Source organism: Pseudomonas sp. 3MAES_34.3B, from assembly GCF_058145875.1.
The window spans coordinates 3701649-3757688 of the sequence record NZ_CM176960.1; the positions used below are offsets into that span (position 1 = coordinate 3701649).

At 62.4% G+C, this 56040-nt stretch carries 58 protein-coding genes (2 of these 58 running past the window's edge); 5 read left to right on the top strand and 53 right to left on the bottom strand.

Features of this window, described 5'->3' with window-relative positions; genetic code table 11:
* The 5 genes in view from ccmE to ccmA are tightly spaced (at most 24 nt apart) and all read right to left on the bottom strand, a layout consistent with a single transcriptional unit that may run on beyond the window.
* Positions 1–246 carry the 5' portion of a cytochrome c maturation protein CcmE gene (gene ccmE, locus AC3Z8Y_RS16290; protein WP_490086716.1) on the bottom strand. Its footprint begins 198 nt before the window's first position, so the window shows 246 of its 444 coding nt (coding positions 1–246); its start codon is at positions 244–246; the stop codon falls past the left edge of the window.
* Positions 243–419 (bottom strand): heme exporter protein CcmD, encoded by a 177-nt coding sequence (ccmD, locus tag AC3Z8Y_RS16295; protein WP_490086717.1) that lies wholly within the window; start codon positions 417–419, stop codon positions 243–245. Before ccmD ends, ccmE begins: the two co-directional genes overlap by 4 nt.
* The gene (locus tag AC3Z8Y_RS16300) at positions 416–1177 is read right to left on the bottom strand and encodes a heme ABC transporter permease (RefSeq protein WP_490086718.1); all 762 of its coding nucleotides are present in this window, start codon (positions 1175–1177) and stop codon (positions 416–418) included. The genes ccmD and AC3Z8Y_RS16300 overlap by 4 nt, the downstream gene beginning before the upstream one ends.
* 24 nt (positions 1178–1201) lie before the next feature.
* On the bottom strand, positions 1202–1882 hold the full coding sequence (gene ccmB / locus AC3Z8Y_RS16305; protein ID WP_490086719.1) for a heme exporter protein CcmB: 681 nt from the start codon (positions 1880–1882) through the stop codon (positions 1202–1204).
* Positions 1879–2508, bottom strand: coding sequence for a cytochrome c biogenesis heme-transporting ATPase CcmA (ccmA, locus tag AC3Z8Y_RS16310; RefSeq protein ID WP_490086720.1), 630 nt, complete (start codon positions 2506–2508; stop codon positions 1879–1881). The genes ccmB and ccmA overlap by 4 nt, the downstream gene beginning before the upstream one ends.
* A gap of 180 nt (positions 2509–2688) precedes the next feature.
* On the opposite strand from ccmA, the gene fliK reads away from it, so the two are divergent.
* The 3 genes from fliK to AC3Z8Y_RS16325 all read left to right on the top strand — a co-directional run bounded on the left by fliK (position 2689) and on the right by AC3Z8Y_RS16325 (position 5342).
* Positions 2689–4260 carry a flagellar hook-length control protein FliK gene (fliK, locus tag AC3Z8Y_RS16315; RefSeq protein WP_490086721.1) on the top strand — a complete coding sequence of 524 codons (1572 nt, stop codon included), beginning with the start codon at positions 2689–2691 and terminating at the stop codon, positions 4258–4260.
* Positions 4257–4589 (top strand): EscU/YscU/HrcU family type III secretion system export apparatus switch protein, encoded by a 333-nt coding sequence (locus tag AC3Z8Y_RS16320; protein ID WP_490086722.1) that lies wholly within the window; start codon positions 4257–4259, stop codon positions 4587–4589. Before fliK ends, AC3Z8Y_RS16320 begins: the two co-directional genes overlap by 4 nt.
* 93 nt (positions 4590–4682) lie before the next feature.
* On the top strand, positions 4683–5342 hold the full coding sequence (locus AC3Z8Y_RS16325; protein WP_490086723.1) for an RHS repeat-associated core domain-containing protein: 660 nt from the start codon (positions 4683–4685) through the stop codon (positions 5340–5342).
* A 161-nt stretch (positions 5343–5503) separates the two neighbouring features.
* On the opposite strand, the gene AC3Z8Y_RS16330 is transcribed toward AC3Z8Y_RS16325, so the two are convergent.
* The 22 genes from AC3Z8Y_RS16330 to fliL all read right to left on the bottom strand — a co-directional run bounded on the left by AC3Z8Y_RS16330 (position 5504) and on the right by fliL (position 25619).
* On the bottom strand, positions 5504–5893 hold the full coding sequence (locus AC3Z8Y_RS16330) for a DUF2802 domain-containing protein (protein WP_490086724.1): 390 nt from the start codon (positions 5891–5893) through the stop codon (positions 5504–5506).
* 1 nt (position 5894) lies between these two features.
* The gene (locus AC3Z8Y_RS16335; protein WP_181112947.1) at positions 5895–6374 is read right to left on the bottom strand and encodes a chemotaxis protein CheW; all 480 of its coding nucleotides are present in this window, start codon (positions 6372–6374) and stop codon (positions 5895–5897) included.
* Between the two features lie 64 nt (positions 6375–6438).
* Positions 6439–7500: a CheW domain-containing protein gene (locus AC3Z8Y_RS16340; protein WP_490086725.1), complete on the bottom strand. Its 1062-nt coding sequence runs from the start codon at positions 7498–7500 to the stop codon at positions 6439–6441.
* A 1-nt stretch (position 7501) separates the two neighbouring features.
* Positions 7502–8290: a ParA family protein gene (locus tag AC3Z8Y_RS16345; RefSeq protein WP_490086726.1), complete on the bottom strand. Its 789-nt coding sequence runs from the start codon at positions 8288–8290 to the stop codon at positions 7502–7504.
* Positions 8291–8313: 23 nt separating this feature from the next.
* On the bottom strand, positions 8314–9195 hold the full coding sequence (gene motD, locus AC3Z8Y_RS16350) for a flagellar motor protein MotD (RefSeq protein WP_490086727.1): 882 nt from the start codon (positions 9193–9195) through the stop codon (positions 8314–8316).
* 3 nt (positions 9196–9198) lie between these two features.
* Positions 9199–9939 carry a flagellar motor protein gene (locus tag AC3Z8Y_RS16355; protein WP_490086728.1) on the bottom strand — a complete coding sequence of 247 codons (741 nt, stop codon included), beginning with the start codon at positions 9937–9939 and terminating at the stop codon, positions 9199–9201.
* Positions 9939–11069, bottom strand: a complete 1131-nt coding sequence (locus tag AC3Z8Y_RS16360; protein ID WP_490086729.1) for a protein-glutamate methylesterase/protein-glutamine glutaminase — start codon at positions 11067–11069, stop codon at positions 9939–9941. The genes AC3Z8Y_RS16355 and AC3Z8Y_RS16360 overlap by 1 nt, the downstream gene beginning before the upstream one ends.
* Positions 11070–11117: 48 nt before the next feature.
* Positions 11118–13310, bottom strand: coding sequence for a chemotaxis protein CheA (locus AC3Z8Y_RS16365; protein ID WP_490086730.1), 2193 nt, complete (start codon positions 13308–13310; stop codon positions 11118–11120).
* An 85-nt stretch (positions 13311–13395) separates the two neighbouring features.
* The gene (locus AC3Z8Y_RS16370) at positions 13396–14184 is read right to left on the bottom strand and encodes a protein phosphatase CheZ (RefSeq protein WP_490086731.1); all 789 of its coding nucleotides are present in this window, start codon (positions 14182–14184) and stop codon (positions 13396–13398) included.
* 20 nt (positions 14185–14204) lie between these two features.
* Entirely contained in the window at positions 14205–14579 is a 375-nt protein-coding gene (locus tag AC3Z8Y_RS16375; RefSeq protein WP_181112970.1) for a chemotaxis response regulator CheY, read from the bottom strand.
* Positions 14580–14769: 190 nt separating this feature from the next.
* Positions 14770–15513, bottom strand: coding sequence for an RNA polymerase sigma factor FliA (gene fliA / locus AC3Z8Y_RS16380; protein ID WP_181122820.1), 744 nt, complete (start codon positions 15511–15513; stop codon positions 14770–14772).
* The gene (gene fleN / locus AC3Z8Y_RS16385; protein ID WP_181112976.1) at positions 15510–16343 is read right to left on the bottom strand and encodes a flagellar synthesis regulator FleN; all 834 of its coding nucleotides are present in this window, start codon (positions 16341–16343) and stop codon (positions 15510–15512) included. The genes fliA and fleN overlap by 4 nt, the downstream gene beginning before the upstream one ends.
* A gap of 177 nt (positions 16344–16520) precedes the next feature.
* Positions 16521–17843: a flagellar biosynthesis GTPase FlhF gene (flhF, locus tag AC3Z8Y_RS16390; protein WP_490086732.1), complete on the bottom strand. Its 1323-nt coding sequence runs from the start codon at positions 17841–17843 to the stop codon at positions 16521–16523.
* 11 nt (positions 17844–17854) lie between these two features.
* On the bottom strand, positions 17855–19978 hold the full coding sequence (gene flhA / locus AC3Z8Y_RS16395) for a flagellar biosynthesis protein FlhA (protein ID WP_490086733.1): 2124 nt from the start codon (positions 19976–19978) through the stop codon (positions 17855–17857).
* Positions 19979–20183: 205 nt separating this feature from the next.
* On the bottom strand, positions 20184–21356 hold the full coding sequence (gene flhB, locus AC3Z8Y_RS16400) for a flagellar biosynthesis protein FlhB (protein WP_490086734.1): 1173 nt from the start codon (positions 21354–21356) through the stop codon (positions 20184–20186).
* A gap of 4 nt (positions 21357–21360) precedes the next feature.
* Entirely contained in the window at positions 21361–22137 is a 777-nt protein-coding gene (gene fliR / locus AC3Z8Y_RS16405) for a flagellar biosynthetic protein FliR (RefSeq protein ID WP_490086735.1), read from the bottom strand.
* A gap of 1 nt (position 22138) precedes the next feature.
* The gene (fliQ, locus tag AC3Z8Y_RS16410) at positions 22139–22408 is read right to left on the bottom strand and encodes a flagellar biosynthesis protein FliQ (RefSeq protein ID WP_490086736.1); all 270 of its coding nucleotides are present in this window, start codon (positions 22406–22408) and stop codon (positions 22139–22141) included.
* A 16-nt stretch (positions 22409–22424) separates the two neighbouring features.
* Entirely contained in the window at positions 22425–23177 is a 753-nt protein-coding gene (gene fliP / locus AC3Z8Y_RS16415) for a flagellar type III secretion system pore protein FliP (RefSeq protein ID WP_490086737.1), read from the bottom strand.
* Entirely contained in the window at positions 23177–23626 is a 450-nt protein-coding gene (gene fliO, locus AC3Z8Y_RS16420) for a flagellar biosynthetic protein FliO (protein WP_490086738.1), read from the bottom strand. Before fliO ends, fliP begins: the two co-directional genes overlap by 1 nt.
* Positions 23626–24090 (bottom strand): flagellar motor switch protein FliN, encoded by a 465-nt coding sequence (gene fliN, locus AC3Z8Y_RS16425; RefSeq protein WP_225772786.1) that lies wholly within the window; start codon positions 24088–24090, stop codon positions 23626–23628. The genes fliO and fliN overlap by 1 nt, the downstream gene beginning before the upstream one ends.
* 38 nt (positions 24091–24128) lie before the next feature.
* The gene (fliM, locus tag AC3Z8Y_RS16430; protein WP_181113004.1) at positions 24129–25097 is read right to left on the bottom strand and encodes a flagellar motor switch protein FliM; all 969 of its coding nucleotides are present in this window, start codon (positions 25095–25097) and stop codon (positions 24129–24131) included.
* A 9-nt stretch (positions 25098–25106) separates the two neighbouring features.
* The gene (gene fliL, locus AC3Z8Y_RS16435) at positions 25107–25619 is read right to left on the bottom strand and encodes a flagellar basal body-associated protein FliL (RefSeq protein WP_490086739.1); all 513 of its coding nucleotides are present in this window, start codon (positions 25617–25619) and stop codon (positions 25107–25109) included.
* Positions 25620–25775: 156 nt separating this feature from the next.
* Here fliL and AC3Z8Y_RS16440 point away from each other — a divergent pair, with 156 nt between their 5' ends.
* Positions 25776–28763, top strand: coding sequence for a dermonecrotic toxin domain-containing protein (locus tag AC3Z8Y_RS16440; RefSeq protein WP_490086740.1), 2988 nt, complete (start codon positions 25776–25778; stop codon positions 28761–28763).
* Positions 28764–28827: 64 nt separating this feature from the next.
* Here AC3Z8Y_RS16440 and AC3Z8Y_RS16445 read toward each other — a convergent pair whose 3' ends face one another.
* The 26 genes from AC3Z8Y_RS16445 to pseB form a co-directional block, all read right to left on the bottom strand.
* Positions 28828–30249: a flagellar hook-length control protein FliK gene (locus tag AC3Z8Y_RS16445; RefSeq protein WP_490086741.1), complete on the bottom strand. Its 1422-nt coding sequence runs from the start codon at positions 30247–30249 to the stop codon at positions 28828–28830.
* A gap of 67 nt (positions 30250–30316) precedes the next feature.
* Entirely contained in the window at positions 30317–30667 is a 351-nt protein-coding gene (locus tag AC3Z8Y_RS16450; RefSeq protein ID WP_490086742.1) for an Hpt domain-containing protein, read from the bottom strand.
* Positions 30668–30691: 24 nt separating this feature from the next.
* The gene (locus AC3Z8Y_RS16455; protein ID WP_490086743.1) at positions 30692–32395 is read right to left on the bottom strand and encodes an ATP-binding SpoIIE family protein phosphatase; all 1704 of its coding nucleotides are present in this window, start codon (positions 32393–32395) and stop codon (positions 30692–30694) included.
* Positions 32395–32703 (bottom strand): STAS domain-containing protein, encoded by a 309-nt coding sequence (locus AC3Z8Y_RS16460; protein ID WP_490086744.1) that lies wholly within the window; start codon positions 32701–32703, stop codon positions 32395–32397. The genes AC3Z8Y_RS16455 and AC3Z8Y_RS16460 overlap by 1 nt, the downstream gene beginning before the upstream one ends.
* Before the next feature lie 89 nt (positions 32704–32792).
* The gene (gene fliJ, locus AC3Z8Y_RS16465) at positions 32793–33242 is read right to left on the bottom strand and encodes a flagellar export protein FliJ (RefSeq protein WP_181113023.1); all 450 of its coding nucleotides are present in this window, start codon (positions 33240–33242) and stop codon (positions 32793–32795) included.
* A gap of 6 nt (positions 33243–33248) precedes the next feature.
* A complete protein-coding gene (fliI, locus tag AC3Z8Y_RS16470) occupies positions 33249–34607 on the bottom strand; it encodes a flagellar protein export ATPase FliI (protein ID WP_181113026.1) in 1359 nt (452 codons plus the stop codon).
* Complete coding sequence (gene fliH, locus AC3Z8Y_RS16475) at positions 34597–35358, bottom strand: flagellar assembly protein FliH (protein ID WP_490086745.1); 762 nt, start codon at positions 35356–35358, stop codon at positions 34597–34599. The genes fliI and fliH overlap by 11 nt, the downstream gene beginning before the upstream one ends.
* Before the next feature lie 139 nt (positions 35359–35497).
* Entirely contained in the window at positions 35498–36517 is a 1020-nt protein-coding gene (fliG, locus tag AC3Z8Y_RS16480; RefSeq protein ID WP_225772771.1) for a flagellar motor switch protein FliG, read from the bottom strand.
* Positions 36510–38327, bottom strand: coding sequence for a flagellar basal-body MS-ring/collar protein FliF (fliF, locus tag AC3Z8Y_RS16485; RefSeq protein WP_490086746.1), 1818 nt, complete (start codon positions 38325–38327; stop codon positions 36510–36512). Before fliF ends, fliG begins: the two co-directional genes overlap by 8 nt.
* A 14-nt stretch (positions 38328–38341) precedes the next feature.
* Entirely contained in the window at positions 38342–38677 is a 336-nt protein-coding gene (gene fliE / locus AC3Z8Y_RS16490) for a flagellar hook-basal body complex protein FliE (protein WP_181113040.1), read from the bottom strand.
* A 97-nt stretch (positions 38678–38774) separates the two neighbouring features.
* Positions 38775–40151 (bottom strand): sigma-54-dependent transcriptional regulator, encoded by a 1377-nt coding sequence (locus AC3Z8Y_RS16495; protein WP_490086747.1) that lies wholly within the window; start codon positions 40149–40151, stop codon positions 38775–38777.
* Positions 40151–41335 (bottom strand): sensor histidine kinase, encoded by a 1185-nt coding sequence (locus AC3Z8Y_RS16500; RefSeq protein WP_490090020.1) that lies wholly within the window; start codon positions 41333–41335, stop codon positions 40151–40153. The genes AC3Z8Y_RS16495 and AC3Z8Y_RS16500 overlap by 1 nt, the downstream gene beginning before the upstream one ends.
* Before the next feature lie 101 nt (positions 41336–41436).
* Positions 41437–42912, bottom strand: a complete 1476-nt coding sequence (locus AC3Z8Y_RS16505) for a sigma-54 dependent transcriptional regulator (RefSeq protein ID WP_490086748.1) — start codon at positions 42910–42912, stop codon at positions 41437–41439.
* A gap of 190 nt (positions 42913–43102) precedes the next feature.
* Positions 43103–43396, bottom strand: a complete 294-nt coding sequence (locus tag AC3Z8Y_RS16510) for a flagellar protein FliT (RefSeq protein ID WP_181113055.1) — start codon at positions 43394–43396, stop codon at positions 43103–43105.
* Positions 43397–43412: 16 nt separating this feature from the next.
* A complete protein-coding gene (gene fliS / locus AC3Z8Y_RS16515; RefSeq protein WP_490086749.1) occupies positions 43413–43811 on the bottom strand; it encodes a flagellar export chaperone FliS in 399 nt (132 codons plus the stop codon).
* Between the two features lie 158 nt (positions 43812–43969).
* Positions 43970–45406, bottom strand: coding sequence for a flagellar filament capping protein FliD (gene fliD, locus AC3Z8Y_RS16520; protein WP_490086750.1), 1437 nt, complete (start codon positions 45404–45406; stop codon positions 43970–43972).
* A gap of 80 nt (positions 45407–45486) precedes the next feature.
* Positions 45487–45855: a flagellar protein FlaG gene (locus AC3Z8Y_RS16525; protein WP_490086751.1), complete on the bottom strand. Its 369-nt coding sequence runs from the start codon at positions 45853–45855 to the stop codon at positions 45487–45489.
* A gap of 74 nt (positions 45856–45929) precedes the next feature.
* A complete protein-coding gene (locus AC3Z8Y_RS16530) occupies positions 45930–46778 on the bottom strand; it encodes a flagellin domain-containing protein (RefSeq protein WP_490086752.1) in 849 nt (282 codons plus the stop codon).
* A gap of 286 nt (positions 46779–47064) precedes the next feature.
* Positions 47065–47331 (bottom strand): hypothetical protein, encoded by a 267-nt coding sequence (locus AC3Z8Y_RS16535; protein WP_490086753.1) that lies wholly within the window; start codon positions 47329–47331, stop codon positions 47065–47067.
* Positions 47324–48619, bottom strand: coding sequence for a motility associated factor glycosyltransferase family protein (locus AC3Z8Y_RS16540; RefSeq protein ID WP_490086754.1), 1296 nt, complete (start codon positions 48617–48619; stop codon positions 47324–47326). Before AC3Z8Y_RS16540 ends, AC3Z8Y_RS16535 begins: the two co-directional genes overlap by 8 nt.
* A gap of 27 nt (positions 48620–48646) precedes the next feature.
* Positions 48647–49576 (bottom strand): ketoacyl-ACP synthase III, encoded by a 930-nt coding sequence (locus tag AC3Z8Y_RS16545; protein WP_490086755.1) that lies wholly within the window; start codon positions 49574–49576, stop codon positions 48647–48649.
* 334 nt (positions 49577–49910) lie between these two features.
* A complete protein-coding gene (gene pseI, locus AC3Z8Y_RS16550; RefSeq protein WP_490090021.1) occupies positions 49911–50963 on the bottom strand; it encodes a pseudaminic acid synthase in 1053 nt (350 codons plus the stop codon).
* The gene (gene pseG / locus AC3Z8Y_RS16555; protein WP_490086756.1) at positions 50938–52398 is read right to left on the bottom strand and encodes a UDP-2,4-diacetamido-2,4,6-trideoxy-beta-L-altropyranose hydrolase; all 1461 of its coding nucleotides are present in this window, start codon (positions 52396–52398) and stop codon (positions 50938–50940) included. The genes pseI and pseG overlap by 26 nt, the downstream gene beginning before the upstream one ends.
* Positions 52395–53093 carry a pseudaminic acid cytidylyltransferase gene (pseF, locus tag AC3Z8Y_RS16560; RefSeq protein ID WP_490086757.1) on the bottom strand — a complete coding sequence of 233 codons (699 nt, stop codon included), beginning with the start codon at positions 53091–53093 and terminating at the stop codon, positions 52395–52397. The genes pseG and pseF overlap by 4 nt, the downstream gene beginning before the upstream one ends.
* A 12-nt stretch (positions 53094–53105) precedes the next feature.
* Positions 53106–54248, bottom strand: coding sequence for a UDP-4-amino-4,6-dideoxy-N-acetyl-beta-L-altrosamine transaminase (pseC, locus tag AC3Z8Y_RS16565; protein WP_490086758.1), 1143 nt, complete (start codon positions 54246–54248; stop codon positions 53106–53108).
* Positions 54245–55246: a UDP-N-acetylglucosamine 4,6-dehydratase (inverting) gene (gene pseB / locus AC3Z8Y_RS16570; RefSeq protein ID WP_490086759.1), complete on the bottom strand. Its 1002-nt coding sequence runs from the start codon at positions 55244–55246 to the stop codon at positions 54245–54247. Before pseB ends, pseC begins: the two co-directional genes overlap by 4 nt.
* Positions 55247–55600: 354 nt before the next feature.
* On the opposite strand from pseB, the gene AC3Z8Y_RS16575 reads away from it, so the two are divergent.
* Positions 55601–56040, top strand: partial view of a CDP-glycerol glycerophosphotransferase family protein gene (locus tag AC3Z8Y_RS16575; RefSeq protein ID WP_490086760.1) — the 5' end (the start) only. The gene runs 1315 nt beyond the window's last position; the window shows 440 of its 1755 coding nt (coding positions 1–440); its start codon is at positions 55601–55603; its stop codon lies off the right edge, out of view.

Below are 56040 nucleotides of genomic sequence, written 5' to 3' on the forward strand. Positions count from 1 at the left end.
GTTGAAGTCCGTGACCACGAAGCTTACGTCCAGGCTGTCGGCGCTGCGCGCCAGCGACCCGCGCTCTACCATGCCGCCGGCGCGGATGCGCTGCCCTGGCGGTGCTTCGCCACTGGCGATTTGTGTGGGGGTGTAGAACAGGTTGATGTTCTGTTGCAAGGCACTGAGCGCCAGCGCCGAGGCAATGCCAACACCTGCCAGCAAGGCGAGCACAATCAACAGGCGCTTCTTGCGAATGGCGTTCATGGTCCGCTGCTCCGGCGGGCACGCCGGGCCTCGCTGGCCAGCAAGCGGCGGCGAGCGAGTGCCGGCGCGGCCAGGTTCCAGCCCAGCACGGCGAAGCAGCACGCATAGGCGCTCCACACGTACAGGCCATGCCGGCCCATCGCTAGAAAGTCACCCAGGCTGGCGAAGCTCATGGTGTTCTCCTCGAATCAAGGGCCATCCGCAACGCGGCCTGGGCCCATTGGCTACGCCCTTCGCGGCGCAGCAGCTCGGTGCGCATGCGCATCAGCAGCACGCAGCCGAAAAACAGGTAAAACCCTGGCGCCGTCAGCGCCAGCGGCAGCCACATCTCGGCAGGCATGGCCGGTTTGGCGGTAAGCGTAAAGGTGGCCCCTTGATGGAGGGTGCTCCACCACACCACCGAATACTTGATGATCGGCACGTTTACCACCCCCACGATCGCCAGGATCGCGCAGGCCTTGGCGGCACTGTCACGGTTGCTGATGGCCTGGCCCAGGGCGATCACCCCGGCATACAGGAACAGCAGAATCAGCATGGAGGTAAGGCGCGCATCCCACACCCACCAGGCGCCCCAGGTGGGCTTGCCCCAGATGGCGCCGGTAATCAGCGCCAGCGCGGTCATGGACGCCCCGATCGGCGCAGCGCAATGCAGGGCAATGTCGGCCAGCTTGATCTTCCATACCAGAGAAATCACGCCGGCAACGGCAAGCAACACGTAGCAACTCTGCGCCAGCATGGCAGCCGGAACGTGAATATATAGGATGCGCACGCTATCACCCTGCTGGTAGTCCGGCGGCGCGAACGCCAGGCCCCATACCACGCCCACCGCCAGCAGCAAGGCAGCAACAGCGCCGAGCCAAGGCACCAGGCGCCCGGCCAGCGCGTAAAATCGGGGCGGCGACGCCAGCCGATGAAACCATGCCCAGCTCATACGCTGTTCATTTCCCATAGGTAGTCATTCATTAAGGCTGATCCGCAGGCCGGCGACAATCGCCCACGGGGCCAAGGTTATGGTGAGGACCGCAAGGCTGCCGAGCCACAGCACAAAGCCCGCCACCGGAAGGCCCTGCAAGGCGGCGCGCAGGGCGCCGCTGCCCAGGATCAGCACCGGGATATACAAAGGCAACACCAGCACAGCCAGCAATAACCCGCCCCGCCTCAACCCTACGGTCAGCGCCGCCCCGATCGCGCCCAGCAATGTAAGCACGGGCGTGCCCAGCGCCAAGGTAACCATCAGCACAGGCAGGCTGCTGGCGGGCAGGCTGAGCATCAGGCCCAGCACCGGCGCCAGTACGCACAACGCCAACCCGGACAGCAGCCAATGGGCCACCACCTTTGCCAATACGGGTAACAGCATGCCGTGCTTGCTCAGCGCCCACTGTTCCATGGACCCGTCTTCGAAATCCTCCCGGAACAGGCTGTCCAGCGACAACAACACTGCCAGCACCGCCGCCACCCATACCAGCCCCGGCGCGATCTGCCGTAGCAAGCCCGGGTCTGCGCCAATGGCAAGCGGAAACAGAGTGGCTACCACGGCGAAGAACACCAAAGGGTTGGCCAATGCGGCGGGCCGGCGGGCCAGCAGCAGGCCTTCGCGGCGCAGCAGTTGGGTGAAGGTGGCGAGGCTACCGCTCATGCCGCTTCACCGAGGTGAAGTTCACGGTAGCCAGCCGGCCGCTTGCCCAGCGCGTGATGAGTAGTGAGGATTACCACTCCACCCTGCGCGCAGTGCTCGGCCAGGTGTATTTCAAGCGAGGTGACCGAAGCCGAGTCCAGCGCCGTGAAGGGTTCGTCCAGCAACCACAGGGGCGGCGGGTTCAGGTAAAGCCGCGCCAGCGCCACGCGCCGCAGCTGCCCGGCGGACAACCGCTGGCAGGGCTGGTCCTCGTAACCCCGCAGGCCCACCCTGACCAAGGCATCATCAATAGCGACAAGGGGAGCCGGCACGCCCAGCGCGCACAGCCAGGCGAGGTTTTCCTGCGGGGTAAGGCTCAGCTTGAGCGCGGGCGCATGGCCCAGCCAGAGCAAGCTGCCGGCCAGCTGGCGAGCAGCGCCTGGCAACCCTTGACCATTGAAACGCACCTCGCCGGCGGTGGGCGCCATCAGCCCGCTGAGCATGCGCAACAGGGAGGTTTTGCCCGCGCCGTTGGGCCCACCGACCTTGAGCATCTCGCCGCCGCGCACACTCAGGCTCAGCCCTTCGAAGAGCTGCCGCCCGTCTCGTTCGCAGGCCAATGCGATGCCTTCCAGATGAACCGTCACAGTGAACCTTGTAGGCGCCCTGGCGCGTCGCGGTTCAAGTCCACGCGGGCCGGGCCGATAGAAATAAGCAACGAAGACCGTACGGTCGCTGCCTGGGCAGCGGGCGATTATACACAGAGGTGGCCAGCTCCGGCTTGCCGCCTGCTGTCAGGCTGCGACACTTTTCTGGCCCGCTAAACCATGACGAACGAAATCAGCGCCGTTGCCGCGGCTGCCAACCTGGCGGCCACTTCCCGGTCGGCGGCCATCAGCGGCGAGCTGCTCAAGCTGCTGCAATCGGTGGACGGCCTGCTCGAGCCCGGGCAAACCGCGAAGGCGGAGGTGCTGTCGATCAAGCAACTGCCTGGGGATTTTCAGCTGCTGCTCAAGCTCACCCTGGACAGCGGCCGTCAAGCTACCGTGCAAGTGGGCGCCACGCAGCCGCTCGCCATCGGCACGCCGCTGCTGGTGACCCGCATGCTGTCCGAACAACTGTCGGTAAGCCTGGCCGGCGCGCCGCGTACGGGCCTTACCGAGCTGGACACCAGCCGCCTGCCCGTGGGCACGCTGCTGCAGGGCAAAGTGGTCACGTCATTGCCGGTTGCCGGTAACGACGGCCCTCCGGTGTACCGGGCCATGGTCACGTTGCTCAACAGCGCCCTGGCCGGGCAAACCCTTACCATCGAAAGCCCGCAGCCGCTGCGCATCGGCAGCCTGCTGAGCGCGCAGGTGCAAGGCAGCCAGGCCTTGAGCGTGGTGCAGCTGGGCGGGCGCCTGGATGAACTGGCCGTTGCTCAGCAAATCGGTACCCAAAGCAGCCGCCAGGCGTCACTGCAAAGCCTGCTGGGGGTGATCCAGGCCAGCCAGAGCCAGAACAGCCTGCCGCCTGAAGTGCGCGCCAGTGCCAGCGCGTTGTTAGCGGCGGTGCCCGACATGGCCGACCTGCAAACCCCGGATGCACTGGCCAAAGCCTTTAATAACAGCGGCCTGTTCCTTGAATCCGGTTTGCTTACCGGCAGCCTGGAAGCCCCCGAGGTGGACCTGAAAGGCGCCCTGCTGCGGCTGGTGGCGCAGATCCTGCCCAACCTGCCGGGCAACCAGCCACCGAACCCTGCAACCCTGGCCACCATGGCCCAGGCCGCGCCCGGGTTCCTTCGCAATGCCTTGGGCATTCTCGGCCAGGTGGGGCCACGCTCACAGGAGGCACCAGGCTTCCCTCTGGCCAGCCGCACCCTGCAAAAAGGCGAGGACGAAGACGACCTGCACTCCCTGCTACGCCTAGCCTCGGCCGCGCTGTCACGGGTGCAGACACACCAGCTGGCCAGCCTTGAGCAAGCCAGCACCGGGCCGCACGGCCTGGCGCAACATAGCTGGCAACTGGAAATCCCGATGCGCGCCTTTAACGACATCGTGCCGATGCAGGTGCGCGTGCAGGCCCAGGATGAACCCAACGACAAGGAGCGCGAGCTGGAGCGCGACGCGGAAGGCAATCCACTGCCGCTGCGCAAAGTATGGCGCCTGGACCTTGCCTTCGACCTGCCCCGGCTGGGCCCGCTGCATGTGCAGGCGCAGCTTTTCAACAGCAACCTTTCCAGCCAGGTATGGGCCGAAAACCCCGCCACCGTGAACGTGGTCCAGCGTGAACTGCCCTGGTTCCGGGAGCGGCTGATGAGCGCCGGCCTGACCGTCGGCGAGCTGGATTGCCACACCGGTCGCCCACCTCAGGGCAACCGCACTCGCCTCGAACAACGCTGGGTGGATGAAACCGCATGAGCAACCGCTTCCAACGCCAGGCCATCGCCCTCAGCTACGACGGCATCCAGGCCCCTACCCTGTCCGGCAAGGGCGACGACGAGCTGGCCGACGCCATCATCGCCATCGCCAAGGCGCACGAAGTGCCCATCTACGAAAACGCCGAGCTGGTGAAGATGCTCGGGCAACTGGAACTGGGCGACAGCATTCCAAAGGAGCTGTACCTCACCATCGCCGAGATTATTGCCTTTGCCTGGTACTTGCAGGGCAAAGTGCCGGTGGGGGTGGATATAAGCCCGGGGCCGAGGGAAAGGGATGTAACGCCGGTCACGTATCGAAACCCGGGCTAGCGCAAAATCGCGAGAAGGCAACCTGACAGATCTGCCAGTTATCCGTTATGTAAAAAAAGTGCTTACTGGAACTACGGTACTCAGGAGCATTTTATGAACACGCTTTTATCACGTTCCACCAACGCCTACACCCATTTAGCCTGCGATCGTAATCGCAGCGTTCTCGGTAATAGTGGCCTACAACGCGCTTATACACCTTTCGGCCATGTGCCGCCTGGCGGTGCCGCGCTGGCGTTCAATGGCGAACGGCCAGAGCGCGCAGCCGGCCGTTATGTTCTGGGGCAGGGCTATCGGGCTTACTCCCCTGCCCTCATGCGGTTCGAGCGCTCCGACAACGCCAGCCCCTTTGGCAAGGGCGGCATCAACAGTTATGCCTATTGCGGTGCCGAGCCTATTAACCACACGGATCCCAGCGGGCATAGCGTAATGTTCGGTGTTACCGGAATTTTGGCAGGTGCAATTCTTATGGCATGGGGGGGTATAGAACGCGCTAACGGCAACGAGTCAAAATCCAACGTCTTGCTGGGTATTGGTGGTGGGATCATGGCGTTGAGTATTTTTGGAACGGCGGTTGGATCGATTCAGGCTGGACGGGCAAGTCGATCAACGGCCTCCCGTCAAGTTCAAATTGAACTTACCGACCTTGCTAGCCCCAGTCGCCCTGATGTGACGAGGCGCATGAGAAAAGACTTGAAGAAATACGAAATAAAAGCGGCCAAACAACGCAAGATCCGGCAAGCGCAAGGCCATTGACCCTCTACACTGACGGCCTCAAAACTTTAGCAAGCGTGACTTGCGAGCAACCGTAACGCGCTTAAGCCCACAGTGGTCGTCACGTCAGGCGAGGTCAATCGAGGCATGTCTTTATAAGCAATTCGATTCGTAAGCTTCGCTAGCTTTACTAAAAGTCACACCTACCCATGCAACTTCTTCATCAACTCCGCCTCGGCCTGTGTCAACCCACAGGCCTGGGTGAGTTCGTCGATACTGGCCCCCATGTGCACCAGCTTCGCCGCCTGCGCAAAGGAAAGGCTGTCCGGGTCACGTTGTTCCAGTTGCAAAAGTTTGTCCGGCAGCGGGGCAACCACGGCGCGTAACTCATGGATGGCTTCACCCATGCGTACGGTGCCGTTCTGGTAGTCGTCCAGGCGCTTGGCCAGTTCGCGGATGCGCTGGTCCCGCAGGGCATCGCCCGCGGCTTGTTCGGCCGCGATGCGTTGCTGGTTGCGCGAATACGAGAGGAACATCGCCACCGAACCGGCCCAGAGGATGGCCAGTACGATGACGGCGGCTTCGAGAATCAACTCAGATGTTCTCCAGGTCCGACCACTCTTCTTCAGACATCATCTTGTCGAGTTCGACCAGAATGAGCAGCTCGCCGTTCTTGTTGCACACGCCCTGGATGAACTTGGCGGATTCTTCGTTACCCACGTTCGGCGCGGTTTCCACCTCGGATTGGCGCAGGTAGACCACTTCAGCCACGCTGTCGACCAGGATCCCAACTACCTGCTTGTCCGCTTCGATGATCACGATACGGGTGTTGTCGGTCACGTCGCTGGAGGCCAGGCCGAAGCGCTGGCGAGTGTCGATCACCGTGACCACGTTACCGCGCAGGTTGATGATCCCGAGCACGTACGCCGGCGCCCCAGGTACAGGCGCGATCTCGGTGTAGCGCAGCACTTCCTGCACTTGCATCACGTTGATGCCATAGGTTTCGTTATCAAGGCGGAAGGTGACCCATTGCAGGATCGGATCCTCTGAACCCTTGCCGGACGTTTTGCTCATACCCTACCCCTCGTTCCCGCAGTGCGGTCTGTTATGCATGCCCTAGGCCCACGGCCATAGGGCGTTATCGTTTACGGCCCCGGGCAGCAGCGGCCCGTGCCTTTTCCTCGGCCGCGGCTTTGGCCCGGGCTTCGGCTTCTTGTCGTTTGACCGCGCCGCTGGCAATCATTTCAGCCAATTGCGCAACATCGAGCAACGCGCACATGTGTTCGATCACCGTACCCGCCAGCCAGGGCCGCTGCCCCCGCTGGGTACGCCACTTGATTTCTGCCGGATCGAGCCGTATCGAACGGCTCACCGAATGCACCGCCAGGCCCCATTCATAGCCCTGTACGGAAATCACATACTGCAAGCCCTGCTGGAAATCATCGCGGTAGCGGTCGGGCATGACCCAGCGGGCGGTATCCAGCACCTTGAGGTTGCCGTTGTTGCTCGGCAACAGCCCCAGGAACCATTCGGGCTGGCCGAACAGCGGGGTCAGTTCCTGGCCCGCCAATGGATAAATCGAACCCAGGCATACCAACGGCACGGCGAGCGTCAGCCCTGCCACGTCGAACAGCAGGCACTCGAATGTCTCGGCCGCCCAGGCAGGAAGCCCCTGCTCTACCGGCGTACCGGGGCCGCCGCCTTCACTGCGCAGGCTCACTTCGGGCGTAGCGATCGGCGGGGCTATGGCGGGCGCAACTGGCCCCACCGGAGCAGGCTCGATAACCGGCAGCGCCACCGGCACCTCGGGTAGCGCGACCGGCGCCAAGGCTTCGTCGATCACCTGCGGCGATACCTGAGGCACCAGCGAAGGGCCTACCCACAGGGTGGGTTCATCGAAACGCGCCAAGGGTTCGGCCGCAGGGCGAGCAATGGCGCGGCGCGGCTCGGCAGCCGGCAACACCGGGCGCGGTCGCGAATCGCGCACATGCTCTTCGAGTACAGCCGCTTCGAATTCGTCCAGGCTGGCTGGGTTATCCACAACGGCCGGCTCAGGTTGAACCAGCACAGCGATTGGCGCAGGTGTTGGCTGCGACTCAGGCTCGGCTTGCGGGTCCTCCGTTGCTTCCTGCAACAGGCCGTCAAGGTACGACTGCAAGGCCTGGCGCGGGCGACGTGGAATGTCGATAGGGCGGCTCATGTCAGGCCACCTGGGTCAGCAGTTGCTGGCCGAGCAGGTGCTTGAGCAGCGCTCGATACGCCACCACGCCGCGGCTTTTGGGATCGAAGCGGGACGGGGCCTGGCCGGCACGGCTGGCGTCGCGCAAGCGGGTATCCACAGGAATGTACCCTTCCCACACGCTGTCCTGCCAACGGTCACGCAATACTCGCAGGGTGCCCAGCGAGGCTTGGGTACGACGGTCGAACAGCGTGGGGACAATGCTGTAGGGCAATGGCTGCTTGCGCGAACGGTTGATCATGGTAAGCGTACTGACCATCCGCTCCAGGCCATTGACCGCCAAGTGTTCGGTTTGTACCGGAATCACCAGCTGCTGGCTGGCCGCCAATGCATTGACCATGAGCACGCCCAGCAAGGGCGGGCTGTCGATCAAGGCATAGTCGAAATCCTGCCAAAGCTGCGCAAGGGATTTGGCGATCACCAGGCCCAGGCCACTCTGGCCAGGGGATTGGCGCTCAAGCGTGGCCAAGGCAGTGCTGGACGGAAGCAACGAGATACGCTCATCAGTGGTCGGCAGCAGAAGTTGGCCGGGCAGGCCCTCGGGCACGTTGCCCTTGTGCAGGAACAGGTCGTAGCAGCTGTGCTCCTGGCCGTCCGGGTCATTGCCGAAATAGCTGGTCAGCGACCCGTGGGGGTCGAGATCGACAACCACCACGCGCTTGCCTGCATCGGACAACAGGCCGGCGAGCGCGACGGTGGTGGTGGTCTTGCCGACGCCACCTTTCTGATTGGCAATTGCCCAGACTCTCATGTGTACGGGTCCCGATAACTGGTTTACAACGTCGGCGACGGGGTTTTGACAGCTTGCCCCTTCACCGGCTGCATTGCCCCGGACGGTGCACTTTGTGTGCCAGCCCGCTTCAGTGCCGCATCTGGCGTAGCATTGGCGGTGCCAGAACCCGTGAGGCTACGGCGCACCTCAAGGTTTCTGGAGATCACCAACACCACCCGTCGATTGCGCGCGCGGCCGTCGGCCGTATCGTTGCCCGCGACGGGTTGATATTCACCATAGCCCACGGCGGCCATGCGGCCAGGGTCGATGCCGTCCATGGCCAGCATGCGTACGATGCTCGAGGCGCGGGCTGAAGACAGCTCCCAGTTAGTCGGGTATTGCGCGGTACGAATCGGCTGGTTGTCGGTAAAGCCTTCGACATGAACCGGGTTGGCGAACGGCTGAAGGATGCCAGCGACCTTTTCGACGATCGCGAAGGCACGGTCGCTGGGGATGGCGTCGCCGCTCCCAAACAACAGGCCGGACTTGAGCTCGATCTCGATCCACAGCTCGTTGCCGCGGACCGTCAACTGGTCAGCGGCGATCAGGTCGCCAAAGGCCGTGCGCACATCATCGGTGATGGTCTTTAGGGCATCGGACTCCCCCACCGCCGCGTCCGGCTCGTCGCTCTCGGTATTGAGCGGGGTAACCGGCTGCGTGGTACGCGGGCGCTCGTCACCAATGGGGATGGGCTTGAGGCTGCGCTGCTGCTCGTTGAATACCCCTACCAGGGCGTCGGAGAGCACTTTGTATTTGCCCTCGTTCACCGAAGAGATCGAGTACATCACCACGAAGAAGGCGAACAGCAGGGTGATGAAGTCCGCGTAGGACACCAGCCAGCGTTCGTGATTCTCGTGCTCTTCGGTAACCCGCCGACGACGCATCAATTACTCCATGAAGCCATGCAGCTTCAGTTCGATGGACCGGGGGTTTTCGCCTTCCGCGATCGAGAGCAGCCCCTCAAGGAGCATCTCCCGGTAGCGGGACTGGCGCTGAGCAAGCGCCTTGAGTTTATTGGCGACGGGCAGCAACACCAGGTTGGCTGACGCCACACCGTAGATAGTGGCTACGAAAGCAACTGCTATGCCACTTCCCAGCTGCGAGGGGTCGGCCAGGTTACCCATTACATGGATAAGCCCCATTACCGCGCCGATGATGCCGATGGTGGGCGCATAGCCACCCATGCATTCGTACACCTTGGCGGCGCGCACATCGCGGTTTTCCTGGGAGAGGAAATCAAGCTCCAGGATGCTGCGGATCGCTTCGGGTTCGGCGCCATCGACCAGCAATTGCAGGCCTTTGCGGGCATAGCTGTCCGGCTCGGTGTCGGCCACGCTTTCCAGGCCCAGCAGCCCTTCCTTGCGCGCGACCAGGCTCCAGCCCACTACCCGATCCACCCCGCCGGCGAGGTCGATACGCGGCGGGAAGAAAATCCACGGCAGTATTTGCAGTGCACGCTTGAACGCGCTGATGGGCGTTTGCAGCAGGGCTGCCGCCAAGGTTCCGCCGAGTACGATCAAGCCCGCCGGGCCGTTGAGCAGGGACGGCAAATGGCCGCCCTCCAGGAAGTTACCGCCCACAATGGCAACGAACGCGAGAATGATCCCGATAAGGCTCAGTACATCCATTACTGGCATGCCTCCGCCAGGTACCGACCCATGTCGTCCAGGCTGTATACCGCATCGGCAAGGCCGGCCTTCGCCACCGCCATGGGCATGCCATAGATCACGCAACTGGCTTCATCCTGCGCCCACACCTGGCTGCCGCTCTGCTTGAGCAGGCGCGCGCCTTCACGGCCGTCCGCGCCCATGCCGGTCAGCACCACGGCCAGCACCTTGTCACCGAAGGACTTGGCGGCCGAGCCGAAGGTGATATCCACGCAGGGTTTGTAATTCAGGCGCTCGTCGCCGGGCAGGATTTTCACCGTGCCACGGGCGTCCACCATCATCTGTTTGCCGCCCGGCGCCAGCAATGCCAAGCCTGGGCGCAACTGGTCGCCGTCTTCCGCTTCCTTCACGCTGATGCGGCAAAGCTTATCCAACCGCTCGGCAAAGGCGCGGGTGAACGCTGCGGGCATATGCTGGATAAGCACGATGGGCGACGGGAAATTGGCAGGGAGCTGAGTGAGCACTCGCTGCAGCGCAACCGGCCCCCCGGTGGAGGTGCCGATGGCCAGCAGCTTGTAGGCCTTGCGGCGAGGTGCGCCGCTGGTGGCCGGTGCGGCAGGCCGCGGCGGCGCAACCGGTGCAGGTGCCGCAGGCGCCGGGCGTGCCGGCGCGCGGCTGGTGAAAGGCTCGCGGGAAACAGGAGCGGGCGACGGCGCCGCAGCGGCGGCGGATGAGCCGGAACTGAAGCGGCGGTTGCTGCGAGCGATGGAATTGACCTTCTCGCACAGCAGCTGCCGGACTTTGTCCGGGTTCTTCGAGATGTCTTCGAAGTTCTTCGGCAGAAAGTCCACTGCGCCAGCATCCAGCGCATCCAGGGTTACCCGGGCGCCTTCATGGGTAAGCGAGGAGAACATCAATACCGGCGTGGGGCAACGCTGCATGATGTGACGGACCGCCGTGATGCCATCCATCATCGGCATTTCGTAATCCATGGTGATCACGTCAGGCTTGAGGGCGATGGCCTGGTCGATGGCTTCGCGGCCATTGCTGGCCGTGCCCACTACCTTGATGTTGCTGTCCTGCGAAAGGATTTCGGTAAGGCGGCGGCGGAAAAAACCGGAATCGTCCACCACCAGGACTGTGAGTGCCATAGTTACTCCATTACAGACCGCCGGCGTTCATGGCCGGCGGCAGCGGTGTCAGATACGCCGTGCGGCGTAGCGCTTGAGCATGCTTGGAACATCCAGGATCAACGCGATACGACCGTCGCCGGTAATGGTCGCGCCAGACATCCCGGGCGTGCCCTGGAGCATCTTGCCCAGCGGCTTGATCACCACTTCCTCCTGGCCCACCAACTGGTCGACCACGAAACCGATGCGTTGGGTGCCTACCGACAGGATCACCACATGGCCCTCGCGTTGTTCGTTGTCCTGGGCGCCAGGTACCAGCCAACGCTTGAGATAGAACAGCGGCAGCGCTTTGTCGCGCACGATCACCACTTCCTGCCCGTCGACCACGTTGGTGCGCGACAGGTCGAGGTGGAAGATCTCGTTCACGCTCACCAGCGGGAAGGCGAAGGCCTGGTTTTCCAGCATCACCATCAGCGTGGGCATGATCGCCAGGGTGAGCGGCACCTTGATGACGATCTTCGAGCCCTGGCCCTTGGCCGAGTAAATGTTGATCGAACCGTTGAGCTGGGAAATCTTGGTTTTCACCACGTCCATGCCCACACCACGGCCCGACACATCGGAAATTTCGGTCTTGGTGGAGAAGCCCGGGGCGAAGATCAGGTTGTAGCAGTCGGTTTCAGACAGGCGATCGGCCGCGTCCTTGTCCATCAGGCCTTTTTCCACGGCCTTGGCGCGCAGCACAGCCGGGTCCATGCCCTTGCCATCGTCGGAGATGGACAAGAGGATGTGGTCCCCTTCCTGCTCGGCGGACAGCACCACCTTGCCGGAGCGTGGCTTGCCGGATTCTTCGCGCTCATCGGGCATTTCAACGCCATGGTCCACAGCGTTGCGCACCAAGTGGACCAACGGGTCGGCAAGGGCCTCTACGAGGTTCTTGTCGAGGTCGGTTTCTTCACCCACCAACTCCAGGTTGATTTCTTTCTTGAGCTGACGCGCAAGGTCGCGAACCAGTCGCGGGAAGCGCCCGAACACTTTCTTGATCGGCTGCATCCGCGTTTTCATCACGGCGGTCTGCAGGTCGGCGGTGACCACGTCCAGGTTGGACACGGCCTTGGACATGGCTTCGTCGCCGCTGTTAAGGCCAAGCCGTACCAGGCGGTTACGCACCAGTACCAGTTCGCCCACCATGTTCATGATCTCGTCCAGCCGCGCGGTATCGACCCGCACAGTGGTTTCGGCCTCGCTGGCTGCGGGTTTGTCCCCCGCTGGCGCAGGGCGCGCGGCTGCGGCGGCTGGGGCAGCAGCAGGCGCCGCAGCGCGTGCCGGCTCCGCCCGGGCTGGCGCGGCAGCGGGCTTGGCCGGTGCTGGCGCCGGTGCTGCGGCAGGCTTGGCTGCCGGGGGGGCTACCGGTGCCTCGGCTGCGGCTTCGGCGTTGAACTTGCCCTTGCCGTGAAGCTGGTCGAGCAACGCTTCGAATTCGTTGTCGGTGATCAGATCGCCACCGCCTACCGAAGGCACGGGTGCCGACGGTGCAGCGGCCGTAGGCGCTACCACGTTGTCCACGGCAAAGCTGCCTTTGCCATGCAGTTGGTCGAGCAGCGCTTCGAACTCGGCGTCGGTGATCTCGTCCCCGGCGCCAGGCGCTGCAGGCACAGGCTCGGCAACCGCAGTGGGCAGTGCTTCAGGCGCGAATTGGCCCTTGCCATGGAGCTGGTCCAGAAGCGATTCGAATTCGGCGTCAGTGATGTCGTCGCTGCCGCTGGCAGGCACTGGAACGTCGTCCAGGCTCTGCACGAGCGCTTCGAACTCATTTTCATGCCTGGGCGCAGAGACGGCGACTGGCGCCGGTGCTTCGACCGCTGGCGCCGCCCCAGCGGGTTCCGCCAGGCGGGCCAAGGCAGCAAGCAGCTCTGGGGTGGCCGGGGTAAGGGGGGCACGTTCGCGTACCTGCCCGAACATGCTGTTGACGGTGTCGAGTGCTTCAAGCACTACGTCCATCAGTTCGGAGTCTACGCGGCGTTCGCCCTTGCGCAGAATATCGAACACGTTCTCGGCGATATGGCAGCATTCGACCAGCTCGTTGAGCTGGAGAAAGCCGGCGCCGCCTTTAACGGTATGAAAACCACGAAAAATCGCATTAAGCAGATCCGCGTCGTCGGGGCGGCTTTCCAGCTCCACCAACTGTTCGGACAACTGCTCGAGGATCTCGCCGGCCTCTACCAGGAAGTCCTGGAGGATTTCTTCATCGGCGCCGAAGCTCATTTGGGTGCTCCCTGGAATTTTGTAAGTGGCATCCGGCCCGGATAGCGCAATTCAGCGCCGGTTCGATGAGGCTTCCAGACCAGGCTCAGAAGCCCAGGCTGGAAAGCAGATCATCCACATCGTCCTGGCCGGATACGACGTCTTCACGCTTATCGGCATGAATCTGCGGACCTTCACCCCGGGAGAGGTCTTTTTCGGTAATTTTTTCATCACGCAGGCTTTCAGAGTCATGCTGGATACCCGCGAAGCGGTCTACCTGGCTGGCCATGAGCACCAGCTTGAGCAGGTTGGACTCCACGTCGGTCACCAGCGCAGTGACGCGCTTGATCACCTGGCCGGTGAGGTCCTGGTAATCCTGCGCCAGCAGAATGTCGTTCAGATGGGCCGAGATAGCCGTGGCATCGCTTTCACTGCGTTGCAGAAAGCCATCCACACGCTTGACCAGGTCGCGGAACTCGCCCGCATCGACCTCACGGCGCATGAACCGCTGCCAATCGGCGCGCACGGCACGTGCCTCTTCCGCCAGGCCATGAACCACTGGCGTGCTTTGCTCCACCAGGTCCATGGTGCGGTTGGCCGCGTTTTCGGTCAGGCGAACCACGTACTCCAGCCGTTCGGTGGCGTCAGTGATCTGCGAAACCTCTTCGGCCTTGGGCGAGCGAGGGTCGATCTGGAAGTTGACGATAGCGCTGTGCAACTCGCGGGTAAGCTTGCCCACTTCCTGGTACAGGCCACGGTCGCGCGTCTGGTTCAATTGGTGAATCAACTGCACGGCGTCGCCGAAGCGGCCCTTTTCGAGGCTCTCCACCAACTGACGCGCATGGATTTTCAGGGTGGACTCGAAGTCCCCCAACGGCAGATTACTGGACTCCATAGCGCCCCCTGTGCGGCCTCTCAGCTGTTGACGCGCTCGAAGATTTTCTCGATCTTCTCTTTCAGCACCTGCGCGGTGAAGGGCTTGACCACATAGCCGTTGACGCCAGCCTGGGCCGCTTCGATGATTTGCTCACGCTTGGCTTCAGCGGTCACCATCAGCACCGGGAGGTGCTTGAGACGCTCATCTGCGCGCACGGTGCGCAGCAGCTCGATACCGGTCATGCCCGGCATGTTCCAGTCGGTTACCAGGAAGTCGAAGGCGCCGCTTTGCAGCATGGGCAAAGCCGTATTGCCGTCGTCCGCTTCCGAGGTATTAGTGAACCCCAGGTCGCGCAACAGGTTTTTAATGATCCGCCTCATCGTCGAAAAATCGTCAACGATCAGGATTTTCATGTTCTTGTCCAAGTAGACCTCCAAGCAGTCTCAAACGCGCCCACTCCGGGACGCGCAGTCAATCGAATCCGTTTACACCTGTACCTGCATGACTGCCTGAGCAGGCGTGGCGGGCGGTGATATCATATTGCCGCCGTACCGTTCCAGCATTCTCTGAAAATTTTGCGGGCCAGCCCTCGCGCCAGCAGTGTCAGCGGGCGCGCCAATCGCCCAGGCGGCTGCGCAAACGCGCCGCGCACTGGCTATGCAACTGGCTCACCCGAGACTCGCTTACCCCCAGTACTTCACCGATTTCCTTGAGGTTCAGTTCCTCGTCGTAATACAGCGACAGCACCAGGCGCTCACGCTCGGGCAAGTTGGCAATGGCGTCAGCCAGTGCACCCTGGAAGCGTTCGTCTTCCAACCCACGCGCGGGTTCGCCGCTGTGGCTGGCGCCACCCTCGTGCAGGCCTTCATGCTCGCCGTCCTGCAACAGGTCGTCGAAACTGTACAGCCGGCTGCCCAGGGTGTCGTTCAGCATCGAGTAATATTCCTCGATGCTGACCTTGAGTTCGGCAGCAACCTCGTGATCTTTAGCCTCACGGCCCGTACGCGCTTCAATTTTTCGAATGGCGTCGCTCACGGTGCGGCTGTTGCGGTGAACGGAGCGCGGTGCCCAGTCGCCTTTGCGCACTTCGTCGAGCATGGCGCCGCGGATGCGGATACCGGCATAGGTCTCGAAACTCGCACCCTTGCTGGAGTCGTACTTGTTGGCCACCTCGAGCAGGCCGATCATGCCGGCCTGAATGAGGTCTTCGACCTGTACGCTCGCGGGCAATCGTGCCAGCAAGTGATAGGCAATGCGCTTGACCAGAGGCGCATAGCGCTCGATCAGCTCATGCTGCTGCGACTGCCGAGAGGCGTTGTTGTACATCCGGTATCCACTGGCGCTCATGAGACAGGCCCCGCACTGGTTTGCTGTACCAAACGTTCGACGAAGAATTCCAGGTGCCCCCGCGGGTTGGCGGGCAGCGGCCAGGTATCGACCTTCTGAGCGATGGCCTTGAAGGCCAGCGCGCATTTCGAGCGCGGGAACGCTTCATAAACGGCCCGCTGTTTCTGTACGGCCTTGCGCACGGTTTCGTCGTACGGCACCGCGCCTACGTATTGGAGCGCCACATCAAGGAAACGGTCAGTTACCTTGGTGAGCTTGGCGAACAGGTTGCGCCCTTCCTGCGGGCTCTGGGCCATGTTGGCCAGCACGCGGAAGCGGTTCATGCCGTAGTCGCGGTTGAGCAACTTGATCAAGGCATAGGCGTCGGTGATGGAAGTGGGCTCGTCGCACACGACCAGCAGCACCTCCTGGGCGGCGCGCACGAAGCTCACTACCGAGTCGCCGATACCGGCCGCGGTATCGATCACCAGTACATCCAGGTTATCGCCGATCTCGCTGAAGGCCTGGATGAGGCCGGCGTGTTGTGCCGGGGTCAGATGGACCATGCTCTGGGTACCCGAGGCAGCCGGTACGATGCGTACCCCGCCCGGCCCCTGCAGGAGCACATCGCGCAGGTCGCAACGGCCCTCGATCACATCGGCGAGCGTGCGCTTGGGTGTGAGCCCCAGCAACACGTCGACGTTGGCCAGGCCCAGGTCGGCGTCCAGCAGCATCACCCGCCGGCCGAGTTCGGCCAGTGCCAGCGAAAGGTTCACTGACACGTTTGTCTTCCCGACGCCGCCCTTGCCGCCGGTCACCGCGATCACCTGTACGGGATGCATGCTGCCCATTCGTTCTTTACCCTGTCACTGAGACGCTGGCTGCACCACGGCCCGCTTCGCCATCGGACAAGCCATTCGGCAAGCTGGCACAGCGTGTGGTGAAGGTAGGTTCCAAGCCAAACAGCGGCCTTTCGGCCTCGCTGTCGCGCAACCAATTGCGCATGCATTCATTCATGTTCATTCCCCTCAGCCCGCACGTTTGTTGGGGCTGTGGTAGAGGTCAGCGAACATATCGGCCATGGCCTCTTCGCTGGGCTCTTCCTGCATTTGTACGCTCACCGCGCGGCTGACCAACTGGTGCTTGCGAGGCAAGTGAAGGTCATCCGGAATACGCGGGCCATCGGTAAGGTAGGCCACCGGCAGCTCGTGGCTGATCGCCAGGCTCAATACCTCGCCGAGGCTCGCCGTTTCGTCGAGCTTGGTGAGGATACAGCCTGCGAGGCCGCAACGCTTGTAACTATGGTAAGCCGCCGTCAAAACCTGCTTCTGGCTGGTGGTCGCCAGTACCAGGTAATTGCGCGCGCGGATGCCCCGCCCGGCCAGGCTTTCGAGCTGCAGCTTGAGGGCCGGATCGCTGGCTTGCAGGCCAGCGGTATCGATCAACACCACGCGTTTGCGCAGTAGCGGTTCCAGCGCCTGCGCCAGGGACTGGCCAGGATCGACGTGGGTAACCGGCACGTTGAGGATACGGCCGAGGGTTTTGAGTTGCTCCTGAGCGCCAATGCGGAAACTGTCCATGCTTACCAATGCGATATTTTGCGCGCCGTATTTAAGCACATATCGCGCGGCAAGCTTGGCCAGCGTGGTGGTTTTACCCATACCGGCCGGCCCTACCATGGCAATTACCCCACCCTCTTCGAGTGGTTCGGCCTCGGGTGTGGAGATCATGCGGGCCAAGTGGGCCAGCAGCATGCGCCAGGCGTGACGCGGCTCGGCGATATCCTCGACCTGGCCCAGCAGGTCGCGCGCCAGCGGGCCGGACAAGCCGATGCGTTGCAGCTTGCGCCACAGCGTGGCCTGCTCGGGGCGGGTACCTTGCAATTGGGTCCAGGCCAGCGAGCCCAGCTGCACTTCAAGCAGTTCGCGCAGGCCGGACAGTTCCGAACGCATGGAATCGAACAGGCGCTGGTCCACCGCAGCAGGCGCAGGGGCTGCTGGTGCGGGCGCACGCGGCGCTTCGTTGAGGGTAGGCTCGATCAGCGGCTCGGCGGCGGTCAGGGGCAGGCCCGCGAACAGCTGGCGGTTGATCACGCCATCGCTGTTGCTGCGGGTGTCCAGCTCGGCCTGTGCCGAAACAATGCGCGATTGGGTTTTGCGCAGCTCGTCTTCGAGCTCGATGTTCGGCACGCGAGGCGCCAGGGCCGAGAGTTTGTAATCCAGCGCAGCGGTAAGCTCGACGCCGCCAGCGATCCGGCGGTTGCCGATGATCGCGGCGTCAGCGCCCAGCTCGTCACGCACCAGTTTCATGGCTTGACGCATATCCGCGGCGAAAAAACGCTTCACTTGCATATCCCGCTACCTCAGCCGTTGGGCCCTACTGTCGCAACGATCGTAACTTGCTTGTTGTCCGGTATTTCCTGGTACGCCAGCACGTGCAGGTTCGGCACCGCCAGGCGACCGAACCGCGAGAGCATCGTGCGGATCGGACCGGCCACCAGCAGTATTGCCGGTTGGCCTTGCATTTCCTGGCGCTGAGCCGCTTCGATCAGGGATCGCTGCAGCCGCTCCGCCATGCTCGGTTCCAGCAAAACGCCTTCTTCCTGACCCTGGCCAGCCTTGTGAATACTATTGAGCAATATCTGTTCCAACTTTGGTTCCAGGGTGATCACAGGCAGCTGAGACTCAGTGCCTACAATGCTTTGCACGATTGCACGCGACAGCCCGGCCCTCACAGCGGCCACAAGCGCGGCGGTATCTTGACTCCGCACACCGCTGTTGGCGATGGCCTCGGCGATGCTGCGGATGTCCCGAACCGGCACTTGTTCGGCGAGCAACGCCTGCAACACTTTCAGTAAAGCAGACAAGCTGATAAGCCCCGGCACCAATTCCTCGGCCAGTTTCGGCGAACCCTTGGCCAGTACCTGCAGCAGTTGCTGCACTTCCTCATGGCCGATCAACTCATGGGCATGCTTCTGGAGGATCTGGTTAAGGTGCGTGGCAACAACCGTACTGGCGTCCACCACGGTGTAGCCAAGAGATTGTGCCTGGCTGCGCGCGCTGATCTCGATCCATACGGCTTCCAGGCCGAACGCCGGGTCCCGCGCCTGAATGCCGTTGAGCGAGCCAAATACTTGACCCGGGTTGATGGCCAGCTCGCGGTCGGGGTAAATCTCCGCCTCGGCGAGGATCACCCCCATCAGCGTCAAGCGATAGGCGCTGGGCGCCAGGTCTAGGTTGTCGCGAATGTGTACGGTGGGCATCAGGAAGCCCAGGTCCTGGGACAGCTTTTTGCGTACGCCTTTGATCCGCGCCAGCAATTGCCCCCCTTGGTTACGGTCCACCAACGGGATCAACCGATAGCCCACTTCCAGGCCAATCATGTCGATCGGGGTTACGTCATCCCAGCCCAGCTCTTTGGTTTCCTGCGAGCGCTGTGGCGATGGCAGCAGCTCCTGCTGGCGCTGCACTTCGGCGGCAGCTTCTACCTTCACCTGGTTCTTTTTCTTCCACAGCAGGTAAGCACCACCACCGGCCGCTGCGGCCAGGGACAGAAACGCGATATGCGGCATGCCGGGAATAAGGCCCATCACCGCCATCAAGCCCGCGGACACGCCGAGCGCCTTGGGCGAGTCGAACATCTGGCGGCTGATCTGCTTGCCCATCTCTTCCGAACCGGAAGCACGGGTCACCATGATCGCGGCGGCTGTGGACAGCAGCAACGAGGGCAACTGAGCTACCAGGCCGTCACCGATAGTGAGCAAAGCGTAGGTAGTGCCCGCGTCGGCGAAGGTCAGCCCGTGCTGCAGGATACCAACCGCCATACCCCCGATAAGGTTGATAAACAGGATCAGCAGGCCGGCAATGGCGTCCCCGCGTACGAACTTGCTGGCACCGTCCATGGAGCCGTAGAACTCGGCCTCCTGGGCAACCTCGGCGCGGCGATGCTTCGCCGCTGCCTGGTCAATCAGGCCAGCATTGAGGTCGGCGTCGATGGCCATCTGTTTGCCGGGCATCGCGTCGAGGGTAAACCGTGCGCTCACTTCGGAGATCCGCCCGGCACCCTTGGTAACCACCACGAAGTTGATGATCATCAAGATGGCGAACACTACGCCGCCGACCACGTAGTTACCGCCGATCACGACTTCACCGAACGCCTGGATCACCTTACCCGCCGCCTGGTGCCCCTCATGGCCGTGGAGCATTACCACTCGCGTGGAAGCTACGTTGAGTGCCAGCCGCAACAGGGTGGCAACCAGGAGAATGGTCGGGAACACGGCAAAATCAAGCGGCCGCAAGGCATACACACTGACCAGCAGCACTACGATAGACAGCGCGATGTTGAAGGTAAAAAACACGTCGAGCAGGAACGGCGGCACCGGCAACATCATCATTGCCAGCATCACAAGCAGGAGCAACGGCACGCCCAGGTTGCCCTGGGTCAAGCTCCGTGCGTTGCTGAGTAACTGAGTCCTATCAACCGCCATCTATGATTCCCCACAAACTTTTGACGCTCATGCGTTCTAAATCGGGGTAGTGCAAGAAACTCTCCAGTTTTGGCACTTCCTGCCGAGGAGCGTTCAATGGCTGCAGAGGTGGGAGACGGGCGGAGCCGCAAGGCGCAGCTCGCGAAGCGGGCACCACGGGAGTTTAATGGTGCTCCTGTTCGCGAGCTTCCTACGAGTAGAGCGCTTAGGAGCCCTTGGGTGACGCTGGCGGCGCCTCGCCGCTTTCGTCGCGCCGCAAATCTTCGGGGATGGGCATGTCCTTGGGCGGCTGGGGACGCTGGCCGGAACCAGGGCGGTATTGGCGCAGCTGGTACACATACGCCAGCACTTGCGCCACGGCCAGATAAAGGCCGGCAGGAATTTGCTGGTCCAGTTCGGTGGAATAGTAGATGGAACGGGCCAGGGCCGGGGATTCCATGATCTGTACGTCGTGGGCCACGCCAATCTCTCGGATTTTCAGCGCCAGCATGTCTACGCCCTTGGCCAGCAGCATGGGCGCGCCCCCGCTCTCGGCGTCGTATTTGAGCGCAACGGCAAAGTGTGTGGGGTTGGTGATAATCACGTCGGCCTGAGGAATATTGGTCATCATCCGGCGCTGAGACATCTCGCGCTGCATCTGCCGAATGCGCCCTTTTACTTCCGGTCGCCCTTCGGCGTCCTTGTACTCGTCCTTGACCTCCTGCTTGGTCATCTTGAGCTTTTCCTTGCCCTGATAAAGCTGCAGAGGCACGTCGATGCCCGCAATGATCAGCAGCCCCAGGGCCATATACAACGCGCTCGAGCCCACCACTTGAATGGAGTGAGTGATGGCTTGCTCAAGTGGCTCATGGGCGATCGCCAGCAGTTCGGGCGTGTCGCGCTTGAGCACCCACACCGCCACCGCCATGGTGATGGCGAACTTGCCGAGAGCTTTGAACAGCTCGCTCAAGGCGTGCTTGGAAAACATGCGTTTGAGCCCACTGGCGGGGTTCATGCGGCTGAACTTGGGTGCCATGGAGCCTGCCGCGAACAGCCAGCCGCCCAGGCAGATAGGGCCGATGATGGCGGCGAGCACCAGAATGATCAGGATCGGCTGCACACCCTGAAGCGCCATTTTTCCCGAGCTGAAGAGAAACAGCGCCATCTGGTTGGTGTCGGTGAGCACTTCGCGGCGCAGGGTGAAGTTGTACTTCATGATGGCCATGAGCGCCTGGGCCAGCGCGCCGCCAAAGGACAGCACTGCGCCTGTGCCGGCTAGCATCACGATAAACGTATTCAGCTCCTTGGAACGGGTGATCTCACCCTTTTCCCTGGAGTCCTTCTTTCGCTTCTCTGTGGGGTCTTCTGTCTTGTCGGCGCCGCTTTCGCTCTCTGCCACGGGCTCACCTTACCTCGGTCAGTGCACGCAGCCAGCGCAAGGCTTCCATCGCCAGCGGCTGGTACTGGTTAAGTATGTCGGCCATGTTGATCCACAGGATAACCATCCCCAGCACCAGCGTCATGGGCATGCCGACGGAGAAGATGTTCAGCTGAGGCGCCGCGCGAGTCATGATGCCCAGCGCGATGTTCACCACCAGCAAGGCGGTAACGGCCGGTAGCACCAGCAGCAGCGAGGCACCGAGCACCCAACCTACGCGGGTGACCAGGTCCCAGAACTGCGCCGTGACCAACGCGTTGCCCACCGGCAGCGTGGTGAAGCTGTCGGTCAATACCTCGAACACCACCAGGTGGCCGTTCATGGAGAGGAACAGCAATGTCACCAGCATGTTGAAGAACTGGCTCACCACCGCCACGTTCACGCCGTTGGTGGGGTCGACCATGGACGCGAACGCCATGCCCATCTGGATAGCGACGATTTGCCCGGCGATCACAAAAGCCTGGAACAGCATGTGAATAGACAAGCCCATCAGGGCCCCCACAATGATCTGTTCGGCCACCAGCAGCAGGCCGCTCAGGTCCAGTGCCTGCACTGGCGGCATCGCTGGCAGGCCGGGCACGATCACCACGGTGATGGCCACTGAAAAATACAGCCGGATACGGGTAGACACCATGTTGCCGCCGAACAGCGGCATGGTCATCATCAGCCCTGCCACCCGGAACAACGGAATGACGAAGCTGGCGACCCAGGTGCCGATCTGGGTATCGGTGAGCTGCAGCATGCTAGCCGATCAGCCCGGGAATGCTGCTATAGAGGGTGGTGATGTAGTCCATGAACTCACGGACGATCCACGGCCCCAGCACAATCAGCGTGACCAGCATGACCAGCATGCGCGGCAGGAAGCTCAGGGTTTGTTCGTTGATTTGCGTGGCGGCCTGGAACATCGCAATCACCAGGCCTACCAACAGGCTGGGTAGCACCAGGATCGCAACCATCAGGGTGGTCAACCAAAGGGCTTCGCGGAACAAGTCTGTGGCGATTTCCGGGGTCATGGCGCCCTCCTCTGAGTCAAACGCCGCCGAAGCTGCCGGCGAGTGTACCGATGATCAACGCCCAGCCATCCACCAGCACGAACAGCATGATCTTGAACGGCAGGGAAATGATAAGGGGCGACAGCATCATCATCCCCATGGCCATCAACACGCTGGCGACCACCAGGTCGATGATCAGGAACGGGATGAAAATCATGAAGCCGATCTGGAAGGCGGTTTTGAGCTCGGAACACACGAACGCCGGGACCAGGATGGTGATGGGGGCCTGATCGGCGCTGGGTATATCGGTGCGCCGGGACAGGCGCATGAACAGGTCCAGGTCGCTCTGCCGGGTCTGCGCCAGCATAAAGTCCTTCACCGGCACCTCGGCCTTGGCTAGCGCATCCTGAGCGCTCATCTGCTCGGCCAGGTACGGTTGCAAGGCGTCGTTGTTCACCCGGTCGAACACCGGGGCCATGATGAACATGGTGAGGAACAGCGCCATGCCGGTCAGCAACTGGTTGGACGGCGTTTGTTGCAGCCCCAGCGCCTGGCGCAGGATCGAGAACACGATGATGATGCGGGTGAAGCTGGTCATCAGCATCACGAACGCCGGAATGAAACTCAGCGCCGTCATGATCGCGAGGATCTGAAGGCTCACCGAGTATTCCTGCTGACCGTTGGCGCCGGTCGTCATGGTTATCGCCGGCAATGACAGCGGGTCGGCCGCCAGCACCGATGGGGCGACAAGCACCCCGCAAAGCGGAATCAGCCAGCGCAGGGTGCGCATCACTTCCTATCCTTATGGTCCTTGCCAAGCAGTTCCATGAGCCGCTGGGCGAATTCAGGCGTCGTCGCCTCACCGGGTTGTGGGGTTTCGACTGGATGTTGCAGCACGTGCAGCGGGGTGATGCGGCCCGGGGAAAGCCCCAGCAGGATCTGCTCCCGGCCCACTTGCACCAGCACCAGCCGGTCGCGGGGGCCAAGGGCGCGGGCCCCGAGCAGCTCGATCACCTGGCCGTTGCGCGGGCCCATGGGTTGCAGCCTGCGCAATAGCCAGGCCAGCCCGAGGATCACCGCAACTACGGCCAACAGCCCCAGGGCCGTTTGCCCGAGCTGGGCGGCCATACCGGAGCTGGCGCCAACTGCCGCGGTCGAAGCCGAAGCAGCAGGTGCGGCGGGCTCTGCGCCGAAGGCGACCAACGGCAGGCTGAGCAGCCCGGCCAGCAAGGCCTTCATCAGCGAAGCTTCTTGATACGTTCGGCAGGGCTGATCACGTCGGTAAGGCGGATACCGAACTTCTCGTTCACTACCACCACTTCACCGTGGGCAATCAAGGTACCGTTGACCAGCACGTCCAGCGGCTCGCCGGCGAGACGATCCAGCTCGATCACCGACCCCTGGTTGAGCTGCAGCAGGTTGCGGATGTTGATTTCGGTGCTGCCCACTTCCATGGAGATGGTCACCGGGATGTCCAGAATCACATCCAGGTTAGGGCCTTCCATACCGTGCGTTTCGGAAGGCTTGGGCGAGGAACCGAACTCTTCCATCGGCAGCCGGGTGCCCGCCGGGCGCGCTGCAGTATCAGCCTGCAACAAGGCATCGATGTCGCTCTGCCCACCGTCGCCGGATTCGTTCAGTGCCGCGGCCCACTCATCAGCCAGCGCCTGGTCATCGACGGAAGTATCTTTGTCATCAGCCATTGTAAGTCCTCAATCTGTTCAGGATCGGCGCGCGCGAATCAGCGGCGCTCGATCGGTGTGGTGATCTGCAACGAGAGCGTGCCTTTGTGCGAGCCCAGGCGGGCCTTGAACGAGGGCACCCCGTTGGCACGCATCACGAGCTCCTCTGGCAACTCCACGGGGATCACATCCCCTGGCTGCATATGGAGGATGTCTCGCAGCTTGAGCTGGCGGCGGGCGACGGTCGCCGACAACGGCACCGACACGTCGAGTACGTCTTCGCGCAGGGCCTTGATCCAGCGCTCGTCCTGATCGTCCAGGTCTGACTGGAAGCCGGCGTCGAGCATCTCACGCACGGGCTCGACCATCGAATATGGCATGGCCACGTGAAGGTCGCCGCCGCCGCCATCCATTTCCACATGGAACGTGGAGACCACCACCGCTTCGCTGGGGCCCACAATGTTGGCCATGGCCGGGTTGACCTCCGACTGGATGAACTCGAAGTTCACGTCCATCACCGCGTGCCAGGCTTCCTTGAGGTCCACAAAGGCCTGGTCCAGCACCATGCGCACCACGCGCAACTCCGTAGGGGTGAACTCCCGGCCTTCGATCTTGGCATGGCGGCCATCGCCGCCGAAGAAGTTGTCCACCAGCTTGAACACCAGGCGGGCGTCCAGGATGAACAACGCGGTGCCACGCAACGGCTTGACCTTCACCAGGTTCAGGCTGGTCGGCACATAGAGCGAGTGAATGTACTCGCCGAATTTCATCACCTGCACGCCGCCTACCGCCACGTCGGCGGAACGGCGCAGCAGGTTGAACATGCTCACGCGGGTATAACGGGCGAAACGCTCGTTGATCATCTCGAGGGTGGGCATGCGCCCGCGCACGATCCGGTCCTGGGTGGTCAGGTCGTAGCTTTTGACGCTACCGGGCTCGACCATCGTTTCGGTCTGCACCAGCCCATCGTCCACGCCGTGCAGCAGCGCGTCGATCTCGTCCTGTGACAACAGGTCCTGCATGGCCATGAGGGTTTCCTATTGCAATACGAAATTGGTGAACAACAGTTGATCCACAACCAGCTTGCCAACCTCTTTCTGGGCCACTTCCTGAACACTGGCAGTGGCTTTCTGGCGCAGCATTTCTATCCCCACCGGGCTCGCCAGCGTGGAAAAATCCTGGCCGGAGAGCAACATCACCAGGTTATTGCGGATGACCGGCAAATGCACTTTGAGCGCGTCCAGCGCGGCCTGATCGTGGGTCAGCAGGGTGATACTCACCTGCAGGTACCGCTGCCGGCCGTTCTGATTGAGGTTGACCACGAACGCGGGTGACAAGGGTTCGTAGATCGCCACAGGTTTGACGGCCTCGGCGGTAGCCGCGGGTGTTTTCTCATCCTTGTTGTTCTGGGACTTGTGCATGAAGTACCAGGTTCCGCCCACCGACGTACCGATCGCAAGCAGCAGCGCTATCACGATGATCAGTATGAACTTGAGCTTGCCCTTTTTCTTCTCGGGGGCCGCGCCTGCGTCTTCGTCTTTCTTAGCCATGCCAATAATCCGTCGCGATAAGGGGTTACACCAGCTATCCAGTGGGCTTCAGCAAGTGTTATGCCATGTTACGCGCGGCCTCGATTGCGTTATGCACCACCGGCGCCTCCGGTACTGGCTGCAAAGTCGCGCGCTTTGTGCCAACAGAGGCTGATCATGAAACCTGTAACCCATACCCGACACCTGGCCGACCTGCTCGAAATGAACCATCGGTGGCTGGCGGACTACCCGGATCTCGGCGCCGCCGCAGAAGCCGAAGCCCGGCGCCTGTTAGCACTGCACGGTGTTGCGGAGCAGGATGTGCATCACGTGTATTGGCACTGCTTCGAGAACGCCCAGTCCAGCCCGAGGGCTTTCAGTGGCTGGTCCCACAGTGGGCCACCCATGCAAAGCCTGAGCTTGCCACAATTGGTGTTGCAGCGGTTCCCGGGGGCGGACCAGGACCGGATGGATCAGCTGGACATGATGAGCGGCTTCTATAGCGCTGGCGCCAAAGCCAACCAGTACGACGAACATCAGGAGCTTCGGCTACTGCCCAGCCAGCTTGGAGCCGATTTCTGGAAAGCCGCTTTCGCAGACACGTACCGAACACGCTTGAGGGATTTCTGGCGCACACGAACACCCGACTTTATTGCCCTGAGCCGCGCCAGCGCCCTGGTCGCCATGGAGCAGGCGCGGCAGAACGGCGCCCTGAGCGACGCTCAATTGCTCACCCTGCAACGGGCTTTTGCCAACGGCGTGGGTGAAGACCGCTCTACCGCCGCACTGGCAGCGCAACGGCCCGCAGCGTCGGGTTTGACAGTAACCGGAGTGAGCCTGCACGCCACCCACTCGCGTGACCTGTTGCGGGTGCTGGAACCGGAAGGAGCGCAATACCTGTACATGCCCAACGGTGCCAACGTTGTGCAACGCTTCGACGATGCAGCGGCACTTGAGAGGTGGCTCCAGCGCTACGCCGCCACGCCGCAAGGGCTCGCGGAATTACAGTCACACTTCGATCCGGACGACGAACACGCCCATAACCTGCTGGCCCAACTGGCCGATGGCAGCCTGGCACCCGGATGGCTGGGTGGCGAAGCGTTACCTGCGGCCAAGGATCCATTTGCCTGGCTCGCCGAACGCGCCGCCACAGAGATGTTCCGGCATGCCGACCTCGCCCTAACCAGCAACCATCGCCTGCGCAAGGAGGCCGCTGTCGCATTCCTGTCCACCTTCGCGCAGCTGGCTTCCCAACTGGCGCCGCTCGGATGGCCGATTGCGCTAAGCGCTGTAGCAAGTGCCAGCACAGCGATGGGGCTGGACATCGACAAGGCCATCCACGCCAGGTCACCCGCCGAGCGCAAAGCGGCAATCGGCGCCGCCATTGCTGAAGGGCTGACGGCAATCTTCAACCTGCCGTTGCTCAGCGCAGCCCCTGTGAGCGACCTGCCCTGGGAGGTGATCGAGGATGAGCCGCTGGTGTTGCCCACGCCGCCTGCCTTGCCGCCCTCCCCGATTTCGCGGTGGCCGCTCAACACGCGCGGAATGATCGAGCAGACCGACTTCGAACTGGTGTTTGCCGTGCAGGAAATTGCCCGCCACGGCACGGCCGCAGGCATCGAGCCAGCCCTGGCCGCAACCCGACGCTTCGCGCGGTTGCCGCGAATGATTGAAGGCGCTTGCCTGCGGGTGTTCGGCAACGCCGAGGGCGCGCTGTCCTTTGCCAAGGCGCACTTCGACGGGCCGTTTCAACTGTTCCGCATTCAGGCGCAGGGGCTGAAGGTCGCTTCGCTGCGCTTGAACCTGCGCCTGAACCGGGTGAACACGCTGGCGCTTCTCGGACAGGAAGACAGGCTGCTGTCGCCCGAAGAGCTAGGAGATTTCGCCGATGGCGCGTGGCTCGAGCATGAAGCCCACATCGCCATGGCAGACCTTTCGCCCGCGCGGCTTCGGCTGCTTTCGCCCTTCACGCGGGAGCCCTGGGCCCCGCCGGCCCTACGGGTATCGCAAGGTGTACATTGCCAGCATCTAGGGCGGGGCGTGGCCACCAGTTACCTGATCACCGTGGAAGACGCCTTGCGGGTAGTGCGCTTCGACCCGCTGAACGACTGCTGGCGTACCACCACTGGCACGGGCTTTCGTTACAACCCGGCGGCGAGCATATTCGAACCGTTCAGTGCCCAGCCAACCGTTCAGCCAAGCGCGCAAGAGATCGAAGCGGCGACGGCGGAACTGGGCATGCCGGCAAACTATCCCTGGCGCATCCCGCCGGTACCGAAGCAAGGCCGGGTACCGCTGCCACGAACCATTCACAGCGTATGGCTGGGCCGGCGGCTGCCGAATGACTTTGTGAACAACGTGATTGCCAATGCCACGCTGGCCGCCGAGGGCAGTGCGCCGTTCGACTATCACCTGTACCTGAGCATCGAGGACCCACTGGACCAGGCCCTTACGCTGACCGACCTCGCTACCGCCCCGACCAACCTGCACATTCACCTGCTGGAGGATACGGCGTTTTTCCGCGCCTTCCGGCAAACGCCCTACCATGCCCAGTACCAGGCCGCCACCGAAGGCACCGGCGTCAACTATGCCAGCGCGGCGGACGTGCTGCGGTATCAACTGCTGGACTACCACGGCGGGCTGTACATGGACATCGACGACACGCTGTATGCCAGTACCGAGAGCGGTAGCCACTTTGGTGACCTGGACTGGTCAATCGCCCCCGGGCGGTTGATGCTCAACGGCTTGGTCAATGAGTCCCGGCTAGGCCTGCATTGCCAGTTCAACACAAGCAATTTCGCGGCACTGCCGAACACCCCGGTATTGAAGGCAATCTCCCAGGAAAGCCACCAACGCTTTGTGGCCAACCGGGACCTGTACTACCAACGCCCGTACGAAAACACTGATAGCCGGGACACTGTGACGGCGTACGCACGACGGATCAGCCATGTCACAGGGCCAGGGGTATTCAACGATGTATTGATGCGGGACGTTCCAGAGCTTCGCCAGTTTCGCGCGGTGACCCGCATCGCCACCGAGCTGTCGATCCCTCCCTCCGAGCTGGCGGCGCTCTACCGCGAGATACGCCAGCATACCCGCGAGTATTCACCGCTGGCCTGGCGTATCCGGATCGGCTCCACCTCGAGCTGGCTGCATACCAGATGACGGGGGCCTCCCCGTCGGCAGGAGGCCTTTAACCCTGTAGGAAGCGGCGGGGCCAGAACCCCGATCAGGCGTAGTAATCCACCAGGCTGCTACCCACCACCGACTGGGTGGCAGCTGCTTCGGCCACGGTAGAGACCTCCACATCGCCTTCTACCCCGCCGCTACGGCCCGAACCGCTGCGAGTGCCCTGGCCTGCCTGGGCCTGCTGCTGGTGTTGCTGCTGTTGCCGCGACTGGTCGGAGACGTTTACGTCTACCTGCGTCAGCCCCTGTTGCGACAGCATGTCGCGCAGGCGGCCCTGCTGGCTTTCCAGTGCATCGCGAACACCCACATGAGCACTCTGGAACGTGATCTGGGTCTGATCAGCGGTGACATCCACGCGAATATCCAGGCGGCCCAGCTCCAGCGGGTGCAACTGGATATCCGCCGACTTGAGGTTCTGGCTGGACAGGTACATCACCCTGTTTACCAAGCCTTCGCTCCAGCCATTCTGCTGCATGTTCAATGGTTGCGCCGGCGGCGTGGCCGTAGCCGCTGCCTTGCCGCCCACGGCCTGGTTCAACTGGCTCAAACGGCTGGTCAAGTCTTCGACGCGGCCGCTTGTGCCTGCAGCGCCGTCCTTGATATCGCCAATCGCACCGATGCCGTCATCACCCTCCTTGCCAACGCCCAGGCCATCGGTGGCTTTCTGCTGTTCCAGCATCGCGCCCATGCCTTGAGCGAAGGTATCGCCGCTCGCCGTGTCAGCGGTTTGCTGCGCTGCGGTGTTCTCGGCCTGCGCATGAACAGAGGTCGTACCCTGCTCCTTGGCCGTGTGTTCCAGTGCCATTCGCACCATCGGCAGGTCTGCCAGTGGGTCGGCCGCAGGATCGAACGCGTCATCGGCCGACGGAGCCTGGGCCTGATTGGCAGCTTGCAGCTGTGCAGGGTCTATCACCGGCTGAGGGGCCAGTGCAGGATCCGCGGGCGCGGGCGCAGGCACGGCGGCCGTTGGGTCCGCCACCGGCGTAGCCGGCAACGCGGTCGCGTCAACGACATCGACCGTGTCGTCTTCCTGATCGTCCGCCGACGCGCTCACGTCGACTTCTTCGCAAACCTCATCGGCCTTCACCGAATCGGTATCGTTCGCCTGATCAGCCTTCGCGGATTTATCCGCCTTGTTCGACCGGTCGGCCTTGTCTGCCCTCGTCGCCGGCGACGGTTTGCCGTCAGCGGCAACCGCCGGTTTATCGTCTTTTGCCTTGCTGGTGAATGCTGCTTTTTTGTCGCTTGCCGCGAAGTGCTCGCTGGAACGAGCGCTAGCATTGGCGGCCGCTTTCTGCGGAACGGCCTGATGCTCTTTGGCATAGACCTCCGCGAAGCTGGAAGCCCCGTCCTTGGTGGAGTCGGGGACCTTGGTCACCGAACTGACAGCATTAGTCTGGACCTTGCCGGTGGTACCGACAGAGGTGCCGATTTGCAGGAGTGGGTTTGAAGCGACAGCCATGACAGCGACCCCGCGCAGTGGGTGGGTAAACGGATATCAGGCTTAAAGCAAAAGGTGGGCCAGCTTTTCAGGGCGGCGGTGAACGGTCGAGGATGGCGAGGAAACTTTCCCGGACCGCGGTGAATTCTTCGACGATCCTGGCTTGCAAGTCGGCCACCAACCGAGCGGGCGCCTCGACCGGCAGATGCTCCAGCTCCCCACACAGCTGCGCGAGGTGCCCGGCGCCCATGTTGCAGCTGCTGCCCTTGAAACTGTGCGCGGCATCGCGCAGGGAGCGGGCGTCGGTGGCTGCCAGCAACTGTGCCAGCCGGTGTTGCGAATCCGAGAGATAGGTGTGGACCAGCACAGGAAATTGATCCTCTCCCATGATGTCCCTTAGCGTGGCAAGTACATCAGGGTCCAGATGGGCTGTGGTCACATTGTCCTCCTTGAACGGCGGCTATTATGCCTGACCCTCCCAGGCGAATTCTACGCGGGCGCTACGCCCATCGTCGGCCCAGCGAGCGCTGTGGCTCAATGCCCGGACCAGCTTGACGCCCCGGCCGGAATAGCCGTCGCCTTCACCCACGCGTTTGAGTGTGGCTGGTACGTCGAAGCCGGCACCGCTGTCTTCGATGGTGATGACCAGCCGCCCGCCCTCTTCGGTCTGGGGCTCTACCGCCAGGCCCACCTTCACATAGCCCCCCTGGAGCTCCCGCAGCCGCTCCTCGCGCATCTGGTAATAGCGGGCGAACCCCTCACCGTTCCGCTTGAGAGACGAATCCAGCCCCAGCACGCCATGCTCCAGCGCGTTGGAATACAGCTCGGTAAGCACCGTGTACAGCGCGCCACTCTGGCCGCGCAAGCCTTGCACCTCCTGAAGCAGTTGCAGCAGGAAAGGCAGCGGGTTGTAGCGCTTGAGGGTTTCACTACGAAACTCGAATGACACGGACCAGTCTGTCGGCGTGGGCTGGCCACGGTCGGGCGTGAGTACTGCCGGGGGCAGGCTGGCGCTGTCGACTACCTTGACCTGCACCATGCTGACGTCGTCGCGGGTTTCCCCGTGGAACCCCTGCAGCGCCTCGCGAATGTCCTCGAACAAGCGCTCGCGGTCAGTGTTGCGGTCCAGCACCGCTTCCAGTCGCTCGGCGCCAAACAGGGTTTCTTCGTGGTTGGTGGTTTCGATCACGCCATCAGACAGCAGGAAAATGCGATCGCCTTCCTCTATCGGGTACACCTGTGTCTTGGGCTCGAAGCGCTCAGGCGACAGGATGCCCAGCGGCAGCGCCCGGGATGGCACTGGCACGCGTTCACCGTTCTGCTTGAGCAGGTAACCGTCCGGCATGCCACCGTTCCATACCTCGAGCACTCGCCGGTTGACGCTCACATTGATCAGCGTGGCGCAGCAGAACATGTCCGGAGGCAGGATGCGCTTGAGCTTGGCGTTCATTTCGCGCAGCGTTTCCGCCAGGCCATACCCTTTGGCGGTCATGCCATAAAACACATCGGCCAGCGGCATCGCCCCCACGGCGGCGGGTAATCCATGGCCGGTGAAGTCACCGAGCAATACGTGAAGGTCCCCGCCCGGGCTGGCCGCCGCCAGCAACAGGTCGCCGTTGAACAGAGCATAGGGGGACTGAAGGTAGCGGATGTTTCCCGCGCCCAGGCAACCGGAATGGGCTACCTGGTCGAACACCGCCTTGGCTACACGCTGCTCGTTCAGCAGGTGGCCATGGTGGCGGGCCAGTTCGTCACGCTGCTTGAGCACCGTGGCCTGCAACCGACGCATGCGTTCCATGGCGTGGATCTTCGCCGCGAGGATGATCTGGTTGTAGGGCTTGGGGAGAAAGTCGTCACCACCGGCCTCGAGGCAGCGCACCAGCGCCTCGTCCTCGGACATGGAGGTGAGAAAAATGACGGGCACCAAGGCCTCGCCTGCCAGTGATTTGATGCGACGGGCCGCTTCGAAGCCATCCATGATCGGCATCATCACGTCGAGCAGTACGATCTGCGGCCGCATCTGTTCGAAGACCTTCACCGCTTCTTCGCCGTTACCCGCCTGGAGCACATGGTGCCCCTGGCGCCGAACGATACTGGACAGCAGCATTCGGTCCGTCATGTTGTCGTCGGCGATCAACACCGAGACCGAAGGGCTGTCTGGCAACATCAGTTGATGGCGAACAGTTGCGTGAAGTTGGAGATCGCGAGGATCTTCACCACATCCTGGCTGGCGTTGATCAGCCTGATCTGTGCCTTGTCGCCGCCGGCATGATCACGCAACAACAGGAGCATGCCCAGCGCCGAGCTGTCCAGGTAGGTAGTGTTCGCCAGGTCGATCACATAGCGTGACGGGCGTGGCTGCGCACGTTCGTAGCCATCGCGGAAGGCCTGGTGGCACCCGAAATCAAACCGGCCATTGATATGAATGACCAACTCCTGCCCATCCTCGGACTGCGTTGCAGTGACAACTTCCATACCTCGATCCTTCTTTATGCGGAGCGTTTGTTCAAAAAGGTTTTAGCGACTATCACCCAGGGCGACAATCGCGGCACTGAAATCTGCTTTCAGTATGAATCAGACCGCGGCAACCGCTGAGAAAGTTCATCGAGCAAGCGTTGTTCACGCTTATCTTCCAGCGCGCGTGCTTCGGTCATGTAGCGCATCACCAACTTGCGCAGGCCTTCTACCCGAGCGTAGGCCTTCTGCCAAGCGTCACGTGCATTGTTCAGGTTGTTCTGGTGCCAGGCCAGGCTCTTGCGCTGCTGGCCCACCGCGGTCTCCAGCTGGTTCAGGAAGCGCTGGTAGTTCATCAGCCACTGCCCTGAAACCCCTTGGGTACCGTTATTGATCCACTGCTGCTGGTAGTTCATGCGGAACTGCTCCAGCTCCTGCAACTTGGCTTCGGCCAGGCGCATCTGCCCCTGGAAATGGCCCAGGCGCTGTGCTGCCGTGCGCTCGGCCTTCTCTGCCATTTCAACGACTGGCGCCAGACGCGCCGCGCGGCTATTGGCCATGGCCTATCAACCCGGCGCCAGCGGGCGGAACACCGTTGCCAGGCGCTCCGAGCTGTTTTTAAGGCTTTCGTTATCGTGCAGGCCCTGGCGCAGGTAATGCACCAGCTGCGGGTGCAAGCTGATTGCCATGTCGGTCTCCCGGTCGCCCCCGGCCACGTAGGCCCCTACGCTGATAAGGTCGCGGCTTTGCTGGTAGCGCGACCACAGCTGCTTGAACTGCTGTGCCTGGGCCAGGTGCTGCGGCGTGACCACCGACGGCATGACCCGGCTGATGGACGCTTCGATGTCGATCGCCGGGTAGTGACCTTCTTCTGCCAAACGGCGGCTCAACACGATGTGACCATCGAGCACGCCGCGCGCGGAGTCAGCGATAGGGTCCTGCTGGTCGTCACCCTCGGACAGTACCGTATAGAACGCGGTGATCGAGCCGCCGCCGGCTTCGGCGTTACCGGCCCGCTCCACCAGCTTGGGCAACTTGGCGAACACCGACGGTGGATAGCCCTTGGTGGCTGGCGGCTCACCGATCGCCAAGGCAATTTCCCGCTGGGCCTGGGCATAGCGGGTGAGCGAGTCCATCAGCAACAACACGTTCATGCCCCGGTCGCGGAAGTATTCGGCGATGCGGGTGCAGTACATGGCCGCGCGCAGGCGCATCAGCGGCGCGTCATCCGCCGGCGAAGCCACCACCACCGACCGCTTGAGGCCTTCGGCGCCCAGGCTGTGTTCGATGAATTCCTTCACCTCCCGGCCACGTTCGCCAATCAGCCCCACCACGATGATTTCGGCTTCGGTGAAGCGGGTCATCATCCCTAGCAGCACGCTCTTGCCCACCCCTGTACCGGCAAACAAGCCGAGGCGCTGGCCACGGCCGACCGTAAGCAGGCCGTTGATGCAGCGAATGCCCACGTCCAGCGGCTGGCTGATGGGGTCGCGATTGAGCGGGTTGATCGTGGGGCCGTCCAGCGGCACCCAGTCTTCGGCGCGCATGCGGCCTTTGCCATCGAGGGCTCGGCCGGCGCCATCGAGCACCCTGCCCAACATGCTCATGCCCATGGGCAAGCGGCCCGTGTCGGCGAGCGGCACTACCCGAGCGCCGGGGGCGATTCCGGCGGCGCTGCCCACAGGCATCAAAAAGACCTTACTGCCTGAAAAGCCCATGACCTCGGCTTCGACCTGCGACGCCTGGTAGCTGTCGTCGTTGATCACCACGCAACGGGTGCCCATGGCAGCCCGCAACCCTTCGGCTTCCAGCGTAAGCCCGACCATGCGCAGCAATCGGCCTTCGACCACGGCTTGGCGAGGCAGGTCTACCGCTGGCGCATAGGTGCTCATGCGCTTGCCGAAACTGGTACGGTCAAGTCGCATCGCTGGTCTCCATTTCCAGGTGCAGATCTGCCTCGGCCGGGTGCAGGCCTTGCTCGTGCAACTGGTCGAACAACAGCGCCAGTGCTTGGGTTATCCGGGTTTCCACCGAGGCATCGATGCGGCTGTGTTCGGTTTCGATCCTGCAACCGCCAGGCATGAGCGCCGGATCTTCAAGGATTTTCCATTGCTCTTCGTGACGCTCGCGCAGGCCCTTGATCTGCTCGAAGTCCTGGGGGTTCACGAAGATACGAATATTGTTCGCGCCCATGGGTAACAGCTTGAGTGCCTCCTGGGTCACGCGTTCGATCTGCGAGGACTCCATCTTCAGCTCACGCTGGATGACCTGGCGGGCGATGTGGCTCACCAGTTCCACTAGCGAGCGCTCGATCTGGGTATCCTGCTCGGCAATCGGCGCCAAGAGGTTACCCATTAGGGTTTCCAGCGTGGCCAGGCGGGCCTGCAAGGCGACCTCGGCCTCTTGCCGCACTTTCAATTGAGTGGCGTGGAAACCGTCGCGCTCACCGGCGGCAAAGCCCTCGTTGTAGGCTTCCTGGCGAATGGCCTCAAGTTCTTCGAGCGTGAGCGGTTGCACTTCGTCGAGCGGCACTTCCTCGATCTCGCTGAGGCTCTCGGGCTCGGGGTCCGGTTCGGCCACCTGGGGGTCGAAACTGGGCAGGCGCCATACGTCCACGCCTATCAGATCCTTGGCGCGAATCAGCTCGCTGACGGGTTCCTTGCTCGACTGGCTCATTGAGTATTCCTGGCAAAACAGATAGGCGACCGGCGCGATCTGGTGTTACCAGAGCGCGCCGTGCACAGAGTATGACACCCCGATGGCGATGGAGGTTTGTACAAACCAGCGGCGAGCACCGCCCGTTTTCGTCCAAAGCTTAGATCATCTCCTCCCCGCCCTTGCCACCCAGCACGATCTCGCCGGCCTCCGCCATACGGCGGGCGATGGTAAGGATTTCCTTCTGAGCGGTTTCCACGTCGCTGACGCGAACCGGCCCTTTGGAATCAAGGTCGTCACGCAGCAGCTCGGAGGCACGCTTGGACATGTTCTTGAAAATCTTTTCCTTGATGCCGTCGTCGGCGCCCTTGAGCGCGACCACCAGTACTTCGGAAGACACCTCGCGCAGCAGCGCCTGGATACCGCGGTCGTCCACGTCCTTGAGGTTGTTGAACACGAACATCAAATCTTCGATCTGGCCGGACAGTTCCGAGTCGATCTCGCGGATCGAATCCATCAGCTGGCCTTCGACCGAGCTGTCGAGGAAGTTCATGATGTCTGCGGCACGTTTGATACCGCCCAGCGTGGTACGGGCAGTGGTCGAGTTACCCGCGAACTGTTTCTCAAGAATCGTGTTCAGCTCTTTCAGCGCAGCAGGTTGTACGGTATTGAGCGAGGACACCCGCAGCACGATATCGAGCCGCGCCTTGTGATCGAAATGGCCAAGCACTTCACCGGCCTGGTCGGGATCGAGGTATGCCACCACGATAGCCTGGATTTGCGGGTGCTCGTAACGGATCACGTCCGCCACCGCGCGAGGCTCCATCCACTTCAGGCTGTCCAGGCCGCTGGTGTTGCCACCCAGCAGGATGCGGTCGATCAGGCCATTGGCCTTGTCCTCGCCCAGCGCCTGGGTGAGCATCTTGCGGATATAACCGTCCGAGCCCACGCCCAGGCTGGTCTGGTCGCCCACGCTGGCCACGAACTCGGTCATTACCTCTTCAACCTGTTCGCGGTGCACGTTGCGCATTTGCGCCATGGCCACGCCAACCCGCTGGACCTCCTTGGGGCCCATATGGCGCAGTACCTGGGCGGCGTCGGACTCGCCCAGGGACAGCAACAGGATAGCGGCCTTGTCGACCTTGGTCAGCTTGGGTGCGGCAACCTGATTACTACTCATCTGCGTTGATCCACTCTTTCACGACCTGCGCGACACGGCCCGGGTCTTCGGCCACAAGACTCTTGATTGCGTTCAATTGGGCGTCATATCCCTCGGTCGGGCTTGGCAGCATGATGCTGGTAGGCCCGCCCAGGCTGACCCGATCATCGGCCAGCTCACCATTCATGCCAGTAAAGCCACCAGGGCCCCCGGCCATTCCACCGCCACCGGGGCCGCCTTCACCGTCCACCGCCAGCGACTTGGACTTGCTGCCGCCGGTGATGTTGTTGAGCACCGGGCGCAGGACGCCGAACACCAGCAACAGAATGAACACTACGCCCAGGCCCTGCTTGACCACATCCCAGAACCAGGGTTGCTGGTAGAAGGATGGCTCGGGGATCACCTCGCCGCGGTCCGGGCTGAACGGCGCATTGATCACCGTCACGCTGTCGCCACGGCTGGCATCGAAGCCCACCGCGTCCTGCACCAACCGCTGGAACCGCGCCAGATCTTCAGCGCTCCAGGGGGTATGGGTAATTTCGCCGTTGGCCGCATCCAGCTTGGCCTGGTCGTCTACAACCACCGCAACCGACAAGCGGGTCAGGCGCCCTTGCTGCTGGCGGGTATGGCTGATGGAACGGTCCAGCTCGAAGTTACGCGTCGACTGCTGGCGCTTGTCAGCCGGGTACGGAGCAAGCATGGGCTGGCCGGTGGCCGGGTCCATGATCTGCTGGCCGTTGGCGTCCAGCAACGGCTGGCCTGGCTGAATGGCCTGAGGCGCTGCCCCGCCGCCACCGCCACGAGTGGTCTGTGGTGCCGAAGCCGGGCTTGGCGGCTGGTTGCTCAAGGCACCGGGTACGCCGCCCGAACTGCTACCACTGGAACGCTGCTCGGTCACCGATTGCTCGCTGCGCAGGGCGGGCTGGTCGGGGTTGAACTGTTCGGAGGTCGACTCGACCGCGCTGAAATCCACCATCGCGGACACTTCAGCCTTGAACCGGTCATTGCCGATCACCGGCTGGAGAATGCTTTGCACGCGCTGGGTCAGCATGGTTTCCATGCGACGTGTGTAATCGAACTGCTTGCCGGCCATGCTCAGTTCGGAGTTTTCACCCAGGTCTGAAAGCAAGGTGCCTTTCTGGTCAACCACGGTCACACCCGAGCGGTCCATTTCCGGCACGCTGGTCGCTACCAGGTTAACGATGGCCATGACCTGCCCCGGGTCCAGGGTACGGCCGCCATACATTTCTACCAGCACCGAGGCGGTGGGCTTGCGCTCATCGCGCACGAACACCGAACTCTTCGGGATGGCCAAGTGCACACGGGCGCCCTTCACGCCATTGAGCGCGGAAATGGTACGGGCCAGTTCGCCTTCGAGGCCGCGGCGATAACGCGCGGCTTCCATGAACTGGCTGGTGCCCAGGCCCTGGTCCTTGTCGAGCGATTCATAGCCGACATTACCGTCGCCTTGCACTACGCCCGCCGAGGCCAGCTTGAGGCGCGCGCGGCCGATGTCTTCGGATTTGACCAGCAAGGCGCCGGAATTCGGCTCCACGGTATACGGAATATCAGAGGCAGCCAGGGTGTCGGTCACCTGCTTGGCGTCCATACCCTGAAGGCTGGTCAGCAGCGGGCGGTAGTCCGGCTGCTGCGACCATAGCACCACGGCGAAGCCGATCGCCACGCTGGCGGCCAGGCCGACCAACAGGCCCACCTGCCGCAGCACGGGCATCTTCGAGATATTTTCCAGAAAGGCCATGCCCGGCATCGACTTGCCGCCTGCCGCAGCGCCAGTTTTGGCGGGTACGTTGTCCGTTGTTGCTTCAGCCATGACCTAATCTGCCCTCAAACCGGCATTTGCATGATGTCTTGGTACGCCTGGACCAGTTTGTTACGAACCTGGGTCAAAGCCTGGAAAGACACGCTCGCCTTTTGCGAGGAAATCATTACATCCGTCAGATCGACGCCACTCTTGCCGATCTCGAATGCGTTAGCCAACTGGTTGGCCGCCTGTTGGGTGTCGTTCACCTTGCCAACGGCATTGCCGAGCAAATCAGCGAAGCTGCTGCCACCCGTAGCGCTGACGGCCGATACTGCATTGGCCTTGGACGTGCCCATGGCTTCGAGCTGCATGGAACGCATGTCCATCATCAAGCGATTGAATTCAACACCTTGGGTCATGGGGGCTGCTCTCCGGGGCCTGCAAATTTTTGACGCTTGAACCGTCAGTTACCATGGAGGTAGCAAGAGCGATGCCAACGGCAACAGCCGTGATACATCAGCTGGCAAACAGATACGCCTCGACGTCCATCCCGGCGTCTCTCATTTGAGCGAGCTTATACCGCAAGGTTCGCGCGCTGATGCCTAACCGTTCGGCGGACTCTTTGCGGCGGCCGCGCTCTGCCCTGAGCGTTTCAAGGATCAGTTCGAACTCGCGACGGCGCAGGTCGTCCCCCAGCCCGACCACATCCGGTTCTACCGCCGCTTCGCGGAAAGTACTGCCGTTGGGGCGATGGCTGGTGCCTTGTGGAGGAACGAGGCAGAAATCATCCGCCTCGATAACGCCGCCCTGGTGAAGAATCAGCGCGCGCTGCAACGCGTTATCCAGCTCGCGAACGTTGCCAGGCCAGGGATGCGCCAATAGAGCGTCGCGGGCACTGTCCGACAGCCGGGCACCCGGGCTCTTCATCCGGCTACCATGTTTGGCCAACAGGCGTTCGGCCAAAGGAACAATATCGGCCGGGCGCTCCCGCAATGGCAGCCAGGCCAAGGGGAATACCGACAGGCGGTAATACAGGTCTTCACGGAAGCGCCCGGTGGCCACGTCATCCTGCAACTGCCGGTTGGTGGTCGCAATAATCCTTATATCCAAAGGGATCGGCTTGCGCCCGCCTACCCGCTCCACTTCGCGCTCCTGAAGTACCCGAAGTAGCTTGGCTTGCAACCCCAGGGGCATTTCGGAGATTTCATCGAGCAGCAGCGTGCCGCCGTTGGCCTGCTCGAACTTGCCCGCCTGCGCCGCCACCGCGCCAGTGAACGCGCCCTTCTCATGGCCGAACAAGGTAGCTTCGAGCATGTTGTCGGGGATGGCCGCGCAGTTGATTGCCACAAAGGGTTGCTCGGCCCGGGTTGAATGCCGATGGATGTAGCGCGCCAGCACTTCCTTGCCCGTGCCGGACTCCCCGGATATCAACACCGTGGAGTCACTGCGGGCAACTTTGGCAGCCAAGGCCAGCAACCGCTGGCTGGCCGGCTCGCACGCGACGGCAGGGTCGTTATCTGCCGAGGGCAGTAGATGAAGCGCATGCTGGGCAACTCGCTGTAACAGCGCCTTGGCATCGAACGGCTTGACCAGATAATCCACGGCGCCGTGGCGCATGGCATCCACCGCCTGTTGAACGCCTCCGTGAGCGGTCATCAACAGCACGGGCACTTGCGGCCAGCCCGCACGCAGGCGCTGCAGCAGCCCATGACCATCCATGCCCGGCATGTTCACGTCGCTGATCACCAGGCTGAAGGCCTCGGCAGCTACCCGCTCCAGCGCCTGCTCGGCGGAGCCCACTGCCACGTAGTGATGCCCGGCGAGCAAGAGGGTATCCACCAGCGCTTCACGCAATGCGCGGTCGTCTTCGACCAGCAGGATTTTCGTGGTCATCAAGCCTCCTGTTCGCCCAGCAATGGCAGAACCACCAAAGCGCAGGTGCCGCGGCCAGGCCTGGAGCGCAAGCGGAGCTCTCCACCATGGGCGCGTACTACCGAAAGAACAACGGCCAGGCCAAGGCCTGTGCCGGTCGATTTTGTGGTGAAAAAGGGTTCGCCCAGGCGGGCCAGGGTGGCACTGTCGATCCCGGCGCCTGCGTCGCTCACGCATAGGCGAAGCTCGCCAGGCCGCCTGTACAGGTGAACCTTCAGGCGGGGAGAATCGCCACTGGCGTGTACAGCGTTTTCCAACAGGTTCAGCAACGCCCCCACCAGCGTATCCCTGTTGCAAAGCACTTCCCCGGCGTGCAGGTCGCATTGCCAGCGCAGCGGCAACCCTTCCGTGCGGATGTGCGCCGCTTCACGCAAGGCAGTGAAGAGCGCCCCCGGCGCAAGCCGGTCATTAAGCGGTAATTCCCCTCGCGCAAACACCAGCATGTCTCGAACCTGATGTTCCAGTTCATGCAGCCGCTCCTTCAAGCGACCGGCAAACCGCTCACGGGTCTCACCGGCCAGGCCCGGCTCCTGGAGGTGGCTGGCGTACAACATGGCGGCCGATAACGGGGTACGGATCTGATGCGCCAGTGACGCAACCATTCGACCCAAGGCCGATAGCCGCTCGTGGCGGGCAAGCTGGTCCTGCAAGCGCCGGGTTTCGGTCAGGTCGGTGAGTAACACCAATTGCCCCGGCTCGGCGCCGAGGGAGCGGGTAGCGATGGAAAGCCTACGACCATCCTTGAGCGAGACTTCGTGGCCATCGTCCCGGCGGGGCGCGAATGACCGGGCAATCACGTCGCGCCACAGCGCGCCTTCCAGCGGCACCCCGAGCAACGCGCCCGCAGCCGGGTTGGCTTCGGCCACTCGACCCTGCCCATCGATCACGATCACGCCGCCCGGCAAAAGATCCAGCAGGTGCTGTAGCCGATTGGCCAGGCGCTCCTTCTCGGCCAACTGCCGCAACCGCTCCTCGCCTGCCTGCGCCAGTTCACCCTTGAGCTGATTGACACGGTTTTCGAGCAATTTGTAGGAGTCGTTCAACTGAGCCGACACCTGGTTGAACAGGGCAAAGGCCTGGTCCAGGTTTGGCCGATCATCGGCGGGATAGTGGCGGGCGTCAGCGAGGGGAGCGGCCTGGGACATCATCAACTCTCATGGCTCACCGTCAGAAAACGGTTGGGATGAGCCATGAGTTGCAATTGATGTGCCGGGGTGTGTAACAGGCGGGGTACAGAACCACGCCGTTACTCGTCGGCGGCGTCGTCGCCTTCACGGCGGCTCATGCCGTACTTGCGCATCTTCTCCACCAGGGTGGTACGGCGGATACGCAGGCGTTCGGCGGCGCGGGCGACGATACCGTTGGCATCATCCAGCGCTTGCTGGATCAACCCCTGCTCCAGGCCACCCAGGTAGTCCTTGAGGTCCAAGCCTTCCGGCGGCAGCAAGGCGCTGGAAGCGAAGTCCGGCGTGTGGCCATTGATCGCAACACGCTCTTCCAGATCGCTGCGCAGGCTGTCGACCAGTTGCTCGTCCTCGTCGTCCACGTAACGGAATTTCTTTGGCAGCTCCGACACGCCGATCACGCCGTAGGGGTGCATGATCGCCATGCGCTCCACCAGGTTGGCCAGTTCACGGACGTTGCCAGGCCAAGCGTGGCGGCAAAGGGACATGATGGCGGCGGAGTTGAAGCGGATCGAGCCACGTTTCTCGTGCTCCATGCGCGAGATGAGCTCGTTCATCAGCAAGGGGATGTCTTCAACCCGCTCACGCAGCGGTGCCATTTCGATGGGGAATACGTTCAGGCGGTAATACAGGTCTTCACGGAAGCTGCCCGTTTCGATCATGCTTTCGAGGTTTTTGTGAGTCGCTGCAATGATCCGCACGTCGATACTTTGGGTTTTGTTGCTGCCGACCCGCTCGAAGGTGCGTTCCTGCAGTACCCGAAGCAGCTTGACCTGCATGGGCAGCGGCATGTCGCCGATTTCGTCGAGGAACAGCGTGCCACCGTTGGCGAGCTCGAAACGGCCCGCGCGGCTGGTGATCGCACCGGTGAATGCGCCCTTCTCGTGGCCGAACAGTTCGCTTTCGAGCAGCTCAGCCGGGATCGCGCCACAGTTCACCGGAACGAAAGGCGCATCGCGCCGCTTGGAATGGTAATGCAGGTTACGGGCAACCACTTCCTTGCCGGTACCTGACTCGCCAAGGATCAATACGCTGGCGTCGGTGTCGGCCACCTGCTGCATCATCTGCCGCACGTGTTGAATGGCACGGCTGGTGCCCACCAGGCTACGGAAAAGGTTGGGCTCACGCTGACGGCCGCGCTCGCGGGCCTGGTCGTACATCTCGCGGTAAACCTGGGCGCGGTGCAGCGAATCCAGCAGCTTGCTGTAGCTGGGCGGCATTTCAAGGGTAGACAGCACGCGACGGCGCTGGTCTTCGGCGAGCTCTACATGGGAGCTGTCACCCAGCAGCAGCACGGGAAGGAATTCATCCCAGGCAGCGACGGTTTTCAGCAACCCGGGGAGGTTCGCGGGCGCATTGAGCGTGCCCACCAGTACACAGAGTACTTCCCGGCTGGATGCCAGGCCCTCGACCACGCGTTGCCAATCTCCACTGCCACACGGCAGGTTGTCCTCGCCCAGGAAGCTCAGAATCACCGACATGTCACGGCGGCGAACGCTATCGTCATCGATCAGCAGAATTTTCGTTTCACGCCACATGCAATAGCAACTTCCCTAGTCAATGCCCGATACGGCCCAATGCCCGCCACGGCGATTGCCACCTCATGGCTCGTAAGCCTTGAGACGCCGGAACCCTATAATCAGGCACTAGTAAAGTCAAAAACTCCGGCATAGTCAAATTTATGGCGCACCCTGCGCCTGCAATGCGTTAAGCGCAGGGCCCACAGGCTTACGTGAAGAGGTGGTAAACCTTGCTTGCGTTATGACCCTGACGCACTTGCTTGAGTTCGTCGGCCACCGCCTGGCGCTCGCCTCGGCTCACGTCCACCAGCTGGCGGTACAGCTGCAACAGCGACTCCAGGTTATGCCGGACCACTGCAGGGTCGGCCGGCGTGCCTTCGAACAGGCCGTCCAGGCACGCACGGATCTGCAGGTCCAGCTTGCCGATGGCGGTCCAGTCCTTCACCGCCAAGGCCTCGCTGAGCGCCGCACGGGTGTATTCGATACGTTCAAGGGCACTCATGGCAGAGTCCTCACGGTTATTCCTGAGCAACATGACCGATCGCATCCCAACCAGCCTTGACGGTAATCATCAGGCGAGCAACCTCGTCGACGATGTTCGGATCGTTCTTGCGGTTAGCCTGGATCAGCTGTTTCATCATGTAGGCATACAGTTGGTCGAGCTTGGCGATGCCTTTCTTGTCCTCGGTCTTTTCAGGGTCCAGGCCTTCGCGCAGGCCACCGATGATCTCGATCGCCTTGCCCAGCATCACGCCCTTCTGAGCCACCTGGTTACGCGCCATGGCGCCTTTGGCCTGGGCCAAACGGTCCAGCACGCCTTCCATCAGCATCTGCACCAGGCGGTGCGGGCTGGCTTCGGAGGCTTGCGCGTGGGAATTTACTTTCTGGTATTGGCGAAGCGCCTTCATCGGATGCATTGCGGTGGGCCTCGGAAGTTGGGGCGTAGTCTGCGGAACCGGCTGGTCCTCTTGCTTAGTTTATCGACACTAAGCGGTTGAACTTTAACGGACCGTGAAATGAAAAAAGGCCCGATAACCTGTTGAAGTTACCGGGCCCGAAACAACACATTACTGCATCAATCGTCAGAGTCGCTCATAGCTTCCAGCGTACTCAGCACACTGCTGCTGGTGGAGTTCAACTGAGCCACCAGGGTGTCCATCGCCGTGTACTTCGCCGTCAGGATCGACGTGAGCGACTCTGTACGCCGGTCGAGGGCGTCCTGTTGAGTATCCAGGTCACTCAACTTGGCGTTGAGGGACTTCTGCCGCGTTTCCAGCACACCGCCGGTCTGGGTGTAACCGTCGATGATGTCGTCCATGCGGCTGATCAAGCCATCGTCGCCGGTGAACAGGCTGGCCACGTTGCCGTACTGGGTTTTCATCGCGGTGTCCCACTTGGTGTCGTCGAGCGACAACAAGCCAGTGGACGAGTTGGTGCCTACGCCCAACTGAGACAACACGCTCAACGAACCGCTGGTAGTGCTCACGCTGGTGAGTGCGCCGTGAATCTGCGACACCAGCTTGCGCACCATGGAATCGCCGGTCAACGGGCCACTGGTGGTGGTCGCCGAATCGCTGGTGCTGGTGGTGGCGCCCGAGGCCGTCACCTTGGTCTGGTTGTTCACCACGGTCATCATGGTGTTGTAAGCGTCCACGAACGCCTTCACCGAGGTTTTCAGTGTGTCGCTGTCGGACGCTACCGTCACCGTGGACTTCCCCCCACCCGTCAGGGTGAGGCTGATCCCGCTGATTGCCGAGTCGATGGTATTGCTGCTGCTGGTCATCGACAGGCCGTCGATGGTGTAGGCCGCGTCGACAGGGCGGTCAGTGATGTAACCCGCGCTAGTGGTATCGGTAGGGTCGAGCTTGCTCGTGCCGTCGATGGTAAGTTCGGAAATACCGCTGGCGGAGATGTCCGAACCCGCGCCGGTGGTGGTCGACGTCAATACCAGCCGGGACCCGTTGGAGTCCGTGACGATGTTGGCGCTGATACCGCTGGACGACAGCGACGAGTTGATCGAGTCCCGTACGCTGCTCAAGGTAGCGCCCGAGCCGACGGTGACCGAATAGCTTTTGCTGCCTTGGGTGATCGCCAGGGTGCCCGAGCTGATAGCGGTCGAAGAACCGCTGGCGAACAACTTGCTCGACACCTTCGAAGCGGTGGCGATATTGGCAACATCCAAGGCGTAGTTGCCGGGAGACGCCGTGTTGCTGGACGTGGCCTTGACCACCGTCTCCAACGACGACGATGCCGTGAGGCCCATGAACGTGTTGGTATTGTTCAAGGCTGCGGCGGCGGTCTGGAAAGCTTCCAGCGCGCTTTTCAGGCTACCGATACCGGACAGCGTGGTGTTGGTCGCTGTTTCGGCCTTGGTAATCTGGGTTTGCTTGGGGCTGGTGGATGCGTTCACCAATGCACTGACAATCGACGAGGTGTCGATGCCCGAACCGATGCCGCTTACCGTAATCCCGCCGCTCGAGCTGACCGACGTGGTGGATGTAGTGGAAGTCATTGATCCTCTCCTGTAGGTCAGCCGCCGAAAAACCGGCGGGCTGCCTCTTTCACCGGAACACTACAAGTTCCGTGCCCATCTCACGCCTGCTCATCGAACAAAAGGCTGTGGGGATCCTTCAAGCGCTGCGCCATCTTCACGGCTTCTTCAGAAGGAAGCTGTCGAATGACCTCTCCGCTCTGGGTTGCCACGATTTTCACAACAACGTCACCGGTGGTCTCGTCGATGGAAAAATTGAGATTGCGTTGGTTGGAATCCACGAACGCCTGGATGTCTTGAACAGCCTTTTCAACCTGATCACGTTCAACCTTGCCGGTCGCCGGCGTGCTGCTGTTGCTGGCCGACTTGTCAGTCGCACCAACGGCGGCGGCGGCCGTATCGGCGGGGGTTGGCGTGGTCATGGGCTTGCTGACTTCAAGCGCCTTTACTGCATTGACACTCATGTCCATAACCGTTACCTCAGGGTGAAAACAACAAGAGGGCGCGCTCGGCGCACCCCCTCGTCATTGACCGTCGACCGATATTACTGAAGCAGCTTCAGTACAGCGGACGGGATCTGGTTGGCCTGGGACAGGATCGCGGTGGACGCCTGTTGCAGGGTTTGTTGCTTGGTCAGCTCAGCGGTTTCAGCGGCGAAGTCTACGTCCTGAATGGTCGAACGAGAGGCGGTAGCGTTCTCGATGATGTTGCTGATGTTGCTGATGGTGCTTTCCAGACGGTTTTGCTTGGCACCCAGGTCGGCACGGGTGGTGTTCACGGTGTTCAACGCGGCGTCGATGGCGCTGATGGCCGAGTCGATCGCGGTGTGCGCGGCGCTGATGTCGGTACCGGTGATCACGGCGCCGCTCAGGCCCAGGCCGGAGGCCGAAGCGTTCAGGCTGATGCCCAGGTCGATGTGCTGGTCGTCACCGGTCATGGCGCCTACCTGGAACTGCAGGCCCGAAGCCGAACCGTCGAGCAGCTTCATGCCGGTACCGAAGGTGGTCGACGTGGAGATACGGGTCAGTTCGTCGCTCATCTGGCTGAATTCAGATTGCAGAGCGGTACGGTCGGACGTGCTGTTGGAGTCGTTACGCGACTGAACGGCCAGTTCACGCATGCGCTGCAGGATGCTGGTGGTTTCTTGCAGTGCGCCTTCAGCGGTCTGGGCGATCGAGGTAGCGTCGTTGGCGTTTTTGGTCGCAACGGTCAGGCCTTTGATCTGAGTGGTCAGACGGGTAGCGATCTGCAGGCCGGCGGCGTCGTCTTTGGCGCTGTTGATTTTCAGGCCCGAGGACAAGCGAGTCATCGAGGTGCTGGTGGCGGACGAAGCCTTGTTCAGGTTGTTCTGAACGGTCAGGGAAGCAATGTTAGTGTTAACGGTCAACGACATGACGAATTCCTCAGGGGGGTGATGTACTTGGCTACCGGCCCTGCTCTGCCAGTGTGGCCTAGAGAACCTACGTACTAGTTATCGTCGTGTTGGCCGCTTGCTTGAGGGGCGTTTCGCGGTTTTTTTTCGACTTTGCCGTTTTTCCCAATGCTGACAGGGGTTTACGGCGTTAAGGCCGCTGGCACGGAAGATAAAAACTGTGACTGTCTTGGCAATTCTGCCACCGCCGCTACTTACCATGGCGGGTGCTGATACTTGCCAGGAAGGCCATGGGCGCCGCGGGCGTTTATTGCCTGCGTTGTTCCATGAGGGCAACCAACTCGTACTGCAGGTAATCGGCCACGGCGAGCCAATCCTGAAGCTGTTGGCGGGAAAAGGTTTCCATCAACAGCGCGCCCCATTGCTGTTGCTGGTCGGCGGGCGCAGCCTCGAACAACGGCGCCAGGCGGTCGAACAGGTCAACCATGCGCAGCGCTGCTTCCACGTCACGGCCCAGCCGGAACAGCCCGGCGCAGGCGCGCGCCTCCTCTATAAGCGATGCAACCTCACTCACGTACAAGGCCCTCGGCAAAAACGGTACCGGCGATCATCGCCCCGTCGCGGCTGGTATTGAAGAAGGCAACGCCTGGGTGCCGGGCGATGTACCGCTCCAGCTCGGTAAGGTAGCTGCGGAAATTGAGCTGGGTGCGCACGCGCCCGCCATGGCCGTCCAGCACCCAGTGGCGGGCGTGGGTGAGCTGAGGGCCCAGATCGCCATCGCTCCAGCCAGCGTGGGTCTTGTCGTTGGGGAAAGCGAAATCCGCGCCGAACAGCGTTACCTGGGCCGCGCCCATGCGCACGGCCAGGTCCACTGCCGGATGAATCACGCTACCGCCGCCAGCCAGCTCGGCCTTGGGCATGCGCTGGCGCAGCGTGGCGTACACAGGGCTGGGCGAGTAGCTCGCCAAGCGCGCGCCACGCCATTGGCTCAACACCTCAGGCGCCAATAGCGGCATGTACACAAGGCAGGTGCCGGCGGAGTGCTCCGGCGGCAGGTGGCGCTCACTGATGCGCTGGTCGATGCTGACCACGATGTCGGCAACGATGCCGTGGTCCAGCAGCGGGCGCCAGGCCGTGTCCACACAAACGAGCAAAGGACGGTCGGCGGCGGCGCGGCTGTCGCGCAAATGATCGAAGTGGTTCTCCAGGCTTGGCCCGGTGGCCACGACGTAGACGCTGGCGCCGGGTGAAGTGCCGAACAGCTCGGCGGCATCGCCGTCGCTGGCGAGCATGGCCTCGTTGGCCCGCAGCCGAGCGATCACCTCTGGATCCTGGGCATCGAACAGCCGGTTGTTGAAGCTCAGGTGCAGTTCGCTGACCAGCCGATCGCGAATTTTCGAGGCGTGGTCGTCAGCCAGTACCAGTTCGGACGGCAAGGCTACGAAGGGGAGGTGGATTTCCGCTTCGTCACCGGCACAGGCCAGGCGTACCCGGGGGTCTGCAAGCCAGTCGGTGTGATCGAGCACTTGCAGCACCAGCGTGAAAAGCGCGCCATTGAGCAGGTAGACGGTCAGGTGCTGCAGGTGCGGCGCCTCGAGTAACACGCGGGGCAGGTCGCCCAGGCCCGGCCCATAGACGTGCGCTGCCGGGCAACCGGCTGGCAGGCTGGCCGCCTGCAGCCTGGCCTCGGCGAAACGGCCATGGCGGCTGGTGAGCTGTATGTCGTTGACCCGCAGCGTTTCTTCCTGCCCCTGGACCACTTCGACCGCCAGGTGGTCGGCCACCTCGGCCTCCAGCCGCGCCGCCAGGGCGGGCCAGCGCTCGCGGATAACCGCGAGGTTTTGCGTCAGAATCTCACTCATTGCCTGGCGTGCCCGCGAACCTCGACCTTATTCGCGGTAGAGGATAGCCGATCCCCAGGACAGGCCGACACCGAAACCGCTGATGGCCACGCGCTTCCAGCTGGAGTCGAACAGGTGCTTCTCCAGCAGCAGCGGCACGCTGGACGACACAGTGTTGCCTGTCTCGACCATGTCCTTGACGAATTTCTCGGGGCTGTCTTCCTCGAAACGCCGCGCCACGGCGTCCACAATGGCTGCGCTGCCCTGGTGAATGCAGTAGGCGTCGATGTCAGCGGCGCTGAGCCCGGAAACCTCCAGCAGCGCATGCAGGTGCTGCGGCACCTTGAGCAGGGCAAAGTTGAACACCTGGCGGCCATTCATGAAGAACGTACCGTTTTCCACTTTCAGGTGCGGCGCGCCGGAGCCGTCTGTGCCGAACATGGACTTGCCCAGCTGCCACACAGCGCCCTCTCCCATCCATGTCGCTGTGGCGGCATCGCCGAACAGCATGGTGGTGTTGCGGTCTTCGGGGTCGACGATCTTGGAGTACGGGTCTGCGGTGATCAGCAAACCGTTCTTCAGCCCAGTGGCTTCCATGAAGCCTTTGAGCGCGTAGATGCCGTAGACATAGCCCGAGCAGCCCAGCGAGATGTCGAACGCGGCAATGCCCGTGGGCAGGCCCAGTTTGTCCTGGACGATAGCCGCGGTATGGGGCAGGCCTTCGGCGTCACCGTTCTGGGTTACCACGATGAGCGCGTCGATGGAATCGCGCGACAGCTGCGGGTTGTTGGCGAACAACGCATTCACCGCCTCCACGCACAGGTCGGACGTTTCCTGCTCGGGGGCCTTGCGAGGCAAAAAGGCCGAGCCGATCTTGCCGAGAATGAAGTCTTCGTCCTTGCCGAATTTCGCACCTTGGTCGTAATTGTCCAGGCCGGCAACCGGTACGTAACTCGCTATGCTCTTGATGCCAATCATTCTGGCTTCCCAAAAAAAGAATCGCTGAAAAACGCGCCGCCACCCAGACGTAGCGCTGACGAAAACCTGACAGTGCCATAAAGGCTGCGGGCTGCAGGCAGCCAGAGCGCGCCAGGGCCTCAGGTTACAATATTGTGGAGATGCGCAAAATGACCGGCAGGTCACGCGAGGCGGATGTAATTTGCACGAACGTTCCTGATTGGCGAATGGCCATGTGAGCCGTAGCCAACGGGCGGAGCTCGCGAAGCGGACTGTGAGCGCTCGTTCCCGGTTTCCGCCTAAGGCTCCAACCGGTCCTACAAACCCGCGGTCCAGCCCGTAAAACCTGCTTCATTCAGTCTATCAACCCCCACGCCAGTGGCGTGCCGCGCTTGATCGGCTGGCGGGCGCTGCGGCCCAGCACGCCGTCGATGTGCCGCGGCGCCAGGCCCAGGCCGGGGCGGATGGCGCGCAGGTTGTCCCGACTGAAGGGCTCACCGGGCGCCATGTCTTTCACTACATAAAGCGAACGGCGGAACACCAGGGATTTCTGTTCGGCCGTGGTGGGCCCGTAGTGCACCTGCCCCATGGCCTGCCAGGCGCGCTCTGTTTCGGTCACCAGGCTGGCAAGCTCCGCAGGTTCCAGGGAGAAGCTGGCATCCACTCCGCCAGCGGCGCGGCTGAGGGTGAAATGTTTTTCAACGACAGTCGCCCCCAGCGCAACCGCAGCCACGCTGGCACCCACACCCATGGTGTGGTCCGACAAGCCCACTTCACAGCCGAACAACTCGCGCAGGTGGGGCAGCGTGCGCAGGTGGGTGTTCTGCGGCGTGGCAGGGTAGGTGCTGGTGCACTTGAGCAGGATCAGATCCCGGCACCCCGCTTCCCGTGCGGCCCGTACCGACAGCTCCAGTTCGGCAAGGCTGGCCATGCCGGTGGAAATGATCAGAGGCTTGCCAGTCGCAGCGGCGCGGCGGATAAGCGGCAGGTCGGTGTTTTCAAAGCTGGCAATCTTGTAGGCCGGCACATCGAGTGTTTCGAGAAAATCGATGGCCGTTTCGTCGAAGGGGGACGAAAACGCGAGCATGCCCCTGGCCCTGGCCCGCTCGAAAATCGACGCGTGCCATTCCCAAGGCGTGTGGGCCTGCTGGTACAAGGCATAGAGCGAGGTGTCCGCCCACAGGCTGTCCGGGTCGGCGATGTGAAACTCACCTTCATCCAGGTCCAGGGTCATGGTGTCGGCGGTATAGGTTTGCAGTTTGAGGGCGTGCGCGCCGGCGTCGGCGGCAGCATCGACGATGGCCAGGGCACGGTCCAGGGACTGGTTATGGTTGCCGCTCATTTCAGCGATCACCAACGGGGGGCTTTCGGGGCCAATGGCCCTATGGCCGATCTTGATCATGCCGATGCTCCAATGCTCGGGTGAATTCACACACCTGCTGGGTGAACCCGGCCAGGCGAAACAGGTGTAGCGAGGCGCTGTTATGGGGTAGCACCGCCGCGTCGACGCGAACCACGTCGGGCCAATGGCCCAGCAACCAGGCTTCGCCCGCGCGCAACAGCCAGCGCCCCCAACCCAGGCCCAGGCAGGCTTGGAAGAGATAAAGGGACACCTCTGCCCGCCCCGGCTCGGTGGGATGGCGGTCGTAGCGCAACATACCGACCGCCCGCCCGCCCGCTTCGCCGATGAACAGCGCGCGCGCCGGGTCGGCGAGGGTGCCATATAGCCAGGTCAGGTGCAGGGGCCAATCCAGCGGGCGGGTGTCGTAAGAGGCCTGCCGCACGGCGTCAGCGTTGCGCCCCTCGAACAGCAACTGAGCGTCCGCTTCTGTGGCAGGGCGCAAGTGCAACAACGGGCCGAGCAGGCACGTAGCAACCCGCTGCGCACCGCGGCCGTCCACCAGCCGACGCGCACGTTCGGCCAGGCTGTGGCGTAGCGGTGCGTTGGCGATCAGCAAAGCGATGGCCGCGCTCAATGCGCCCACGCTCACGCTGGACGCTTCGCCCAGGTACACATGGGCGCCCTCTCGTGCCAACGCTTCGGCGTTGTTCACCTGATTATCCGCCACGGCCACGCACAGGCTGGGCACGCCCAACGCGGCGCGCTCCCAGGTTGTGCCGCCGCCAGCGCCGAGGAACAGGTCTGCGTCGCGCATCAGGGCGGCCATGTTCGGGCTGTAATCAAGCACCTGCCAGTGAGGGTGTTGCAGCGCATAGGCCTGGAGCCGATCACGTTGAGGGTGGCCGTGACCCGCCAGCAAAGTGACTCGCAGCTCCGGGAACGGCGCCAGCGCCTCCAGGGCTTTGAGTGCCATACCCGCTACGTCGAAGCCGCCAAAGCTCACTAGCACATGGCGCGCTTGCGCGGGCTTGGGCCGGGTGGGCGCTGCAAATTCCGGGCGAAGCAGCGCATATCGAGGGCCCAGCACGCGCTCGCAGCCAGCATTGAGCAGCGGTTCGTAGGCCGCTTCGCTGGCGGTGAGGTTCTGGTCGAGCAATAGGTCTGCATGGTGTGTACGGTTGGCCAGGTCGTCTATCACCGCGATACGCCGGGCGACCGCACGCGCGGCGCGCTCCCAGGTGCGTTCAAGGCCGTAATGATCCACCACCAGCCAGTCGAACCCGCGGCCGGCGAGCGCGGCCAGGTCATCTGCATCTTCCGGCACTTCAACCAGCGCGAAACCCTGCCCGCGCACTATCGCAGGGTCGAAGCCCGGCAAGGTGCGGCACGCGAAGCTGACGGTGGCGCCACGCTCACGCAGCACCGAGGCCAAGGTAAGGCAGCGAGCGATGTGCCCTACGCCGATCTGGCTGGAGGCGTCGGCGCGAAAGAGGACATTCACGCGTCTATTTCCCCGGCGGCCCGCAGCGCCTGGTGAAGGTATTCGGCGCGCTTCCAGTCTTCTTCGGTATCGATGTCCTGAACCAGGTACCTGGGCAAGGTCACCGGCACGCTGCACGGCGAGAACAACGTATCACCGCGCAGCCAGGCTTCGCGGCGCCCCCAGTAAAACTGGCCGGCGTCCTGATACGCTTCGGGCAGGTCCTGGGAACGTGTGTGCCGGTATTCGGGATACAGCGCGGTCAGCGCGCCGCTGTCATCGAGCACCAGAGCGCGCTGCACGGGAAAAGGAAAGCTGCACACCGAAAACGCATAGCTCCTGGCAGGGTTGGCCCGTAGCAGCGCCAGGCCCTCGCGAAGGAAACGCGGCTGCACCAGCGGCGCGGTAGCGTACAGGCAGCAGGCCAATGTGGCGCCTGGCAGTTCACTCAATGCATGCGCAATCACCGGCACCGTGCCGGTGTAGTCGTCTGCCAGTTCGGCAGGCCGTATGAATGGCACCTCTGCCCCTTCGGCTATTGCCAGGTCGGCAATGGCAGGGTCATCGGTGCTCACCACAATGCGGTCGAAACAGCTGGCCTGGCGAGCGGCGCGGATCGACCAGGCGATCATCGGCAGGCCATTGAACAGCCGCAGGTTCTTGCCCGCAATCCGCTTGCTGCCGCCCCGCGCGGGAATGATCGCTACCGTGGTCACCGAACCCTCCGCTTATGCCAGCGCATCGGATAGCGCGTTGACGATGTAATGTTGTTCGGCCTCGGTCAGCCCGGGGTACAAGGGCAGGCTCAACGCCTGTGCGTAGTACGCTTCTGCTTCCGGGAAATCGCCGGGGGCAAAACCCATCTGCCGATAGAACGGCTGCAGGTGCACCGGAATGTAGTGCACGTTCACGCCTACGCCGGCAGCCCGCAATGCGGCGAACACCTCGTCGCGGCGCTCGGCAATGCGTACCACATACAGGTGCCAGGCTGACTCGGCGCCCGCCTGCCGAGCCGGGAGCTGCACGCCCAGGCCACTCAAAGCCTGATCGTAGGCAGCGGCCAGCGCCCGGCGGCGAGCCAGAAAACCATCGAGCCGCGCCAGTTGCGATACCCCTAGCGCCGCCTGAATATCGGTAGCACGGTAGTTGAAGCCCAGTTCCACCTGTTGGTAGTACCAAGGGCCGTGGCTGGGCTCACTCATCATGGCCGGGTCACGCGTCATGCCGTGGCTGCGCAGGCGACGCAGGCGTTCGGCCAGCTCAGTGTGGCGAGTCATCACGATGCCGCCTTCGGCGGTGGTGATGATTTTCACCGGATGAAAGCTGAACACCGTCATGTCCGCGAATTCACCACTACCCACCGGCTGCCCGCCGTACTGGGCACCCACCGCGTGGGAGGCATCTTCAATCAAGGTAAAGCCGTAGCGCTCGGCCAGCCGGGCAATGGCCGCCATGTCGCAGCTCTGGCCAGCAAAGGCTACGGCCACCACCACCTTGGGCAGGCGCCCTTCCCGCTCGGCGATTTCCAGCTTGAGCGCCAGGGCATCGGCGCTGAGGTTCCAGGTGAGCGGGTCGATGTCGACGAAATCCACCCGTGCCCCGCAATACAGGCCGCAGTTGGCGGAGGCCAGAAACGTGTTCGGGCTGGTCCACAGCCAGTCCCCCGGCCCCAGCCCTGCTGCGAGACAAGCGATGTGCAGCGCCGCAGTTGCATTGCACACCATCACGCCATGATCGGTGGCGCAACGGGTCGCCATGGCCGCTTCGAACCGCTCGATGGCCGGGCCCTGGGTGAGCCAGTCCGAGCGCAGCACCTGCACCACGGCCTCGATATCAGCCTCGTCCACGCTCTGCCGGCCATAGGGAATCATGCTGGCAACCCTGCGTGCAGCTTGGCAATCTGCGCCACGTCGAGGAACTCGGGGTTGGTGTCAGAGCGGTATTCGAAGGCTTCGTCCACCGGCACGCCGCGCTCGCCCAAGCCATCCACGGCCAGGTCCACGTCCACGCTGGTGAAGCGCACCGAGGGCTGGATGGTGAAATGGTCGGCGAACTCAAGGGTCATGCGGGCGTCGTCCTGCGGCACCATCAATTCGTGAAGCTTCTCACCGGGGCGTATGCCAACTACGCGCTGGGGCAAGCCCGGCGCCAGCGCCGAGGCGAGGTCCACAATGCGGATCGAGGGGATCTTCGGCACAAAGATTTCACCGCCATGCATGCGCGCAAAGCTGTCCAGCACAAACTGCACGCCCTGGTCGAGTGTGATCCAGAAGCGGGTCATGCGCGCATCGGTAATCGGCATGTCTGGTGCGCCTTCGGCCAGCAACTTGCGGAAAAACGGCACCACCGAACCCCGCGAGCCGGCCACGTTGCCGTAGCGTACTACCGCAAAACGCGTGGCTTGATCGCCGGCAATGTTATTGGCCGCGACGAACAGCTTGTCCGACAGCAGCTTGGTTGCGCCGTAGAGGTTGATCGGGCTGGCTGCCTTGTCGGTCGAGAGCGCCACCACCTGGGTGACGTGGTTTTCTATCGCCGCGGCAATCACATTCTCCGCACCGGTGACGTTGGTGCGAATGCATTCGCCGGGGTTGTATTCCGCCGCAGGCACCTGCTTCAGCGCTGCGGCGTGAATCACGTAATCCACGCCGCGCATGGCCGTGCGCAAGCGCTCGGCATCGCGCACGTCTCCCAGGAAGTAACGCATGCACGGCGCATCGAACGTTTGCTGCATTTCGTATTGCTTAAGCTCGTCGCGGGAAAACACCACCACCCGGCGCGGCTGATACTGCTCGAGCAAACGGCGAATGAAGTGACGACCAAAGGAGCCGGTGCCGCCGGTGATAAGCAAGGATTTACCGTCGAACATAGCGATGCCTTATTTTCCGGAGCCGTGTAGTGGGCAGACGGTTTTTTGACCGCAACCTCGTTACAGGAGTTTGGAGCAATATGCAGGCCAAGCGGGCGACGAGTGGCAGGCCTGCGAGGTCTGCCCACATGGCTACCCGGCTCAAGCGAATGTACGAACTTTTGGCATGTTTCATGAATCACCTGCTTAAGCGTCAAAAATGCTTCGTTTCGCCCGCCCAGTCTTTGCAAAGGTAGATCAATGTACGGCCAGCCGCTTTCAGACGAACTCACCGCACACTGTATGGAAGCGATTCCCGCCGGTGTGACCTCTGTTATTGAAGTTGCCGCTGCCTCTGCCGCTCTGGCGCGTCGAGTGAAACAAGCCGAACCGCAGGTGCGCTATACCTGCGTCACAGCTGATCAGGCGGTGTATACGCAAGCCCAGGCGGTGTGTGACAGCGTGGAGTTGACGGACCTCGCTAACCTGAACGGGCTGTTTTTCCTCGAACACAACACTCACCAATGCTGGGTATTGGGCGAAGCCTTGACTCAAGTGGCCGACCCCTGGGCATTGCTCCAGAACATCGCTGAGCATTTGCCTGACAATGGCAGCGTAGTGATGTGCATGCCCAACGCGCAGCATTGGTCCTTGCAGGTGAAGTTGGCCGCAGGCGCTTTCAGTTACCAGGACGAAGGTTTGCTGCACCGCTCCCGGCTGCGTTGGTTCACCCGTGAAACACTGCTTGAGCTGCTCGATTCCACCGGTTTCGAACTGGCTGAAGGGCATCCCCATGCCCCCGCTAACCCGCTGAG

What these genes read in the sequence shown, in the direction of transcription:
- ccmD (WP_490086717.1), bottom strand. Translation starts at nt 419, where the DNA reads ATGAGCTTCGCCAGCCTGGGTGACTTTCTAGCGATGGGCCGGCATGGC.
- AC3Z8Y_RS16300 (WP_490086718.1), bottom strand. Translation starts at nt 1,177, where the DNA reads ATGAGCTGGGCATGGTTTCATCGGCTGGCGTCGCCGCCCCGATTTTAC.
- ccmB (WP_490086719.1), bottom strand. Translation starts at nt 1,882, where the DNA reads ATGAGCGGTAGCCTCGCCACCTTCACCCAACTGCTGCGCCGCGAAGGC.
- fliK (WP_490086721.1), top strand. Translation starts at nt 2,689, where the DNA reads ATGACGAACGAAATCAGCGCCGTTGCCGCGGCTGCCAACCTGGCGGCC.
- AC3Z8Y_RS16320 (WP_490086722.1), top strand. Translation starts at nt 4,257, where the DNA reads ATGAGCAACCGCTTCCAACGCCAGGCCATCGCCCTCAGCTACGACGGC.
- AC3Z8Y_RS16325 (WP_490086723.1), top strand. Translation starts at nt 4,683, where the DNA reads ATGAACACGCTTTTATCACGTTCCACCAACGCCTACACCCATTTAGCC.
- AC3Z8Y_RS16335 (WP_181112947.1), bottom strand. Translation starts at nt 6,374, where the DNA reads ATGAGCAAAACGTCCGGCAAGGGTTCAGAGGATCCGATCCTGCAATGG.
- AC3Z8Y_RS16340 (WP_490086725.1), bottom strand. Translation starts at nt 7,500, where the DNA reads ATGAGCCGCCCTATCGACATTCCACGTCGCCCGCGCCAGGCCTTGCAG.
- AC3Z8Y_RS16345 (WP_490086726.1), bottom strand. Translation starts at nt 8,290, where the DNA reads ATGAGAGTCTGGGCAATTGCCAATCAGAAAGGTGGCGTCGGCAAGACC.
- motD (WP_490086727.1), bottom strand. Translation starts at nt 9,195, where the DNA reads ATGCGTCGTCGGCGGGTTACCGAAGAGCACGAGAATCACGAACGCTGG.
- AC3Z8Y_RS16355 (WP_490086728.1), bottom strand. Translation starts at nt 9,939, where the DNA reads ATGGATGTACTGAGCCTTATCGGGATCATTCTCGCGTTCGTTGCCATT.
- AC3Z8Y_RS16360 (WP_490086729.1), bottom strand. Translation starts at nt 11,069, where the DNA reads ATGGCACTCACAGTCCTGGTGGTGGACGATTCCGGTTTTTTCCGCCGC.
- AC3Z8Y_RS16365 (WP_490086730.1), bottom strand. Translation starts at nt 13,310, where the DNA reads ATGAGCTTCGGCGCCGATGAAGAAATCCTCCAGGACTTCCTGGTAGAG.
- AC3Z8Y_RS16370 (WP_490086731.1), bottom strand. Translation starts at nt 14,184, where the DNA reads ATGGAGTCCAGTAATCTGCCGTTGGGGGACTTCGAGTCCACCCTGAAA.
- AC3Z8Y_RS16375 (WP_181112970.1), bottom strand. Translation starts at nt 14,579, where the DNA reads ATGAAAATCCTGATCGTTGACGATTTTTCGACGATGAGGCGGATCATT.
- fliA (WP_181122820.1), bottom strand. Translation starts at nt 15,513, where the DNA reads ATGAGCGCCAGTGGATACCGGATGTACAACAACGCCTCTCGGCAGTCG.
- fleN (WP_181112976.1), bottom strand. Translation starts at nt 16,343, where the DNA reads ATGGGCAGCATGCATCCCGTACAGGTGATCGCGGTGACCGGCGGCAAG.
- flhF (WP_490086732.1), bottom strand. Translation starts at nt 17,843, where the DNA reads ATGCAAGTGAAGCGTTTTTTCGCCGCGGATATGCGTCAAGCCATGAAA.
- flhA (WP_490086733.1), bottom strand. Translation starts at nt 19,978, where the DNA reads ATGGCGGTTGATAGGACTCAGTTACTCAGCAACGCACGGAGCTTGACC.
- fliR (WP_490086735.1), bottom strand. Translation starts at nt 22,137, where the DNA reads ATGCTGCAGCTCACCGATACCCAGATCGGCACCTGGGTCGCCAGCTTC.
- fliQ (WP_490086736.1), bottom strand. Translation starts at nt 22,408, where the DNA reads ATGACCCCGGAAATCGCCACAGACTTGTTCCGCGAAGCCCTTTGGTTG.
- fliP (WP_490086737.1), bottom strand. Translation starts at nt 23,177, where the DNA reads ATGCGCACCCTGCGCTGGCTGATTCCGCTTTGCGGGGTGCTTGTCGCC.
- fliO (WP_490086738.1), bottom strand. Translation starts at nt 23,626, where the DNA reads ATGAAGGCCTTGCTGGCCGGGCTGCTCAGCCTGCCGTTGGTCGCCTTC.
- fliN (WP_225772786.1), bottom strand. Translation starts at nt 24,090, where the DNA reads ATGGCTGATGACAAAGATACTTCCGTCGATGACCAGGCGCTGGCTGAT.
- fliM (WP_181113004.1), bottom strand. Translation starts at nt 25,097, where the DNA reads ATGGCCATGCAGGACCTGTTGTCACAGGACGAGATCGACGCGCTGCTG.
- fliL (WP_490086739.1), bottom strand. Translation starts at nt 25,619, where the DNA reads ATGGCTAAGAAAGACGAAGACGCAGGCGCGGCCCCCGAGAAGAAAAAG.
- AC3Z8Y_RS16440 (WP_490086740.1), top strand. Translation starts at nt 25,776, where the DNA reads ATGAAACCTGTAACCCATACCCGACACCTGGCCGACCTGCTCGAAATG.
- AC3Z8Y_RS16445 (WP_490086741.1), bottom strand. Translation starts at nt 30,249, where the DNA reads ATGGCTGTCGCTTCAAACCCACTCCTGCAAATCGGCACCTCTGTCGGT.
- AC3Z8Y_RS16455 (WP_490086743.1), bottom strand. Translation starts at nt 32,395, where the DNA reads ATGTTGCCAGACAGCCCTTCGGTCTCGGTGTTGATCGCCGACGACAAC.
- AC3Z8Y_RS16460 (WP_490086744.1), bottom strand. Translation starts at nt 32,703, where the DNA reads ATGGAAGTTGTCACTGCAACGCAGTCCGAGGATGGGCAGGAGTTGGTC.
- fliJ (WP_181113023.1), bottom strand. Translation starts at nt 33,242, where the DNA reads ATGGCCAATAGCCGCGCGGCGCGTCTGGCGCCAGTCGTTGAAATGGCA.
- fliI (WP_181113026.1), bottom strand. Translation starts at nt 34,607, where the DNA reads ATGCGACTTGACCGTACCAGTTTCGGCAAGCGCATGAGCACCTATGCG.
- fliH (WP_490086745.1), bottom strand. Translation starts at nt 35,358, where the DNA reads ATGAGCCAGTCGAGCAAGGAACCCGTCAGCGAGCTGATTCGCGCCAAG.
- fliG (WP_225772771.1), bottom strand. Translation starts at nt 36,517, where the DNA reads ATGAGTAGTAATCAGGTTGCCGCACCCAAGCTGACCAAGGTCGACAAG.
- fliF (WP_490086746.1), bottom strand. Translation starts at nt 38,327, where the DNA reads ATGGCTGAAGCAACAACGGACAACGTACCCGCCAAAACTGGCGCTGCG.
- fliE (WP_181113040.1), bottom strand. Translation starts at nt 38,677, where the DNA reads ATGACCCAAGGTGTTGAATTCAATCGCTTGATGATGGACATGCGTTCC.
- AC3Z8Y_RS16495 (WP_490086747.1), bottom strand. Translation starts at nt 40,151, where the DNA reads ATGACCACGAAAATCCTGCTGGTCGAAGACGACCGCGCATTGCGTGAA.
- AC3Z8Y_RS16500 (WP_490090020.1), bottom strand. Translation starts at nt 41,335, where the DNA reads ATGTCCCAGGCCGCTCCCCTCGCTGACGCCCGCCACTATCCCGCCGAT.
- AC3Z8Y_RS16505 (WP_490086748.1), bottom strand. Translation starts at nt 42,912, where the DNA reads ATGTGGCGTGAAACGAAAATTCTGCTGATCGATGACGATAGCGTTCGC.
- AC3Z8Y_RS16510 (WP_181113055.1), bottom strand. Translation starts at nt 43,396, where the DNA reads ATGAGTGCCCTTGAACGTATCGAATACACCCGTGCGGCGCTCAGCGAG.
- fliS (WP_490086749.1), bottom strand. Translation starts at nt 43,811, where the DNA reads ATGCATCCGATGAAGGCGCTTCGCCAATACCAGAAAGTAAATTCCCAC.
- fliD (WP_490086750.1), bottom strand. Translation starts at nt 45,406, where the DNA reads ATGACTTCCACTACATCCACCACGTCGGTCAGCTCGAGCGGCGGGATT.
- AC3Z8Y_RS16525 (WP_490086751.1), bottom strand. Translation starts at nt 45,855, where the DNA reads ATGGACATGAGTGTCAATGCAGTAAAGGCGCTTGAAGTCAGCAAGCCC.
- AC3Z8Y_RS16530 (WP_490086752.1), bottom strand. Translation starts at nt 46,778, where the DNA reads ATGTCGTTGACCGTTAACACTAACATTGCTTCCCTGACCGTTCAGAAC.
- AC3Z8Y_RS16540 (WP_490086754.1), bottom strand. Translation starts at nt 48,619, where the DNA reads ATGAGTGAGATTCTGACGCAAAACCTCGCGGTTATCCGCGAGCGCTGG.
- AC3Z8Y_RS16545 (WP_490086755.1), bottom strand. Translation starts at nt 49,576, where the DNA reads ATGATTGGCATCAAGAGCATAGCGAGTTACGTACCGGTTGCCGGCCTG.
- pseC (WP_490086758.1), bottom strand. Translation starts at nt 54,248, where the DNA reads ATGATTCCCTATGGCCGGCAGAGCGTGGACGAGGCTGATATCGAGGCC.
- pseB (WP_490086759.1), bottom strand. Translation starts at nt 55,246, where the DNA reads ATGTTCGACGGTAAATCCTTGCTTATCACCGGCGGCACCGGCTCCTTT.